The 57671-nt window shown below is 68.9% G+C and carries 45 protein-coding genes (1 of these 45 running past the window's edge); 22 read left to right on the plus strand and 23 right to left on the minus strand.

All coding sequences use genetic code 11. From position 1 onward, the window contains the following. Positions 1-195: 195 nt before the first annotated feature. The 5 genes from D2E24_RS07375 to D2E24_RS07395 all read right to left on the minus strand — a co-directional run bounded on the left by D2E24_RS07375 (position 196) and on the right by D2E24_RS07395 (position 6668). Positions 196-567 (minus strand): hypothetical protein, encoded by a 372-nt coding sequence (locus tag D2E24_RS07375; RefSeq protein ID WP_125968701.1) that lies wholly within the window; start codon positions 565-567, stop codon positions 196-198. 3 nt (positions 568-570) lie between these two features. Further along, a complete protein-coding gene (locus tag D2E24_RS07380; protein WP_125968702.1) occupies positions 571-1389 on the minus strand; it encodes a hypothetical protein in 819 nt (272 codons plus the stop codon). Positions 1390-1515: 126 nt separating this feature from the next. Continuing rightward, positions 1516-2703, minus strand: coding sequence for a zinc ribbon domain-containing protein (locus D2E24_RS07385; RefSeq protein WP_125968703.1), 1188 nt, complete (start codon positions 2701-2703; stop codon positions 1516-1518). Between the two features lie 226 nt (positions 2704-2929). After that, a complete protein-coding gene (locus D2E24_RS07390; RefSeq protein WP_125968704.1) occupies positions 2930-5440 on the minus strand; it encodes a zinc-ribbon domain-containing protein in 2511 nt (836 codons plus the stop codon). Further along, positions 5427-6668, minus strand: a complete 1242-nt coding sequence (locus tag D2E24_RS07395) for a zinc-ribbon domain-containing protein (protein WP_125968705.1) — start codon at positions 6666-6668, stop codon at positions 5427-5429. The genes D2E24_RS07390 and D2E24_RS07395 overlap by 14 nt, the downstream gene beginning before the upstream one ends. A gap of 320 nt (positions 6669-6988) precedes the next feature. On the opposite strand from D2E24_RS07395, the gene D2E24_RS07400 reads away from it, so the two are divergent. The 5 genes from D2E24_RS07400 (at position 6989) to D2E24_RS07415 (ending at position 16518) form a co-directional block, all read left to right on the plus strand. Continuing rightward, positions 6989-7303, plus strand: a complete 315-nt coding sequence (locus D2E24_RS07400) for a hypothetical protein (RefSeq protein WP_125968706.1) — start codon at positions 6989-6991, stop codon at positions 7301-7303. Between the two features lie 30 nt (positions 7304-7333). Further along, positions 7334-8140, plus strand: a complete 807-nt coding sequence (locus tag D2E24_RS07405) for a hypothetical protein (protein WP_125968707.1) — start codon at positions 7334-7336, stop codon at positions 8138-8140. Beyond that, a complete protein-coding gene (locus D2E24_RS10325) occupies positions 8121-8696 on the plus strand; it encodes a hypothetical protein (protein ID WP_164521056.1) in 576 nt (191 codons plus the stop codon). The genes D2E24_RS07405 and D2E24_RS10325 overlap by 20 nt, the downstream gene beginning before the upstream one ends. 140 nt (positions 8697-8836) lie before the next feature. Continuing rightward, entirely contained in the window at positions 8837-12421 is a 3585-nt protein-coding gene (locus D2E24_RS07410; protein WP_164521057.1) for a PD-(D/E)XK nuclease family protein, read from the plus strand. Further along, entirely contained in the window at positions 12418-16518 is a 4101-nt protein-coding gene (locus tag D2E24_RS07415) for a UvrD-helicase domain-containing protein (protein WP_125968709.1), read from the plus strand. The genes D2E24_RS07410 and D2E24_RS07415 overlap by 4 nt, the downstream gene beginning before the upstream one ends. Positions 16519-16594: 76 nt before the next feature. On the opposite strand, the gene D2E24_RS07420 is transcribed toward D2E24_RS07415, so the two are convergent. Further along, a complete protein-coding gene (locus D2E24_RS07420) occupies positions 16595-18214 on the minus strand; it encodes a coiled-coil domain-containing protein (RefSeq protein ID WP_125968710.1) in 1620 nt (539 codons plus the stop codon). A 21-nt stretch (positions 18215-18235) separates the two neighbouring features. Between D2E24_RS07420 and D2E24_RS10330 the strand changes: the two genes are divergently transcribed. Next, on the plus strand, positions 18236-18397 hold the full coding sequence (locus D2E24_RS10330) for a hypothetical protein (protein ID WP_164521058.1): 162 nt from the start codon (positions 18236-18238) through the stop codon (positions 18395-18397). A 732-nt stretch (positions 18398-19129) separates the two neighbouring features. On the opposite strand, the gene D2E24_RS07425 is transcribed toward D2E24_RS10330, so the two are convergent. Further along, positions 19130-21712: an ATP-dependent Clp protease ATP-binding subunit gene (locus D2E24_RS07425; protein WP_125968711.1), complete on the minus strand. Its 2583-nt coding sequence runs from the start codon at positions 21710-21712 to the stop codon at positions 19130-19132. 143 nt (positions 21713-21855) lie between these two features. On the opposite strand from D2E24_RS07425, the gene D2E24_RS07430 reads away from it, so the two are divergent. Continuing rightward, positions 21856-22815, plus strand: a complete 960-nt coding sequence (locus tag D2E24_RS07430; RefSeq protein WP_125968742.1) for a universal stress protein — start codon at positions 21856-21858, stop codon at positions 22813-22815. Between the two features lie 86 nt (positions 22816-22901). Here D2E24_RS07430 and D2E24_RS07435 read toward each other — a convergent pair whose 3' ends face one another. The 5 genes from D2E24_RS07435 to D2E24_RS07455 all read right to left on the minus strand — a co-directional run bounded on the left by D2E24_RS07435 (position 22902) and on the right by D2E24_RS07455 (position 28158). Further along, on the minus strand, positions 22902-23981 hold the full coding sequence (locus D2E24_RS07435) for a DUF3027 domain-containing protein (RefSeq protein WP_125968712.1): 1080 nt from the start codon (positions 23979-23981) through the stop codon (positions 22902-22904). A 3-nt stretch (positions 23982-23984) separates the two neighbouring features. Beyond that, complete coding sequence (locus D2E24_RS07440; protein WP_125968713.1) at positions 23985-24374, minus strand: cold-shock protein; 390 nt, start codon at positions 24372-24374, stop codon at positions 23985-23987. A gap of 88 nt (positions 24375-24462) precedes the next feature. Beyond that, positions 24463-26343, minus strand: coding sequence for a sensor histidine kinase (locus tag D2E24_RS07445; RefSeq protein ID WP_241222914.1), 1881 nt, complete (start codon positions 26341-26343; stop codon positions 24463-24465). Next, positions 26340-27080: a response regulator transcription factor gene (locus tag D2E24_RS07450; RefSeq protein ID WP_125968714.1), complete on the minus strand. Its 741-nt coding sequence runs from the start codon at positions 27078-27080 to the stop codon at positions 26340-26342. Before D2E24_RS07450 ends, D2E24_RS07445 begins: the two co-directional genes overlap by 4 nt. Before the next feature lie 133 nt (positions 27081-27213). Next, a complete protein-coding gene (locus D2E24_RS07455) occupies positions 27214-28158 on the minus strand; it encodes a TPM domain-containing protein (RefSeq protein WP_164521059.1) in 945 nt (314 codons plus the stop codon). Positions 28159-28320: 162 nt separating this feature from the next. Here D2E24_RS07455 and D2E24_RS07460 point away from each other — a divergent pair, with 162 nt between their 5' ends. After that, positions 28321-28611: a WXG100 family type VII secretion target gene (locus D2E24_RS07460; RefSeq protein ID WP_125968716.1), complete on the plus strand. Its 291-nt coding sequence runs from the start codon at positions 28321-28323 to the stop codon at positions 28609-28611. A gap of 193 nt (positions 28612-28804) precedes the next feature. On the opposite strand, the gene groL is transcribed toward D2E24_RS07460, so the two are convergent. The 3 genes from groL to D2E24_RS07475 form a co-directional block, all read right to left on the minus strand. Then, positions 28805-30418 (minus strand): chaperonin GroEL, encoded by a 1614-nt coding sequence (gene groL / locus D2E24_RS07465; RefSeq protein WP_125968717.1) that lies wholly within the window; start codon positions 30416-30418, stop codon positions 28805-28807. Between the two features lie 235 nt (positions 30419-30653). Then, the gene (locus D2E24_RS07470) at positions 30654-30857 is read right to left on the minus strand and encodes a cold-shock protein (protein ID WP_125968718.1); all 204 of its coding nucleotides are present in this window, start codon (positions 30855-30857) and stop codon (positions 30654-30656) included. 158 nt (positions 30858-31015) lie between these two features. Next, positions 31016-31723 (minus strand): LytR C-terminal domain-containing protein, encoded by a 708-nt coding sequence (locus tag D2E24_RS07475; protein ID WP_125968719.1) that lies wholly within the window; start codon positions 31721-31723, stop codon positions 31016-31018. Between the two features lie 111 nt (positions 31724-31834). Here D2E24_RS07475 and D2E24_RS07480 point away from each other — a divergent pair, with 111 nt between their 5' ends. From D2E24_RS07480 to D2E24_RS07540, 12 genes are all read left to right on the plus strand, one after another. After that, the gene (locus D2E24_RS07480) at positions 31835-32545 is read left to right on the plus strand and encodes a uracil-DNA glycosylase (RefSeq protein ID WP_125968720.1); all 711 of its coding nucleotides are present in this window, start codon (positions 31835-31837) and stop codon (positions 32543-32545) included. Positions 32546-32777: 232 nt separating this feature from the next. Then, positions 32778-33806 carry an AAA family ATPase gene (locus tag D2E24_RS07490; protein WP_125968721.1) on the plus strand — a complete coding sequence of 343 codons (1029 nt, stop codon included), beginning with the start codon at positions 32778-32780 and terminating at the stop codon, positions 33804-33806. Continuing rightward, entirely contained in the window at positions 33803-34786 is a 984-nt protein-coding gene (locus tag D2E24_RS07495; RefSeq protein WP_125968722.1) for a DUF58 domain-containing protein, read from the plus strand. The genes D2E24_RS07490 and D2E24_RS07495 overlap by 4 nt, the downstream gene beginning before the upstream one ends. Continuing rightward, positions 34783-35367 carry a hypothetical protein gene (locus D2E24_RS07500; RefSeq protein ID WP_125968723.1) on the plus strand — a complete coding sequence of 195 codons (585 nt, stop codon included), beginning with the start codon at positions 34783-34785 and terminating at the stop codon, positions 35365-35367. Before D2E24_RS07495 ends, D2E24_RS07500 begins: the two co-directional genes overlap by 4 nt. Further along, positions 35364-36440 carry a VWA domain-containing protein gene (locus D2E24_RS07505; protein ID WP_125968724.1) on the plus strand — a complete coding sequence of 359 codons (1077 nt, stop codon included), beginning with the start codon at positions 35364-35366 and terminating at the stop codon, positions 36438-36440. The genes D2E24_RS07500 and D2E24_RS07505 overlap by 4 nt, the downstream gene beginning before the upstream one ends. Then, positions 36437-37501, plus strand: coding sequence for a VWA domain-containing protein (locus D2E24_RS07510; RefSeq protein WP_125968725.1), 1065 nt, complete (start codon positions 36437-36439; stop codon positions 37499-37501). Before D2E24_RS07505 ends, D2E24_RS07510 begins: the two co-directional genes overlap by 4 nt. Positions 37502-37527: 26 nt before the next feature. Then, positions 37528-38163: a DUF6466 family protein gene (locus D2E24_RS07515; protein WP_125968726.1), complete on the plus strand. Its 636-nt coding sequence runs from the start codon at positions 37528-37530 to the stop codon at positions 38161-38163. A gap of 248 nt (positions 38164-38411) precedes the next feature. Beyond that, entirely contained in the window at positions 38412-38858 is a 447-nt protein-coding gene (locus tag D2E24_RS07520; protein ID WP_125968727.1) for a hypothetical protein, read from the plus strand. Beyond that, entirely contained in the window at positions 38858-40390 is a 1533-nt protein-coding gene (locus tag D2E24_RS07525) for an esterase/lipase family protein (protein ID WP_125968744.1), read from the plus strand. The genes D2E24_RS07520 and D2E24_RS07525 overlap by 1 nt, the downstream gene beginning before the upstream one ends. A 182-nt stretch (positions 40391-40572) precedes the next feature. Continuing rightward, positions 40573-42009, plus strand: a complete 1437-nt coding sequence (purB, locus tag D2E24_RS07530) for an adenylosuccinate lyase (protein ID WP_125968728.1) — start codon at positions 40573-40575, stop codon at positions 42007-42009. A 173-nt stretch (positions 42010-42182) separates the two neighbouring features. Then, positions 42183-44726, plus strand: coding sequence for a lysylphosphatidylglycerol synthase transmembrane domain-containing protein (locus D2E24_RS07535; protein WP_125968729.1), 2544 nt, complete (start codon positions 42183-42185; stop codon positions 44724-44726). Positions 44727-44876: 150 nt separating this feature from the next. Further along, positions 44877-45158 carry an HU family DNA-binding protein gene (locus D2E24_RS07540; RefSeq protein ID WP_125968730.1) on the plus strand — a complete coding sequence of 94 codons (282 nt, stop codon included), beginning with the start codon at positions 44877-44879 and terminating at the stop codon, positions 45156-45158. 244 nt (positions 45159-45402) lie between these two features. Here the strand turns inward: D2E24_RS07540 and D2E24_RS07545 are convergent, their stop codons facing one another. From D2E24_RS07545 to arc, 5 genes are all read right to left on the minus strand, one after another. Then, complete coding sequence (locus D2E24_RS07545; RefSeq protein WP_125968745.1) at positions 45403-46965, minus strand: proteasome accessory factor PafA2 family protein; 1563 nt, start codon at positions 46963-46965, stop codon at positions 45403-45405. 65 nt (positions 46966-47030) lie between these two features. Continuing rightward, on the minus strand, positions 47031-47228 hold the full coding sequence (locus D2E24_RS07550) for a ubiquitin-like protein Pup (RefSeq protein ID WP_125968731.1): 198 nt from the start codon (positions 47226-47228) through the stop codon (positions 47031-47033). A gap of 163 nt (positions 47229-47391) precedes the next feature. Then, on the minus strand, positions 47392-48219 hold the full coding sequence (locus tag D2E24_RS07555) for an inositol monophosphatase family protein (protein ID WP_125968746.1): 828 nt from the start codon (positions 48217-48219) through the stop codon (positions 47392-47394). Between the two features lie 220 nt (positions 48220-48439). Further along, positions 48440-50089: a depupylase/deamidase Dop gene (gene dop / locus D2E24_RS07560; protein ID WP_125968732.1), complete on the minus strand. Its 1650-nt coding sequence runs from the start codon at positions 50087-50089 to the stop codon at positions 48440-48442. Then, on the minus strand, positions 50086-51669 hold the full coding sequence (gene arc / locus D2E24_RS07565) for a proteasome ATPase (RefSeq protein WP_125968733.1): 1584 nt from the start codon (positions 51667-51669) through the stop codon (positions 50086-50088). Before arc ends, dop begins: the two co-directional genes overlap by 4 nt. Positions 51670-51740: 71 nt before the next feature. Between arc and serB the strand changes: the two genes are divergently transcribed. Both serB and D2E24_RS07575 read left to right on the plus strand, forming a co-directional pair. After that, on the plus strand, positions 51741-52412 hold the full coding sequence (gene serB, locus D2E24_RS07570) for a phosphoserine phosphatase SerB (protein WP_125968734.1): 672 nt from the start codon (positions 51741-51743) through the stop codon (positions 52410-52412). A gap of 148 nt (positions 52413-52560) precedes the next feature. Next, entirely contained in the window at positions 52561-53499 is a 939-nt protein-coding gene (locus D2E24_RS07575; protein WP_125968735.1) for a C39 family peptidase, read from the plus strand. Between the two features lie 286 nt (positions 53500-53785). Here D2E24_RS07575 and fmt read toward each other — a convergent pair whose 3' ends face one another. From fmt to D2E24_RS07590, 3 genes are all read right to left on the minus strand, one after another. Beyond that, complete coding sequence (gene fmt / locus D2E24_RS07580; protein WP_125968736.1) at positions 53786-54754, minus strand: methionyl-tRNA formyltransferase; 969 nt, start codon at positions 54752-54754, stop codon at positions 53786-53788. A gap of 130 nt (positions 54755-54884) precedes the next feature. After that, positions 54885-55589 carry an HAD family hydrolase gene (locus D2E24_RS07585; protein ID WP_125968737.1) on the minus strand — a complete coding sequence of 235 codons (705 nt, stop codon included), beginning with the start codon at positions 55587-55589 and terminating at the stop codon, positions 54885-54887. 82 nt (positions 55590-55671) lie between these two features. After that, positions 55672-57671, minus strand: the 3' portion of a protein-coding gene (locus tag D2E24_RS07590; protein WP_125968738.1) for a primosomal protein N' family DNA-binding protein. The gene runs 373 nt beyond the window's last position; the window shows 2000 of its 2373 coding nt (coding positions 374-2373); the start codon falls outside the window, past its right edge; it ends in the stop codon at positions 55672-55674.

Below are 57671 nucleotides of genomic sequence, written 5' to 3' on the forward strand. Positions count from 1 at the left end.
CCGGATCGCGGGCGTCGAACCGGAAGACGACGAAACCCCACAAGCCGACGCGGACTAGGATTTCACGCTCACCACAGGTGAGGCACCACTCCGGATTACGCGCTCATTTTCAAATGAGGCACCTCGGAGAAACCGCCTTCGCCTTCCGACTGGCGGACATCTCTCTCATATTGCTATCGGTCATCGGTCTCCTTCCTACCGGCCGGTGCGGCCCCATTCGATGATGAACGTGTGGACCACGTCGCGACGCTGGGCGATCTCGCTCACGTCCGCGAAGGATTCGGCGCATGACAGCGCGTCGATGACGTCGTGCAGGAGCAGCGCGAAATGCTTCGGACAGTAGTAGCGCTTCTCCTCGCTGCGGGATGCGAGCACCCAGAAACGGGCGAGTTCGTCGCATTCCCCGATGTAGAACTCACAGCCTTCATCGTGCGGCTTGCCGTCATCATCGCCGAAGTATCCTCCGTGGATGATGTCGTCGAATTCGTCGTCGAATTCCTGCTGGGTCTCTTCGACGGACAGTGTCGTCCGGACGCGTACCGCCGTTGCGGGACTTGCCGTTCTCATGGTTCAGTTCCTTTCCTTGATGGTTTCGCCGTCGCCGCGACGTTCTGCGAACGGGTATCGCGGCATGGCGTTCCGTAGCTCCGATTGTGAGAGCGTGCCGTTTTCCAGCCGTTTGATGACGTCCACGCAATCGGCGATGTCACGTTCGATGTCGTCGTCGTTGAGCGCGGCCCCGTCATCGCAGTACTCCGGATAGAGGTCCATGCGCCGGCGCATGGCGGCGCCGTCGTAGACGGCGATCTCCACGCCAGAGCCGTCGCCGAAGTGCATCCACGACACGACGCAGCCGAGCGGCAGCGGCAGCACCAGTCCGGCCCGCTCCTCCACGAGCGCGACGACGCCGGGTTCGCGACGCTGTCCCGGTTCCGCGAGCATGCCGAACGTTTCGAGGCGGGAGAGCCGCATCGCGGAGAAATACTGGTGGGATTGCTCCCGGTCGAATGCGATCCGGCCATCGTCCAGCCGTTCGTAGCGCAGGAACAGATCGGCGAGGCACAGGTTGTTGTAGGGTGCGCACTGGTGCAGCCCGCTCAGGTCGAACGCCCAGCGGTCCGACGAACCGTAATGCTGGACCCGGATCTTGTCCGGTTCGTCCTCATGCCGGTGTTCGATGAGATGGCAGAACAGGGGGATGCCCAGTTCGTCGCGTTTCCTGGATGCGAACGACGCGAACGGGCGGATCGTGAATTTCGGCATGATCGGCCCGATTCCGTCGAATTCCTTCTGCAGTCGCGTCATGCCGCGGGCGGAGGTGTCGTCCACCCAGATCAGTCCCTGCGTATGGCAGACGCAGCCGCCGTCATGTTCCTCATCGTGTTCCATCGGAGTTCCTTTCATTGGTGCCGTGCTTCTCGCGACCCGTGTTCCGTTCCACCGGACACCGGTGCCGGCGTCCGGCGGAATCGCCGTCATTGATTACGACCGGACAACCGATCCCCGGCATGTCGCTTACGCGGCGGCGACGACCTGCTTCACCCGGCCGCGGAAGAAGTCGACGACGTCGGACGGCAGTTCGTTCGGGCTGATCAGGTTCGCCGCCCTGACGGATGCGACCAATTCCCGCGGAGAGGTGACGGCGATGCCGCCGACCCACTTCGCGTCGCTCACGTCCGGAATGCCGTTACGGCCGCCGGGAACCATACACACCATCCAGCGGGCATCGACGCGGTGACGGGCGAGCGCCGCCTGCCAGCGTTCGCGCTGCATCGCCATGTTGCGGCTCATGGTGATGTACGGTTTGCCGTCGGAACCCTTGACGAAGGCACGACGGGACTTGCTGATGCGGGCGAGGCACCTCTCGTTGACGTTGACGTAGCTGGTGTCGGAGCCACCCTTGTAGTTCTTCGCGTCCACGAACCACGCGTGGACGCGGTGGTCCGCATCGATGCCGAGCAGCACGCAGTCGATGTCGGCATTGACGCATCGGCCTTGATCATCCATGCCGTACAGTGACCAGAAGGAGAGGACCGGAAGCTGTTCGTGGGCGATGATCCGAGCCAGTCCAAGCTCGCCTCGCTGACCTGACGTCACGGCGTCGGTTCCGAAACCGGAGGCGTTCAGTCCGGATCCCGGGTTGCCGTACAGCAGGCCGGATGCGTGCAGCTGGTTGATGTCGATGTTCCTCGAGTTCTCATACAGGGCATCCGGTTCGCCGCCGTTGTCGCAGTCCGCCATATACCAGCCGTGATACTGCTGCTCGTTCTGCATGGCGGCCACCAGTCCGTAACGCTGTCCCAGCGCGTTGAACTGTTCCCGCGTCGGAGTGGCCATATCGGTGGGCCTCGGGGACGTCGATGCACCGTAGCGGCGGCCGCCCGTCATGGACAGGCCGAGACAGGCGAGCAGGAAGACGAGTCCGGCCGCACCGAAGAATCCGCCGATGAGGTACATCAGCCAGGATCCCAGCGATCCCAGATAGTCGGATGCCTCCGCGGCCGACAGCCGGCGAATGTATCGGAACGGGTCCAGTCCGAGGGACAGCCCCATCGTGATCAGAAACGCGCCCAGAAAACCGCAGACGCCGCACAGGATCCTGTGCTCGGCGTTCTTCTTCCGCTTGGCCGTCAGGATGAGCAGTCCGACGAATACCCAGACCTCGATGTTGATCGTCGTCAGCCAGCTTATGAAACCAACCATTCCGTTTCCTCCTATCCCGTCGTTTCGCACGGTATGGTTCCCGTGCGCGTCTGCCGCGTGTGGGCCGACGTAAGAATCAACCGGATAAGTCCTCGTCGTCGGCGTGTCGTGGCATGTTCGGCCGAACGGCAAAAGGTGCAGAAGGCAACAGAGAAGGCCTCCCGTCTGTGTTTGAAACAGACGGGAGGCCTTCAGATTCGTAGATCCGACCGGCGGACGCCGGTGGCTACTGGCGTTTCCACGAGTAGAACGACTCCTGCTGGTGGTCGTTGGTCAGGATGTTGACGGTCAGCGGCGCGTCGGTGGTGAAGTCGTAGCTGCCGGCGTTCCACATCTTCACGTCGTCGCTGAGCTTGGCCGAATCGTAGCCTTTCGGATACGCGGTGAACGAGCCACACGGTTCCATGCCGTAGACGTCCGCGATGGTGACGAGCGTGTCGTCGCGGATGAAGCTGTCGCCCTTCTCGCCCTGCACGGTGAGCCGGTCGGCGTCGCATTGCAGCGTGTACGTGCCGTCGTCGTTCTTCGACGCCGACGAGAACCGACCGGAGAACACGGCCTCCCGACGTTCCCCGTTCGGATAGTCGGGGCCGGTCACGCCCATGTCGCTGTCATGGTATTCGCCGGAGAACGAGCCGTCCGCGGCCAGTGTCAGCGTGGTGGCCCAGCCGCCGCTGCCGGACAGGAACATGTAGTCGCCGGCGAACTGTTCGAACACGGCCGCCGATGCGGAGTCGGGAGCCGTCTCGTCCTCATCGTCGTCGGCCACGACGCCGTCGATGCGGTTCCATTCGATCGGCGTTTCGACCAGATAGTAGACGTTGTCCTTGTTCGGCGCGTCCTTGAACGCGACCGGCTTGCCGGCGCGGGTCGGCGTGTACGGATTGAACTGCGGACTGGTCGCATCGGAATCGACTTCCACGGTCTTGTATTCGGCGTTGTTGCGACGGATGATGTACGGACGGTCCGCATCCGGCGTGTAGTCCGATTCACCGTCGAAATATCCGTCTTTCTCCAGCTGGGACAGGTCCGCGTCGACCGGCATGTAGACGAGGAATTCCTTCGCGTCATAGGTCAGTCCCGTGCTTTCGCCCGCGCTTTCGTTCTCGCCGGAGACGAGATGTCCATGATCGCAGCGGCCTCCTGGCGAAATCGGCTGGACGTCGGCACCGCAGTCGGCGAGGCCTCTGCCCGAATACACTTCGAAAGCTCCGGTATCACCGGAAAGCAGGGCGTATGCCATATCCTTCGACATGGATCCGCCGTCCGTGGCGAGATTCGTCGGCGTGCAAGCGCCCGGAGCCTGCGCGTAGGGGCAGAGCGACAGCGAATCGTTCCAATTGCCGTCGGTGTTGCCGTCGATCGTCAGGCCGTATCGTATGACCTCCTTCAGCGACAGACAGTCGCCATCCTCGGTGCAGTACCGGCCGACCAGACGATCGGCATGGCCGGCGTCGGCGGACCCGTAGGGGTCGTTCTCATAGGTCGTGGTCAGCACGTCGTATCGTCCGCTCGCGTCGACGCCGTAGTACAGGGTGACGTCGGTCTCGTCGGTCTTCACGCCGATGCCGGGATCGGCACCCGTGATCTTGCCGAGGTATTCCCGGCTGCTGAACCGCGGTTCAAGCGTGACCGTGTAGCCCTTGCCGGCCAGCGTCCGCTTCGCCTCGTCCTTGTTCATGCCGGCGATCTCCACGGGGATGCCGTCGCCTTCGACGCCGACGCCGAGGTGGATGCCGTCCTTCTCGTCGGTGACGGGCTGGCCGTCCGCCGGCGTGGTGACGGTCACCTTGCCGGGGCTGTCGGAGACGACCTCGTGTTCGGTGATCTTCACGCCCATCGACTTGAGCGACTGCTCGGCCTCCTCCACGGTCGACCCGACCGTGCCTTCGGGCACGCCCGGACCGAGCGATTCGACGACGGTGACTTCGGTGCCCTTGGCGAGGCGTTCGCCGGATTGGGCGCCTTCCATGCCGATGTAGCCGCCCTTGCGCACGCCGCTGTACTGCTGCTTCTTCCTGACGACGAAGCCCTTGGCCTCCAGCTGCTTGACCACGTCGGACGCGTCCGACGCCTCGATCGACGGCACGGTCTGCGGCCCCCACAGTTCCATCCGGTACGTGACGAACGTGGCCGCGCATACGGCGATCGCGACGAGCGCCGCCACGATGGTGACGACCATCGCGACCGGCGGACGGCGTTTCGCCGCCGCGCCGCCGGAAGGTGCGGGAGCGCCGCCGTCCTCAGCGCCCATGTCGGCGACCTGTTCCAGCGGGATCGGACGCGCGACCGGCGCCGCCGGCTCCGGCGCGAAGGAGGGCGCGATGGACGGCGGCACCGCCGTGTCGCCGGATGCGTCGGCAGACGTATCGACGCCCGTATCGGCGACGTCCGCGGTCGCATCCGCGGTCGGGGCGGCGGCAGGCTCGACCGACGGTTCAGCCGATGGCTCGGCGTCCGCATCGTCCGTCGGTTCGGCGGCCGGTTCATCCGACGACGCTGCGGACGATTCCGCAGCGACGGGCGATGCCGCCGCCGTTTCGACGGACGATTCGACGGACACCGCAACGTCCGACGCAACGGTGGAATCGGTTTCCGGTTCGGCGATCGGTTCGACGGCGGTTTCGGCGGCCGTCGGAGGAGCCGACTCGGGCTCTGGTTCGGGAATGGGATGCCCGCAGTTCACACAGAACCGCGAGCCGGCCTCGTTGGGCTTGCCGCACTCAGTACAGAACATTGTGCATCGCCCCCGCAATGATCGCGCCGATGATCGTGGACAGCACCGACACCAGGATGGCGAATACGACGGCGCTCAGCACGATCTGCAGCAGCACGCACAGGAACTTGACCCACTGCGAGTCGAGCTTGCGATGGGCCTCGCCCTCGTAGACGAGCACCATCATCCACATGCTCTGCGTGAGCACGGCCAGCGCCCACAGGACGATCGCAAGCACATCCAGATTGATGAGCGCGGCCACGGCCGACAGCGCGAACAGGCCGAACCAGGGTGCCAGACGGTGCGCGTAGTCGTCGTGAAGCGTGCGGAACGTGACCGGATCACCCATCACCATGCGCATCAGGCGCAGGATCAGCAGCATCCCGTACTGGTAGAGGCTGAACACGATCCACAGCACGATGCACACGAACGGCGCTGCCTCTCTCACGGCCGACCTCATGTAGTAGCCGTCCATGAACGGCACGATGTCGAGCATCGCGCTGCCGCCGTGGGCGATTTCGACCGTCGCGGCGAGGGCGGACAGGAACATGGTGCCGAAGATCACGACGAGCGCATACCACGGCTTGCCGCCGCCGACCTCGCTCGGGCGCAGGAAGAACGTCTTGAACCAGTCGCCGAACGCGCGCGCCTCGGCCTTCATCTCCGGGGTGATGATCGGCTTCGTCCCGGCCTGCGGCTGTGAGGCACCCTGCGGGGGCATCCCCGGCTGAGTCATGCCCGGCTGTGCATACTGCGGCATGCCCTGCTGCAGGTACTGCTGCGGGTATTGCGGCATCGGCTGCTGGGCGTACTGCGGCACCGACTGGTTCTGGACGAACGGCATCGGTTGCGGCTGGACGGCCGGCTGCACCGGAATGGGCTGCGTGGCCATCGGCTGGTCCGTGACCGGCTGCTGCGGATGCGGCTGGGCGTACTGCCGATCCGCCGGCGTCACGTACGGCTGGCCGTACTGCGGCACGATCGGCTGCGCGACGGGTTGCGTCGGCTGATCCGGCTGCGCCGCAGGAACCGGCGACTCAATCGGCTGCGCGATGGGCGTGGCCGTCACGGACGACTCGTCCGACGGCGTGGTGACCGGTTCGACCGATGCCGTGGCGACCGGCTCGTCCGGCTGCATTGCGGACGTGTCCGGTTCCGCCTCCGTCGCCGCCGGCTGTGTAACCGCGAACGGCGCACCGCATTGACGGCAGAACTTCGCCTCGTCCGGATTGCCGGCTCCGCATGGCATGCATGATTTCATGATCTTCTCCCTTTCTCCGGGTGCATCGTCTTCGATAGGCCGGGTTTCGGCCGCCCCATCGTTCCGTTCTACCAGAACGTCCGTTCCGGCGCGTCGCACGGGCCCTTCCGCGGACGGCGTCCGCACGCAGACGTTCGCACCTCCTAACCGGACAATCGGATGACACGCCGAGGAATCCGCATCATTCGAGGCGTGTCTCCGGTCATCTGCAGGCGACGGAATCGATTGTCCGGTTGTCATCGTCAGCGGCGATCGGAACGGCCGGTCGCATCGAGGAACCGCGGCGGCACCACGGGAAAGGAGCCATCATGGCACAGCAGAAGGGCGGCAACGCTACGAACGGCATCAACGGCAGCGACGACTTCGAGATGAGCGACGAGGAGATCCGCCTCGCGGAGGAGAACGACACCGATTTCTTCGACTCCTTCGATATCGGCAAGCTGTCACCCGATGCCGTCTTCGCCTCCTTCTACGGCGACGACGAAGACGACGACGAAGACGACGATTTCGACGACGACCTCGACTTCGGTGACGGGCTCGGCGCGAACCCGTTCGCCACGCTCCGCGCGCTCATGGACGCATCCGGCCAGGGTCCCATCGACCCCGATGCCGACCTCCGATAGACGACTCCGACAGCCGGAAAGGACACCATCATGGACGTATCGGGAAACCGTCATTTCAGCGAACTCGCCGACGGCCGCGGCCACAGCGCGCATTTCGGCATCCCCTACCCCAGCCATCTGGACGTGACGCTCAAGTTCATGCAGCGCCGCACCGCCGAGACGCCGCTGCGATTCGACGCGATGTACTTCCGCCGCCCGCGGCGCGACGTCGACGGCGCATGGGACTGCACGTGGATCGAACGCTGCACGATCACCGACCCGACCGGATGCCGCGTCGTGAACGACCACTATCCCGCACGCCAGCAGATCAACATCCCGTATCTGCGCTACCGGCTCAACACGCGGCAGCTCACCCCGCTGATGAAGGTCGCCTTCCGACCTGCGTTCCCGGACATGCCCGACTCCCCCGTCGTCACGCATGTCGAACGGCTCTGGGACATGCTCGACTACGGGACCGCGCTGCGCGACGGCATGCTCACCGACGATCCGGCCGAGGCGCAGCCGGAACTGTACGCAATCATCGAGCGCACCACCGGACTCGTGCTCCCGCTCGCCGTCGGCATGCGGGTCGAATTCATCCTCGGCGACGACGACGTGATGACGATCCGCGCGCTGCCGGCGGCGCACCGCAGCAGCTACCGAAGCCGTAACGGGCACGAACGCTACGAATGCGAGGACGCCTACGACGAGAACCGGCTGCGCGACGACATCGCCCGCTGGAGCCACGAGCTAGGCCGGCACATCGACCGGCGCAGGACCGCCGGCTTCGCCGATTGGCGCAAGGCGATCGAGGAGCTCAAGGAAAGGACCAAGGAATATGACCGCAACAGCCGCTGACATGACCTTCGATACAGGTACCGCAATCCCCGCCGTCGCAGCCGGCACCGCAGCCGGCGCCACGCACGCCGTCCAGCCGATGACGGATGCGGCGGCGCGCATCAGGAACGTCAACGTGGCCTCCCCCACGGCGACGCTGCCGTCCGTCGTCTACTTCGACGAGGTGATCGCACGCTTCATGGACGACGACACCGGCCTGCCTCCGGTCGAGGACGACGATGACGGGGACGACGAACCGCAGTGCGTGTACGCCTACGGCGGCATCGACACGGACGAGGACTTCGCCGACCTGCGCCACCCTGTGGACGCGGACGACATCGAATGCCACGAGAGGCCGGAATACTACATCAAGGCGACGTCGTCCGATCCCGGCGACGATGGGGAACGGCTGGACACGTACTACTACTGTCCGCGGCACTTCGCCCTCAACCTCGGCTACCTGTGCGACACGATGGACCGCCGCACGCCCGACATGGAGATCGCCCGCTTCCTGCTGAACGGCGAGCTGCCGCCTCGCCACACGATCCAGGACTGGGGGCCGATCGTCGGGAGGTGACGGCGATGAGCCGGCACGTTCCGCACGTTCCGGCACGTTCCGGCAACGGGCGGAACACGCCACGACATGAGATGGCGACCGTTTCGCCGCACAAGGCGAGTACATTGGCAGAAAGCACGGATATGACGCAAGGGGGCTTCATGCTGCACATATCGGAAACCGACGGCGACGATGCACTGGACCGGCTGATCGCACGCGCCGCGTCGGACATCGCCGCCGCGGACGACGCCGACGGACGCTTCGTCCTCATCACGCCGGCGCGACTGCGCCCGTATGCGGAACGGCGTACGCTCGCCCATCTGCGCGACCATCCCACCGGGCGGCCGGGCGTGACGGTCGAGGCGCATTCGTTCACGAGCATGGCCCGGTCGGTGGTCGGCAACCGGTACGACGGACGCTATGCGAAACCCATGGTGAGCACGTTCACGCTGCGCGCGTTCCTCGCGTCGCGCATGCGCCGCGACCAGCGGACGTTCCGGCAGGCGGGCGACACGTTCGGCTCGGCCAACCAGTTCGCCGCGCAGGTGGCCGAACTGATCGAGGCGGGCGTCCGCCCCGACGACATCGACCGTATGCCCGACGCGGACGAACGTCTGCACGCCCTGTCGAAGCTGCTCGGCCTGGTGTATGGCGAATTCGGCGAGTTCACGACGCCCGGCTCCAATGCGGGCGTCATCGTGCCGTGGGTCCGGGAGCACGGCCGTGGCCTGCACGTCTACCTGTACGGATTCGAGCGGCTGAGCGCCGACGAGATGCGGGTCGCGGCCGCGCTCGCCGAACACGCCGACTGCGTGCTCGCCGTGGAGACCGGATGCGTCCCCGACTACGTCGATGCGATCCGCCCCGCGACCGGCTCGGCGGATCCGTCGTCCCCGGCGTCCCGCGAGGCCGGCCATCCGACGGACGGCACCCTTCCTCCCCTGCTGCATCCCGCCGCCGCTCCTCATGTCTACCGTGCCGTGGACGAATGCGACGAGGTACGTCAGGCCGCCGCCATGATCGCCGGCCTGCGCGACCGGGCCGCGCAGGCCGGCGAGCCGTTCTCCTACGGCGACGTCATGGTCACGACCCGCGATCTCGGATCGTACCGGGCGATGCTCGCGGACGAATTCTCCTACCAAGGGATCCCGGTGAACGCGACCGCCCCGGCCACGCTGGCCGACCAGCCGCTCGCCCTGCTGCTGCTAGCGCTGCTCGACGAACGTCTCTACGCCGACGTTCCGGACGAGCGCGTCCTGATGCATGTGTTCCGCTCCCATCTGCTTCGCGGCGGCTACCGGTTCCGGAACCGTGACATGGACCGCGTCGCGGACGCGCTGGTCGAATCCGACCCGACGCGCGTCTGGGCGTGCGCGACCGGCTCCGACCGGCTCGACGACACGGTCCGCCGCATGAGATCGCTGATCGATGAGGCGCGCCCGGCGTTCATGGGCGCCGACGGCGGCGAAGCGCGCACGGTGTGCGACGCGCTCGCCGACATGGTGCGCTTCCTCACCGATGTGGGCGTGAACCGGTCGTGGGCCGAGATCCTCGACGACGACGCGCGCGCCGCCGAGCCCGATGGCGAGCGTCTGCACCACGAGGCGCACAAGCGCCTGTTCGCGCAGACGCGCACGGTGTGGAATCTGGTGATGCGCGAGTTCGATGCGCTGGTCGAACGGTTCGGCGATGAGCCGTTCGCCGATTTCCGTCCGACGTTCCGGGCGAATCTGGAGACGTTGCTGGCGGAGCAGCCGGCGCAGGCGCAGTCGAGGGCGTCGAATGCGGTGGATGTGGTCGCGTTTCCGACGGCGATGCGCCCATACCGGCATGTGTTCGTGCTGGGTGCGAGCGCCGCGCAGGTGCCGGCGGTTCCCGGCGAGACGGGCCTGTTGGACGAGTCGGAGCGGCTGGCGCTCGCCGACTCGTTGGAACGGCAAGGCCGGCGGGTTGCGGCGGCGGGCCTGCGTGCGGGTACGGTGCAGGCGAAGGCGCGGCGTGAAGTGCTGGCGTTCGATCGTGTGGTGCGGTATGCGGGTTCGCTGACGTTCCTGTGTCCGCGGTCTGCGGGCGGGGCCGCGCAGGCGCTGTCGCCGTTCGTGGCCGACCTGCTGGCCGGGGCGGACGGGGACGTCCGGTCCGTGGCGGGTGCCGCGGGCGTTGTGGATGCCGTGCCGACGATCGACGATCTGCCGGATGCGTCCGCGGCCGTGGCTCATCTGTTGACGTTGTGCGACGTGGACCGGTTCCTGGATTCCGCGATCATGCTGGATCTATTCACGCGGCTTGAGAATTCGGACGATCCCGGTTCGCCGCGCGTGTTCGATACGTCGGTGTCGGCGGTGCAGTCGTTCTATGGCAATCCGTTCGAGCTGTTCCTGTCCCGTGGTCTTCGGGTGAAGCCGTTGGAGCCGTTCGAGTTCGATGCGGCGCTTCGGGGCAGTTTCTGTCATGCGGTGCTGGAGCGTGTCGTCGGCGTGCGGATCGCCGCGGCCCGGCTTGGTGGTCCGGCCGCCGTTCCCGCCGCGTACCGGGATGGCGGTGCGTTGAAGTCGGATGCAGCGCTGGTCGACCTGTTCTCCCGGCTGGATTTCCGTCCCGAGCCGATCGCGGGCGTCGATCTGCCGGCGACGACGCTGGTGGAGGAGGATCCCCGCTTCGCGATTCTCGCGTCCAGCCAACGCATGCGCGCCGTGCACGAGCAGCTGCGGCATACGCTGCGCGCGTTCCTGCGCCGCTTCGACCGGACGGTCGAAGCATGGCAGAAGGGCCTGCTGTATGAGGGCGGATCGGGAGAGTCCGGCAGGAAACGGTCCAAGGCGAAGTCGCCGGAGCCGCCGCTCGTCGACGTGCCGCTGGCCACGGAACGCCAGTACGGCGACATACGCGGCGTCCGCGCGGATTGGCCGGCGCTGACGGATGTCATCGTCGGCGAGACGGCCGAGGATGAGGATGACGTCGAAGTGACCTTGCGCGTGCGCGGCAAGGTCGACCGCATCGACCGCATCGAACGGGACGGGCATGCGGGGTCGCTGGTGATCGACTACAAGTCGTCCGATCATGCGCTGTTCGGCTCGAGGAAGCAGGAGGGCACGCCCATATATTACGGGCATGAGCTGCAGCTGCTCACCTATGCGAGCGCCCTGGACGCATCCGGCGAGGATCTTCAGCCGCTTGCCGGCATGATGTTCCTGTCGTTCCGCGCCGAGTCCGACAATAAGGCCCGTCTTGCCGATCTGACGTCGGCCGGACCGTCGCAGGAGGATGCCGACCGGACCGTCGGCGACACCGGGCTGCGGCCGGCGGATCCGAAACCGTTGGATCTGGCATCGGCCGGCGCGCTCGTAGGACGGTGGTATCACCCCGGTCAGACGGCGCCTGGATTGCCCACGCGGCGGCTGACGGTCGAGGAGCTGGATCTGCTGCGCGACTTTGCGTGGCGCAGGATCGCCGACGCGTGCCAGTGCATCCTCTATGGGGTGATGCCGGTGCGCCCGTACCGGGAGATGACCGCCGATGGCGCTGAGGGCAAACACGACGGCATGAGGTTCAGCGACTATCCGGATGTGATGGCGTTGGATCTGCTGGACGAACGGGTCTGGTACAGGCAGCCTCCCGTATCGTTCGAGGAGCTGCTCGCCGCGGCGGAACGGCGACGCCGTGAGAGCGAGGACTGGGTGCTTCCCTTGTCCGGCGTTCCGTTCGCCGAGGACGACGTCACGATGGATCTGGAGGAGGAACTGTGAACGACAACCGGTATTTCATCAGCGCGTCGGCCGGCACCGGCAAGACGACGCGACTGCTGCAGGACGTGATGGCCGACCTGCTGGAACGCGCCCGCGGCGACGCGCATGCGTCCATCCGCGAATCGCTGATCGTCACGTTCACGATCGCCGCGGCCGCGGAACTGCGCGCCAAGCTCGCCCGCAACATCGACTTCGCCGTCGACTATGCGCGCTCGTACATGGACGGCGGCGAGCCGCTGCACGACGACCGGTATCTGATCGGCGGCGACGACGGCGATCTCGCCCGCATGATCGTACGGGATCCGCGACTGGCCGAGGCCGTGTTCGCGAAGGCGGCCGACGAGCTGCCGAGCACGCAGATCAGCACGATCGACGCGCTCGACAAGCACATCGTGGACCGTAACGCCGACACGCTCGGCATCGACCCGGGCTACCGGATCATGGCGGACGAGGCGATCCGCGCCGGCATGCAGCATGAGGTGCTCGACGCGATGTTCGAACGCTGGTACGATCCGTCCGATCCCGAGCATGACGCGTTCCTCGACCTGCTCGACAGCACGGGCGGCGCCGAGCATGACGGCATGCTCGCCGGCGAGATCCTGCGCCTGTACGATCTGGCGCAGACCAAGCCGAACGGCCTGGCATGGCTGGACGACCTGTCGGAACCGTACCGGGTGCGATTCGACGGCAGGAGCCCGCTGCTCGGCGTCAGCTGGACGCTCGACGGCGTGATGGACGGCCTGTGCAGGCAAATCGAAGAGACGCGGCAACGGACCGCGGACACGCTCGCCGGACTCGGCGAGAAGCACCGCGATCCACGCGACGGCATGACGCTGCTGCTCTCCAGCCGCGCCTTCGCCCCCGTGTTCGCCGCGATCGACGACGTGACCGACGCGTATCGGACCGGCTCGTGGGATGATGCGTTCCAAGCGCTCGACGCCGTCGACGCGGCCCTGGACGCCATCAGGGTCAAGCCGGGCACGAAACCCGAGGACAGGCAACTGTACAAGTTCGACGCCCGATACTTCGCGATCGTGGACGACCTGTTCCCGGACATCGTCAAAGGCACGGACGGCAACAAGACCGCGATGGAGGCGCTGCAGGGCATCGTCAAGGGCCCGGTCGCCGACCTGCACGACGTGTTCGCGCAGCCGGCCGCGCGCATGGATGCGATCGACGCGCTCTTGGAGCGGCGCATCGACACACTGGTACGGCTGACGGGACTGTTCGAACAGGAGTACCGGGAGGCGAAGCGCCGCGCGGCCGTGCAGGAGTTCTCCGACATCGCGCATCTGGCCCTCAAGGCGTTGGAGCGCGACGACGTGCGCCGGCGCGTCACCGCGCAATGGCGGTACGTATACGTGGACGAATGCCAGGACAACAACGCGTTGCAGAACCGGTTCATCGACTTGGTCGGCCGGGACGCCGCGAAGGTGACGATGGTGGGCGACGTCAAGCAGAGCATCTACGGGTTCCGCTACGCGCAGCCCGAGGAGTTCCGGCGCAGAAGCCGCGAGGTGTCGGACGAGCACCGGTCCACGCTGGTGCGGAACCATCGCTCGGTTCCCGAGATCCTCGTCTTCGTCAACACGGTGTTCGACCACCTCATGCGCAAGGACATGGGCGGCGCCGACTATCGGCAGGACCGGTTCCGCATCCCCGCCGCACCGGAACGGTTCGACGCGACGGCCGTGGAGCTGCTGGTGCGCGATACCGGCGCAGGCAAGGACGGGAACAAGGGCGACGGGGAATCCGACGGCGGCGCGGCCCCGTCCGCCGGCGCCGGAACGACGGCACTGCCGCGCATCACGCCGGACCAGCAGCAGGCCGATATGATCGTCCGCCGCATCCGAGCCCTGCACGACGAGGAAGGCTACCGGTACGGCGACATCGCGGTGCTGGAACGCAGCACGAAGCTGTTCGGCGACCTCCACGCCGCGCTGGTCGAGGCCGGCATCGACGTGGAGGTCAACGGCGTGGGCGACTTCTACGCGAAGCCCGAGATCATGGTCGCACTGGACTGGCTGCGCGCGATCGACAACCCGCACCGGGACGTGCCGCTGGTCGCGCTGATGCGCGCGCACGGCATCCCCGACAACGTCCTAGCGGCGATGCGTCTACTGGGCGACGGCGGATACTACGGCCTCCTGTACCGGATCGCACGCCCGTCGGAGCGTTTCCCGCTGCCGTCGCCGCTGCCCGCCGCCCTGGCCGGGCACATCGGCACGCTGCGGGCGCTGCTCGACCAGTTGGAATCGCTGCGGTCGTTCGCCGCGACGCATCCGGTCGACGCGCTGCTGTGGCGCATCTACACGCAGACCGGATGGTACGACTACTGCGGCGGACTGCCGGACGGCCGCCGCCGTCAGGCGAACCTCGCCCAGCTGTGCGTCAAGGCGCGCGCGGCCTCCGATACCGGAGATCGCGGCATCCCCGCGTTCCTCCGGGCCGTCGACCGGTGGCAGGCCAACGACGACAAGGACGTGCGCGCGGAGGCGACGACGCTCGCCACCGGCGACGCGGTGCATCTGACCACGATCCACAAGGCCAAGGGCCTGCAGTGGAAGGTCGTGATCCTCGCCGACGCGACCTCGGCGTCGTTCAACGAAGGCAACCTGCCGCGGTTCGTGACCGTGCCCAGGCCCGGCGACCCGGACCATGGCGTCGCCGCCTGTCGGCTCGCCTCCGACCATGCGGGCAGCGCGATGGACACGTTCCAGCGCCGGCATCTGGCCTCGCTGGCGAAACGGCAGAGCGTCGACGAGCAGCTGCGCCTGCTGTACGTGGCGCTCACCCGCCCCGAACGACGGCTCATCGTCGCCGGCACCTGCCAGAAAGGGTTCGACGCCGTACTGGAGGGAACCCATGTGGAGCGGGTGCGCGACGACGGCGCCATGAGCACGCGCGACATCCTCGACGCCCCCACGTACATGAACTGGATCCTTAAGGCGCTGCTGACGGCCGCCCACCACGGCGACACGCAGGATCTGCAGGGCGTGAAGTCAGCGGACGGCCTCATCGCGATACCCGACGGACTGGCCGAGGACACGGACGCCGGCGACATCCCCGGCCGCGTCATCCGCAGGTGGGACGACGCCGGTCCTGCCGTCATGCGCATCCTGCCGGGCGACGACGCGTTGGCCGACGGTCTCGTGATGCAACGTCCGTCGCCGGACGGATTCCTGTCGGTCGATGAGCGTGTGCCGGACGCGTCGCGCCGCCCGCTGACGCTCAACGCGTCGGGCATCCGCAGCTGGGCGCAGGCCGTCGGAGCCGGCGATTCGGACGATCCGGACGCAGCCGCCGACGCGATCGCCGACGACGACGCGGCCGGCGCATCCGACGCCGTCGCCCCCGGGGTCCGTCCCGACGCGGACGAGCGGTCGTGGCGGTTCGCCGCCTACCCGCTGCCGTCGTTCCTCACCGGGCATGGTGCGGGCCCGTCCGCGGCCGAGATCGGCACGAGCGTGCACAACGTGCTCGAACAGTTCGACTGGTCCACTCCGACGGATGCGCGCTTGTGCGCCGCGCAGCTGCTCACGGTGCTGCACCGGCTCGCCGACTCCCGGATCATCGCCGAGCCGGTCGCCCGCCGGATCGAGGAGGGGCCGCTGTTCGACGCGATGATGTGGTTCGTGTGCGCCGGCGGCGACGGGTCCGCCGCCCCCGCGGCCGACGGCGGCGTGCGGACGCTGGCCGACGGCATCCGCGCGCATCGCGGACGACTGTTCCGCGAAGCCCCGTTCTCGCTGCTGCTCGACGACGACGGGCTGCGTGCCATCGCATCCGGCGGCGCATCCCGCCCGGCGCATACCGGGGACGACGGCGACGGCATCGTCGTGCGCGGCGTCATCGACGGCTACTACGTGGACGACGCGACGCGCACCATCGTGCTGTTCGACTACAAGACCGACGCGATGCGCGACGACGAACGCGACGATCCCGCATCGTGGTGCCGACGCCTGCGCGACGATTACATCGGCCAGCAGGCGCTGTACGCCGAGGCGCTGGAACGGCTCTACCCGGGGTATACGGTCACGCAGCGCTGGCTGGTCGGACTCGCCGGCCGGCGTCTCATCGACGTGACTCCGCACTGACGGACGACGGGCGGACCACATCCCCATGCGATCCGCCCGCCCACCAGAGCGGCATCCCCGCCTTCGGACCACGCCCTCACCGTTTCCCGGTGCGTGTCGTGTAGTTCTCCAAGTGCCGGCCGACGGCGCGGATCACGATATGCCGGTCGTCGGGGTTCCACGCGAAGTAGATGCGCAGCGACGACTCGTCCTCCTTGTTCCCGATGCGCAGGTGCGGTTCGGCGGTAAGCCGACGCCCGCCGTCGTCGATCTCCCGGATGCGCATGTAGGAGGCGTCGTTGTGGGTCTGCGGGCCTTCGTTCTCGGCGAGCTCGAACCCGCCCACGGACGGGTCGGCACGGAACAGCGTGCCCGGGTTGCCTCGCCCGGGCTCCCCCGCGTACACGTCGTATGCGACCGTGCACGCCAGATGCATGCCTTGCCAGACCAGCGCCGGCTTGGTGATGCACTCGCGCAGCGTGCGCCATGCGCTCTCGTGGATGCGAATGCGGTCCGGGTAGAGCGCCGCGAACAGGCGTACGATCGCCTCGGCGTTCCGCCCGTTGAGGTTGCGGCTGTTCGTCGCGAGCATCTGCGGCAGGTCGGCGGGGATGCGCGAACGTACCTCGTCCAGGATGGAGGCCGTGTCCGTGTCCGCGTTCTTCCGGGCCGCGTCGAGCGCGCGCGTGAGCCGTTCGACCGTGTGGTTCAGTTCCGCGTTCCGATGCGCCAGATCGTCGTTGCCTTCCTCCAGTCGCCGGTTCTCCGCCATCAGGTCCGTGTTGTCGGCGAGCGCCATGTGCAGCAGGTCGTCGCGGTCGGATGCCGCGGTGTCGGCGGTGTCGCCGACGCCGTCGGTGTCGTGTCTGCCGGTGTCTGCGACGGCAGGCGTGCCTTCCGTATTCGTTCCGTTCGTCCGATTCGTCCGATTCGTGCCGGCTGTCGCGGCCGTGTCCGCGGCGCCGTCGGCGTCGCCCGTATCCGTCCGCGCGTTGAGTCGTTCGCGTACCGCGGCGAGCTGGGCGGTCAGGTCGGCGGCGCGGCGGCGTTCGTCGGCGAGGTTTCTGCGCAGTTTCCGGTTCGCCTGTTCGAGGCCGTCGATGCTGACGGCGAGTCGTCCGCGTTCGTCGTCGAAGCGTTTGGCTGCGGCGTCGTGGCGTTCGCGGTCGTGTTCCGCCTGTCGGCGCTGTTCGGCGAGCGCATGGTCCTTGTCGCGCAGTCGTCGTTCGGTCTTGTCGGCGTGGGCCTGTGCGGCGGCGGTGCGGCGTTCGGCTGCGGCGAGCTTGGCGAGCGCCGTCTCGTGGTCCTGGATGGCGGCGATGGTGTCGACGGTCGGGTCGTCTGCGGCGTTGGCGTCATCGGCTGCGGTGTCGTCCACGAGTGCGGCGAGCAGTCCGATCGCCGGGTCGTGTCTGTCGGCCGGCGCGGTTGCGGCATCGGCCTGCGTGCCGGTGTCGCCGGTCCGTGTACCGGTGCCGGCGGCGGCGCGGCACGCGGCGATCTGCGTGCCGGTGATGGTGTGGTGGCGGCCGAGTTCGTGTGCGGCGGCGCGCATGCGCACGGGGTCGTCGTCGGCGTCGATGCCTTGGTCGGCGAGCGCCGGCCGGGGTGCGTAGATGCGGATGCTGTCCTGTCGTGGCGATGATCCGGGCAGGTGCGTGTCGAAGGTGCGTCGGATGGCCTGCATGGCGCGGCGGCTGTCGGGGGTGCAGATCATGACGTCGGGGAAGAGCGTGGCGTGGAGGGCGTGCGGGTCGATGAGGGGCGTGCCGTCGGCGGCGTCCAGTCCGATGACGGCGACCGGGAAGTCGCGGCGCCGGTCGGCGACGATGTGCCACAGGTCGTCGGCGTCGATGGTGCGGATGGCGGTGTCCGTGTCGTCGTGCGGCGCGGCCGGTGAGGGCGATGTCGGTGCGTCGGATGCGCGGCAGCGGCCGCAGTCCGCCGCCGTGGCCTTGGCCGTCGTCGGCGGCGTCTTCGGCGACTATGGTGCGTTCCTCGATGCGGCACGCCCATTGGATGGTGTGTCCGTCGTCGTCGCGGATGCGCCGGTCCTCGCCGCGCACCTGTACGCGCGTGCGGCCCGTCGCGTCTCCGACGGTGAACGACGGCATCGGCTTGTCGCCGCGCCGCCATGCGGTCCAGAGCCGCCGCGCCCATGGCGATGGGGTGCCGTCCTCCGGTTTCCATCCGCGTTCCGTACCGTCGTAGGCGGTCTGCAGCCAGTCGTGCACGCATCGCGCGATGGTGTCGATCGTGCCGTCGATGCCGTCGGCGGCGTCCGGGCCGCAGTCGTGTCCGGTCCGTCCGGTGCGACCGGTGCGACCGGGGTCGTCGGGATTGTGGCGTACGGAGAAGCGCGCCCGGTAGATGGTCATGAATTCGCGGCGCATAGGCGTCCTCCCTGCCTGCCGGCGGTTCCGTCGACGTTGGTGCTGCTGACGATGGTCCCGCCGGCGTTGGACACGCCGTCGTGCGTCGCGCATGATGGGCCTCCGTCGGCGTCCGCCGAGGCATTGCGGCGGACCGCGCGAAGGCGCACATATGCGACGAGGCTCCGTCCCGCGCCCCCGTGGCCGGCGCATGCGCGTCGGCCGTGGGGTGCGGGACGGAGCCTCGTGGCCATATGTGGCTACTCGTCCGTGGGTTCGGATGCGGCGGGTCCGGCCGTCGCCTCGCCCGTGGCGTCCGGGGCGCCGTCGGACGGCGTGTCCGCGGTCGGCTCGGCCGTCGGCTCGGCGGCGAGCGCCTCGCCGGTGAACGTGAAGTCCTCGTCGAGGATGCTGTCGCCCTTCACGTCCACGACCACCTTCTGGCCGTCCTCGAGTTCGCCCATGAGGATCTTCTCGGAGATGGCGTCCTCGATGTCGCGCTGGATGACGCGGCGCAGCGGGCGGGCGCCCAGCAGCGGGTCGAAGCCCTTCTGCGCGAGCAGGTCCTTGGCGGCGGTCGTCAGTTCGAGGGTCATGTGGCGGTCGAACAGGCGGTCGTTGAGGCGGTCGACGTCCAGGTCCACGATCCGGCGCACTTCGGTCTCGCTGAGCTGGCGGAACACGATGATGTCGTCGAGTCGGTTGAGGAACTCGGGGCGGAACTGCTGCTTGAGTTCGCTGGACACCTGGTCCTTCATGCGCTGGTAGCTGGATTCGGTGTTGACGCCCAGATTGAAGCCGGTGTTGGCGGCCTTGGCGATGTCGCGCGTGCCCAGGTTCGTGGTCAGGATGATGATGGTGTTCTTGAAGTCCACCTTGCGTCCCTGGCCGTCGGTGAGGTGGCCGTCGTCGAGCACCTGCAGCAGCGTGTTGAAGATGTCCGGGTGGGCCTTCTCGATCTCGTCGAACAGGACCACGGAGAACGGCTTGCGGCGCACCTTCTCGGTGAGCTCGCCGCCCTCCTCGTAGCCGACGTATCCCGGGGGCGCGCCGAAGAGGCGCGACGCGGCGTACTTCTCGGAGAACTCGGACATGTCGACGCGGATCAGCGCGTCCTCGTCGTCGAACAGGAATTCGGCGAGCGTCTTGGCCAGCTCGGTCTTGCCCACGCCGGTGGGGCCGGCGAAGATGAACGAGCCGGACGGGCGCTTCGGGTCCTTGAGGCCCACGCGGGCGCGACGGATCGAACGCGACAGCGCGGTCACGGCCTCGTCCTGGCCGATGATGCGCTTGTGCAGCTCCGCCTCCATGCCCATGAGCTTCTTGGATTCGGCCTGGGTGAGCTTGACGACCGGGATGCCGGTGGTGTTGGAGATGACCTCGGCGATCACGTCCTCGTCCACGACCATGCGCACGTCGGATTCGCCTTCGCGCCACGCCTTCTCGCGCTCCTTGCGCTCGGCCTCCAGCTTCTCCTGGCTGTCGCGCAGTTCGGCGGCCTTCTCGAAGTCCTGGCCCTTGATGGCCTCGTCCTTCTGCTCGGCCAGGCGCGCGATGCGCTGGTCGAGGTCCTTGAGCTCCGGCGGGGCGGTCAGCCGGCGGATGCGCAGGCGCGCGCCGGCCTCGTCGATCAGGTCGATGGCCTTGTCGGGCAGGTTGCGGTCCTGGATGTAGCGGCTCGACAGTTCGGCCGCGGACTGCAGCGCACCGTCGGTGATCGTCACCTTGTGGTGGTTCTCGTAGCGTTCGCGCAGGCCCTTGAGGATCTCGATGGTCTCCGCGATCGACGGCTCGTGCACCTGGATCGGCTGGAATCGGCGTTCGAGCGCCGCGTCCTTCTCGATGTACTTGCGGTACTCGTCGGTCGTGGTCGCGCCGATGGTCTGGAGCTCGCCGCGAGCCAGCATCGGCTTGAGCATGTCGGACGCGCCCAGCGCGCCGTCGGCGGAGCCGGCGCCCACGATCGTGTGGATCTCGTCGATGAACAGCACGATGTCGCCGCGCGTCTTGATCTCCTTGAGCACCTTCTTGAGACGCTCCTCGAAGTCGCCGCGGTAGCGCGAGCCGGCCACCATCGAACCCAGGTCGAGCGAATACACCTGCTTGCCCTTGAGGGTCTCCGGCACGTCGCCCGCGTGGATCTTCTGCGCCAGGCCCTCGACGACCGCCGTCTTGCCGACGCCCGGCTCGCCGATCAGCACCGGATTGTTCTTCGTGCGGCGCGACAGCACCACCATCACGCGTTCGATCTCCTGCGAACGGCCGATGACCGGATCCAGCTTGCCCTGGGCCGCCTCGTCGGTCAGGTTGCGGCCGAACTGGTCGAGGATGGCCGAACCGGACTGGCCGCGCTTGTCCTGCACGCCGCCCGCGTTCGCCAGCTCGCCCTTGCCGTCGCCGGACGCCGAATTGCCGCGGATCATGTCGATCGTCGCGCTGCGCAGCTCGCCCAGATCCACGTCCATCTTGATGAGCACCTGCGTGCCCACGCCCTCGCCCTCACGGATCAGACCGAGCAGGATGTGCTCGGTGCCGATGTAGCTGTGGCCCAGCTGCAGGGCCTCGCGCAGGCTCAGTTCCAGCACCTGCTTGGCGTGCGGAGTAAAGGGAATGTGACCGCCCGGGGTCGCGTTGCCCTTGCCGATCATCTCCTCGACCTGCTTGCGGGTGTCCTCCAGGGTCACGCCCTTCGACGCGAGCGCCTTCGCGGCGATGCCCTCGCCCTCACGGATCAGACCGAGCAGCAGGTGTTCGGTGCCGATGTAGTTGTGCTGGAGGGCTCTCGCCTCCTCCTGCGCGAGTACGATCACGCGCCGGGCACGGTCGGTAAACCGTTCGAACATGCTTGTCCTTCCACTCTTGTTAGCTCAGACCACTCTACCGATTCACGGTGACGTTTCCCGCGTTTCCACGCCCGATTGCGCTCAGAACGCAACCGGCGACGATATGCTGGACGTATCTGCACGCTCATCGGTGAGGAGGCATGATGACTGACACCACCACAATGGCCGACATCGTCGTCGGCGTCGACGGCTCCGACGAATCGTTCGCCGCCCTGCGCTGGGCACTGCGCGAATCGCGGCTGACCGGCCAGAAGGTCAACGCCGTCTACGGTTGGACCCGCTCGTGGGACATGGGCGCCGAACCCGACAGCGAGGCCGCGTGGGAGCAGGCCCGCGCGCGCATCGTCGACCGGCTGCGCACCTGGGTCGACGAGGCCATCGCCGGCTCCGACGACCTGACCGGCGACAACGTGACGCTCACCTCCGTGCACGCGTCCGGCTCCGCGGCGCTGCTGCGCATCGGCCGCGACGCCCAGCAGATCGTCGTCGGCCGCAGGTCGCTGGGCCGCGTCGCACGCTGGTTCACCGGCTCGTTCTCCGCATCGCTCGCCGAATCCGCGAGCGTGCCCGTCACCGTCGTGCGCATCTTCTCCGACGAGGACGAGACGATGCAGGACGCGATCGCCCAGACCCTCGCCCCCGGCGCCGACCCGGCCGGGCAGGCGCGCACCGGGACCGGCGGCGGACGGCCGGTCGTCGTCGGCGTCGACGGCTCCCCCACGTCGCGTCGGGCGCTCGCGTTCGCCGCGCACGAGGCGCAGGTGCATGGGGTGCCGCTGCAGGTGCTGTTCTGCTGGCAGCTGCGCGATCTGGGCGTGATCCCCGGCTATGAGAACGCGATCGCGCCGATGACCGAGGGCCAGCAGCGCGCCGAGCGGATGCTGGCGGACATGCTGGCCGGCGAGGACCTGCCCGAGGGCGTTGAGGTGCAGGCGCACGCGTTCCACATCTCGGCGGTCAAGGGTCTGATCACCGCGTCGCGCTATGCGGGCCATCTGGTGATCGGCTCGCGCGGCCTGTCGGGTCTGGACGCGCATTTCCTCGGATCGGTGTCCAAGCAGCTGGTCACGCTCGCCGAGTCGACGCTCACCGTCGTCCACTGACGGGCGCGACGGGCCGCTCCGGCCATATACGCGGAAAGGGTCTCCCCGAGGGGAGACCCTTTCTCATGTCCGTTGCCGTGCCGCGGTCAGTCGCGCGGCAGCTGGGAGCGCAGCACGATCACGCCGCGTCCGATCTCGATGCCGTCGGCGGTGAGCCGTTCGATGAGCTCGATCTGGGCGAGCTCCTCGCGCGACAGCTGTTCGACGATGTCGATGTGCAGGTCGTCGTACGCGGGCTTGGACTGCACCCACAGCGGGGTCGGCTCCGGCGGCTCGATCTCGGAATGCTCGCCGCAGCCGTGGTCCATCGAGACGACGCGGCCGTCGTCGGGGCTCCACTTGTTGGCGCACACGCCGAACATCGCGCCCAGTTCGCCGGTCAGCGGCACGAAGAAGCCGCAGTCGGCGCACGCGTTGCCGGCGGCGGTCTTGGTGGACAGCGCCTTGGGGCCGTGCGGGCCCTCGTACCAGCGCTTGGCGGCCTGCGCGCGGCCCAGCGGCGTGAGCACGTGGCGGCGCGACAGGTCGAACGCGCGCACCGCGTCGTCGACGTCCTCCTCGGACGTGACGGCCGGGGCCGGCTCGGCCTCGCCGTCGCCGGATTCGCCCGGCTCTCCGTCCGCAGACGCCTCCGTGCCGGTGTCGGTTCCGGCGACGGCCGCGGCATCGGCGGACGATGCCATGTCGGTCGTGCCGTCCGGCGTCGCCGTCTCGTTGTCGGCGCCGGCGGGCGTCTCATGATCGCCCTCGCCCGCGGCCGCACCGTCAGCCGCATCCCCGTCGGCCGTGTCGGCGGCGACGGTCCTGCGGAAGCCGGGTTCCATGCGCGGGTCGTCCGGGTCGGTGCCGATGGAGTCGGTCACCGACAGGTCGGTGGGTTCCAGACGGTCCTTCCACGGGATCCATGCCGGCGGCCGCAGCGCCTCGTCGGTGGGCAGCAGCGACGATTCGTTGACCGTCCAACGGTCGAGTTCGTCGTCATGGTAGAGGGTGACCGACCACTGCCAGCCTTCGTAGCCCTTCGCCAGACAGGCGAAGCGGAAGTCGGTCACGTGGTCGCCCGCCTCGGCCTGGGCGACGAGGTCGCCGACCGATTCGGCCGTCTCGGCGGTGTCGATCGCGATCTCCCTGGCGAGGGCGATGGGGTCCATAGTCGTGTCGGGCATGAATCAGTCCTGAACGTCGAAGTTGTCGGCCACGGCGCGCAGCAGCGTGGCCAGCTTGCGGCTTTCCGCCTGGGAGGGGTAGCGGTGGCGGCGCAGGCTGGTGCCGGCGCCGTCGAGCAGCTTGATGAGGTCCTCCACGATGGCGGCCATGTCGTCGGGCTTGGGTCGGGTGGCCTTGACGAGCGACGGCGCCGTCTCGACGAGGCTCAGGCCCATCGCCTGCGGTCCGCGGCGGCCTTCGACCACCGAATACTCGACCTTGGCGCCCTTGCGCAGCGTGGTGACGCCGGCGGGCAGGGCGGCCGCCGGCAGGAACACGTCCTTGCCGTCCTCCGTCGTGATGAAGCCATATCCCTTGTTCGCATCGAACCAACGCACTCGTCCACTGGGCATCGTGATCACACCTCGCTCTTCGCCTCAATTGCCGGCGGGCCCCGTGCCCGCCGCTGTCAAACCAAAGACAGTCTACCGTATGGCCTGTTCAGCGCTGGCGGGTGCGACGCTCGGATTTCGCCGTGCGCGAGTCCGATTTCGTCATCCATCCGCGCTTCGCGGTCTCGGCCGGCACGGGCTCGATCTTCGGTTCGACGGGGGCGACGGGCAGCACGACGGTGAGTGTCAGACCACCGCCGTCGGTCTGCGTGGCGCAGATGAATCCGCGGTGCGCCTTGACGACGGACTGCGCGATCGCCATGCCCAATCCGGTGCCGCCCTTGAGGCGGGCGCGCGACGGGTCGGCCGTGTAGAAGCGTTCGAAGATCTGCGAACGGGACTCCTCGGGCACGCCCGGACCGTGGTCGCTGAAGCGCACGATCGCGTAGTTCATGCCCACCTGCATCGACTGGCCCACCTCGATCGCCTCGATGAGATGCCGCAGCGACGTCTCGGTGGACGGCATGCGCGACAGCGACTCGGGGCTGATCGACGCCGGCAGCACGCCGATGGCGGCCTCGACCGGCGAATCGGCGGGCGTGTAGCGGTGGATGTTGCCGACGATGTTGGTGACGACCTGGCGCAGACGCGAGCCGTCGCCCGACAGGGTCACGTCGGGCATCGCGCCCTCGCGGAAGGCGAAGCGCGAGCCGGAGCCGTCGGAGGACGGTTCGAGTTCGAGCGAGCCGACGCGGATGCCGCGTTCGGGGTCGAGCGCGTGCAGGTCGTCGGTCGCGTCGGACACGACCGCGGTGAGCGGCACCTGCTGGGTCAGGTCGATGCCGCGGCCCTCGTCGAGACGGGCCAGCGACAGCAGGTCCTCGACGAGCACGGTCATGCGCGAGCTGGACGCCTCGATGTGCGCGATGGACTCGTCGGCGCGTTCCAGCGCGCCGGGGAACTCGCGCTGCATCTTGTACAGCTCCGCGTATCCGTGGATCGCGGCCAGCGGGGTGCGCAGCTCGTGGCTGGCGTCGGAGACGAACCGTTTCATCTTGTCGGTGGTCTCCTGCTGTTCGCGGAAGCTCTGCTCGATGCGCGCCAGCATCGCGTTCAGCGACGCGGACAGCGAGCCGACCTCGGTGTTCTCCGGGGCGGACGGCACGCGCTGGCTCAGGTCGCCGGCGGCGATCTTCGCCGCGGTCTTCTCGATGCGTTTGAGCGGGGTGAGCGTCGCCGACACGACGATCGAGCCGATGACGCCGCCCAGCAGCACCACGGCGATGCCGACCATCGCGCTGTAGCGGGTGAGCGTGTTGGTGGTGTCGATCGAATCGCTCAGCGACAGGCCCACGTAGATCACGCCACGCACGTAGCTGTCGCCGTCGGTGGTCTTGTCGACCCAGCGCATCGCCACGACGCGCCACGGCGAGCGGGCGCGCGACAGCGTCGCATGGTCGGCGGTCGACGACGACGCCGAGGCGGAATCGGCGTCGAACGAGATCGCCGCGGCCGTCGTGAACGGCTGGCCGAACGTCACGCCCGAATCGTCGCGCGGCAGCACCGGCACCGAATCCACGCCGCCCTTGAGCGCCGGGACGAGCAGGTTCTCGGTCTTGCCGTTCGTCTTGTCGCGCGCCTGCAGGAAGTAGCTGGTCATCGACGGCGAGTTCTCCGTCGTGCCGCTCGACTGGCGCAGCAGCTCGATGTTGTTGAACACGAGCTCCGCCTGGTTGATCAGCTGCGTGTCGATCTTCTCCATCATGTAGCTGCTCACCAGCTGGCGGATCGAGAACGACAGCGCGAACGAGCCGAGCGTGAGCAGCACGATGATGCACGCCACGAGCTTGGAGCCCAGCGACACCGCGTCGATCCTGCGGCGGATGTGGCGCGCGAACCATGATTCGCGATGCTCCCCCGCTCCCGGATGGGCGTCGGCGCGCACGCCGGACGGTCCGGGCATGCCGGCGCCCGATTCGATGCCGATCATGCGCCCGTGTTGCGCGGGGCGCGGATCATGTAGCCGATGCCGCGCTTGGTCTCGATCAGCGGCGCGACCTTGTGCGTCTCGCCGTTCTCGTCGGTCACCATGATGCCGTCGACCTTCTTGCGCAGGTAGGAGATGTACGATTCGACGATCGCCGCGTCCCCGCCCCAGTCGTACTGCCACACATGGTCGAGGATCTGCGCCTTGGACAGCACGCGGCCCTCGTTGTCCATCAGGTAGCGCAGCAGCTTGTATTCGGTCGGGCTCAGGTCGATCGGCTGGCCGGCGCGCGACACGTCGTGCGAATCCTCGTTGATCTCCAGGTCGGCGACGCGGATGATCGGGTCGTCCTCGATCTGCTCGCGGGTGCGGCGCAGAATCGCGCGGATGCGGGCCACGACCTCCTCGAGGCTGAACGGCTTGGTCACGTAGTCGTCGCCGCCGACGGTCAGTCCCATGACCTTGTCCTGCGTGTCGTCGCGGGCGGTCAGGAACAGGACCGGCGCGTCGATGCCCTCCTGGCGGATACGGCGGGTGACGGTGAAGCCGTCGATGTCCGGCAGCATCACGTCGAGGACGATCAGGTCGGGCTGGGTCTTCTCTATCACTTCGATGGCCTCGGAGCCGGACGCCGCGGTGGCGACTTCGAAACCGGCGAAATGCAGGGATGCGACAAGCAGTTCACGGATGGACGGTTCGTCGTCCACGACGACGATCGATGCTTCGATGGGCTTACTCATGCGCACCAGCATGTCGTCCTTTGCTGAAGGTTTTCTGAATATCCGCTGATGCTTCGCGTTCGGATGATTACCCCACGTGCGGATGACGCCCGCGTGCGGACGGCCACGCCGCCGTCCGCACGCGCGCCACGGGTCAGCGCCCCTTGCGCCCCGATTCCGCCTCGCGCAGCCGACGCAGCTCGCGTCGGGTGAGCGGACGGCCGCGGTCGTCGACCGGATGGCCGGACTCCTGCTCGGCGCTCGCCTTGAGGAACGCCTCGAACTGCGCGGTCTCCTCGGCGCTGACGGTCGGGGCGGCGTCGGTGCCGCCGGAGGCGTCCGACGCATCGTCGGCGTCCGATGCCGGGCCGTCGTCCCGATTCGTTCCGCCGCTCTTCGATCCGGACTTCGCACCGCCCTTCGTCCTGGCCTTCGCCGAGCGCTTCACCGCGTCGCCGCTGTGCGCGCCGCGATGGCGCACGAACGCGGTGGCGCCGACGACCACGACCAGCACGACCAGCACGCCGCCCATCACGGCGATGCCGACCGTGACCGACGAGGACGAGGTCGACGTCTGCTTCTGGCGCACCAGCTCGTCCATCATCGCATCGGCGGCGCCGGACCAGTCGGCCGTTGCTCCTTGCAGCGGGCCGGCGGCGGCGTCCGACAGCGCGTCGACGGTGGTCTTGCGCCGCAGCCATTCGTCGGAGTTCGACGAGACGGCCACGACCATCTTGCCGTCGTTGGAGGCGACGGCGAGCATGACCGTGTTCTTCTCGGGCGAGAGCGCCTCGAGCACGGATTTGGCCCACTGGTCGGAGTCGTCGATCTCGCCGAACGTGGGCAGGTACATGAGGCGCACCGAGACGCCGGTCTTCTCCTTCACCTCGTCGATGCGGTCGGAGACATGCGTCAGGTCGCCGCCCAGCAGGTTGTCGATGTCGGTGATCGCGCCGGCGCCCGACGTGGCGGTCTGCGTCTGCGACGAGGCGTCCCCCGTATCGGCGGCGTCGCCGTCGTCGGCGAGCGCCGTCGGCGGCATCGCCAGGCACATGATGGCGGCCAGTGTCGTCAGAAGCGTCAGAAGCGTTGCGATCATTGGCGACACGCCGTGAGCGAAGCGTTCGACCACAGTGGTCGTTTTTCCATACCCGATACCGCGTTTTGTCATATCGTCCACCTTAGCGGCCGGCTTCGCCAAAGCCGGACGCGGTATCGGAACGCGGGAGGGGCCCGTGTTCCCCGATGAAAGGGGGCCATCATGGCGCAGTTTCAGGTAGATTCCGAGCAGATCGCCTCGTCGGCGGCGGCGGTGAACGCGTCCGTCGACGCGATCCGGCAGGCGGTCAACGGCATGTATGCGAATCTGGATGCGCTGCAGGGCGTGTGGCGGGGCGGTGCGGCGACGCAGTTCGCCGCCGTCGCCCGGCAGTGGCAGGCGGCGCAGCGGCAGATGGAGGCGTCGTTGGAGTCGATCCAGCGTTCGCTCGCCTCGGCGTCGTCGCTGTATGCGGACACGGAGGCGCAGGCGGCGATGCTCTTCGCCGGCTGAGCGGGCGTCCGCCCGCCCGGACGGTCGCCTACGCGGATGCGCGCGGAGACGGCCGTCCGGGCCTCGCCTCGTCCGCACGGTCGCGCGGATGCGACGAGGCCCCGGATCGCACGTTGCGTGCGGTCCGGGGCCTCGTCGTCAGTCATGCGGACTGCGGAGCGGCATCATGCCGTCCGAGTGCGCGACGGTGGGTTTAGTAGCCCATGTCGGTGCCGGCGGCAGCGGCCGGGGCCGGCTCCGGCTTGTTGGCGACCACGGCTTCGGTGGTCAGGAACAGGCCGGCGATGGAGGCGGCGTTCTGCAGGGCGGAACGGGTGACCTTGACCGGGTCGGTGACGCCGGCGGCCAGCAGGTCCTCGTACTCGTTGGTGGCGGCGTTCAGGCCCTGGCCGTCCGGCAGGGAGCGGACCTTGTCGATCACGACGGCGCCGGACAGGCCGGCGTTCTCGGCAATCTGCTTGATCGGGGCCTCGATGGCGCGGAACACGATCGCGGCGCCGGTGGCCTCGTCGCCCTCGAGCTTGACGTCCTTCTCGGCCTTCGCGGCGGCCTGGATCAGGGCGACGCCGCCGCCCGGCAGCAGGCCCTCCTCGATCGCGGCCTTGGCGTTGCGCACGGCGTCCTCGATGCGGTGCTTGCGCTCCTTGGCCTCGACCTCGGTCGCGGCGCCGACCTTGATGACGGCGACGCCGCCGGCCAGCTTGGCGAGGCGCTCCTGCAGCTTCTCGCGGTCGTAGTCTGAGTCGGTGTTCTCGATCTCGGCGCGGATCTGGGCCACGCGGGCGGCCACGTCCTCGGTGGAGCCGGCGCCGGAGACGATGGTGGTCTCGTCCTTGGAGACGATGACCTTCTTGGCGGAGCCGAGCACGGACAGGTCGACGGAGTCCAGCTTGAGGCCGAGCTCGTCGGAGACGACCTGCGCGCCGGTCAGGATGGCCATGTCCTGCAGCATCGCCTTGCGGCGGTCGCCGAAGCCCGGGGCCTTGACGGCGCAGGACTTGAAGGTGCCGCGGATGTTGTTGAGGATCAGGGTCGGCAGCGCCTCGCCGTCGACGTCCTCGGCGATGATCATCAGCGGCTTGCCGGTCTTCATGACCAGCTCGGCGATGTGGACGACGTCCTGCTGGCTGGAGACCTTGCCGGAGGTCAGGAGGATGTACGGATCCTCGAGGACGGCGGTCTGGTCCTCGGCGTTGGTGACGAAGTACGGGGCGATGTAGCCCTTGTCGAAGCGCATGCCCTCGGTGAAGTCGAGGTCCAGGCCGAAGCGGTTGTTGTCCTCGACGGTGACGACGCCGTCCTGGCCGACCTTGTCCAGGGCCTCGGCGATCTTCTCGCCGACCTCGGGATCGGCGGCGGAGATGGTCGCGGTCGCGGCGATCTGCTCCTTGGTCTCGACGTCCTTGGCGGCGGCGACGAGCTCCTTGACGATGGCCTCGGAGGCCTTCTCGATGCCGCGGCGCAGCGCGATCGGGTTGGAGCCGGCGACCACGTTCTTCAGGCCTTCGTGCACGAGGGCCTGGGCCAGCACGGTGGCGGTGGTGGTGCCGTCGCCCGCGACGTCGTCGGTCTTCTTGGCGACTTCCTTGACCAGCTCGGCGCCGATGCGCTCGAACGGATCGTCCAGATCGATCTCCTTGGCGATGGACACACCGTCGTTGGTGATGGTCGGGGCGCCGTAGGCCTTGTCCAGGACGACGTTGCGGCCCTTCGGGCCCAGCGTCACCTTGACGGTGTTGGCGAGCTTGTCGAGGCCCGCGACCATGCCCTGACGGGCTTCCTCGTCGTATGCGATGATCTTTGCCATGGTGTCTATCCTCCACATGACTTCACGGTAGATGGTTCCACTGCGGGAGTCGGGCGGTGCCGGCCGTCAGCCACCGGTTATCACTCTCGGCCCCCGAGTGCTAATTGGTCAGGTTAGCACTCTCGGTGCCCGAGTGCCAACAGGACGGCATGATTGCGCTGATGGCAAACGAAAAGGGGCTCCGGATCGCTCCGAAGCCCCTTCGAGCTCGCTTCGAGGTCTCGCCCGGCCGTCGTTACAGCTTGACGACCTTCGTGGCCTGCATGCCCTTAGGACCCTGCACGGCCTCGTACTCGACCTTCTCTCCTTCCTGCAGCGTCCTGAAGCCGTCGGACTCGATCACCGAATAGTGGACGAACACGTCGTCGCCGCCATCCTCCGGGTTGATGAATCCGTACCCCTTGCCAGCGCTGAAGAACTTCACGGTTCCGTGTGACATAAATCATTCTTTCCTTGGATATCCGAACATCGCGGACGGCACGGAAGAACACACACAACCCAAATCGCGCTCCCCCAACCTCGCGACCTTCCCATTGTAGCGGGGGGCATGGCCGGGAACGGTTTCGGGGGTTACCGGGGTTTCGGGGAGCCTTTCCGTCAGTTCATCAGCATCACGACGACGGGCACCGCAAGCCCGGAGACCTGCTGCACGTCGGCGATGCCGAGCGTGGCGGCCACGTCGTTGGCCGTCGCCAGATCGGTCTCGTTCTGATACCACACGACGTTGCCCGCCGGCAGCGCCTCGGAGGCCGGGTTGGCCGCCTCGACGCTCGTGTAGCCGGCCTGCTGGAGGACCGCCGCCTGCTGGCCGGCGTATCCGGCGATGCCGGAGCCGTTGACCACGCGCACCGAGGTCGCCCGGTTCGGCTCCGCGGTCTGCTGCTGGGCGTCCTGGCCGTCCGCATCCTGGGTTCCGTCGGCCGCATCCTGGCCGGTCTGGTCCTGCGCGTCGGCGGATTCGCCGTCGCTCTGGGCGCCGTCGGAGGAGGCGTCGGCGTCCTTGTCGGCGTCGGCGTCATCGGACGTGTCGGCGTCATCCTCCTCGTCGGAGTCGGCCTTCTTGTCGGCGTCGGCCTGCTGGGACTGCGTGGGCCTCCACGATTCGATCATCTTGCCCAGCTCGCCGGTCGACACGCCCCATGCCAGCGCGCCCACCAGCGCGGCGACGACGAGCACGACCACGTACGGGAGCACGCGGGAGGCGACCGACCGCGAGCCGCGGTGGACGCCCACCGGGCCGACCGGGGGTTCGTCGAACTCGTCGCGGTCGTACGATTCGTAGGTCGCCTTGTCGTTCTTCGTCATGGTCATCCCTTCCATCGAAAGCTACGCACGAGTCTAACCGTCCCCCTCGCCCGCCACAAGCGGGACGGCCGCACGCCCCGGCACGGCCGGCGTGCGGCTAGAGTGGGCCGCATGGACACCACTCGCATCAAACCGCTTTCCGAACTCGTCGAGACCGGCTGGGCGCAGGCGCTGGCCCCGGTCGAACCGGACGTGCACCGCATGGGCGACTTCCTGCGCGCCGAGCTCGCCGCCGGACGCCGCTACCTGCCCGCCTCGCGCAACATCCTGCGCGCGTTCACGATCCCCTTCGACTCGATCAAGGTGCTCATCGTCGGCCAGGACCCCTACCCCACGCCCGGGCATCCGGTGGGGCTGAGCTTCTGCGTGGCGCCCGACGTGCGCCCGCTGCCCAAGAGCCTGGTCAACATCTACAAGGAGCTCATGGCCGATCTCGGCGTGCCGGCGCCCGCCAACGGCGACCTGACCCCGTGGACGCGGCAGGGCGTCATGCTGCTCAACAGGTGCCTGACCGTCGGCGAGGGACGTCCGAACTCGCATCAGGGCAAGGGATGGGAGGCCGTCACCGAGGAGGCGATCCGCGCCCTGAACGCGCGCGTCGACGAGCACGGCAACCCGCGTCCGCTCGTCGCGATCCTGTGGGGCCGCAACGCGCAGAGCCTGGAGCCGCTGCTCACCAACGCGTTCATCATCAAGTCGCCGCACCCGAGCCCCCTGTCCGCCTCGCGCGGATTCTTCGGATCCCGCCCCTTCTCCCGCGCCAACCAGGCGCTCGAGGCGATGGGCGCCGAACCGGTCGACTGGGCGCTGCCGGCCGCGTAGGCCATGGGCGAACGGCGGGGCGGGCTCCGGCGCATTGACAGCGAGTGAGGTTACAGTGGGGCGCATGCCATTGTTCCCGACGACACCGAACACGCCGCCGCGCCCGTCCGCGCCGGCTCCCGTCCCTCCGACGACGGGCACGGTCCCGGCCGTGCCGTCCGCCGCCTTCCCCTCCCTCTCCGCAACGACCGGCCCGACCGGCGCGGCCGCGTCGTTCCCGGCGTCCGCCGCCATGTCGTCGCCGCACGCCGCGGCCACGGCGACGACGCCGCTGGGCGCGGACGACGTCGAACGCGCCCGTCGTCTCGTCGAGCGTGTCCGCACGCGCTTCGCTGCCGCGCTCGTCGGCCAGGAGCGGCTGCGCGAGTCGCTGATCGCCACGCTCGTCGCCGGCGGCCACATCCTCATCGAATCGGTGCCGGGCCTGGCCAAGACCACGGCCGCGCAGACGCTCGCGTCCTGCGTGTCCGGATCGTTCCGCCGCGTCCAGTGCACGCCGGACCTCATGCCGTCCGACCTGACCGGCACGCAGGTGTTCGACTTCGCCTCCCAGCGCTTCACGACGCAGATCGGCCCGATCCACGCCAACATCGTCCTGCTCGACGAGATCAACCGTTCCAACGCCAAGACCCAGTCGGCGATGCTCGAGGCGATGGCCGAGGGCGCCACGACGATCGGCGGCGAGCGCATCGCGCTGCCGAAGCCGTTCATGGTCATCGCCACGCAGAACCCCATCGAGGAGGAGGGCACGTTCAACCTGCCCGAGGCGCAGATGGACCGTTTCATGATGAAGACGGTCATGACCTACCCGTCGCCCGACGAGGAGGCGGCGATGCTCGCGCTGGTCACGCGCCGCGGCACCGACACGCTCGACCCGTCACAGACGAATCCGGACGCGATCTCGCTGCATGACGTGGAGTTCCTGCGCGCCGCGGCCCGCCGCGTGCACGTGTCGGACGCGATCATGCGCTACGCGGTCGATATCGCCGCCACGTCGCGCGGCGCCGGCTCCCGGCCGGTCAAGGGCCTGTCCCAGCTGGTGCGTCTGGGCGCCAGCCCGCGCGCCTCGATCGCGCTCGTGCGCGTCGGCCAGGCGAACGCGCTGCTCGCCGGACGCGACTACGTGATCCCGGAGGACGTCAGGGCGTTCGCCGCCGAGATCCTGCGCCACCGCATCATCCTCACGTTCGAGGCGATGGCCGACGGCGTCGACGCCGACCAGGTCGTCGACTCGATCGTGCGCGCGGTCCCCGTCCCATGATCGGCGCCCCCCAATCCGTTCCGGCCGTCTCCGACGCCTCGATCGCCGGCGACGCCGCCGATGCGGACCTGCGGATCCGCAGGCGCATCGAGACGCTGGGCGCGTCGCTGAGCCTGCCGACCGCGCGCCGCGCGCTGGGCATCCTCGAGGGCGAGCACGCGTCCGGCCGCCGCGGCGGCGGTGACGACGTCATGGACGTGCGCGCCTACGAGGCGGGCGACGAGGCGCGGCTCATCGACTGGAAGGCCAGCGCCCGCCAGGGCCGGCCGATGATCGTGCAGCGCGAGCGCCGCGTCACCGGCCGCGTGTGGATGCTCGTCGACGCGTCGCGTCCGATGACCGGCGTGTGCGAGTCGGGCGAGCCGGCGTGGCGGGTCGCGGCCAACGCGCTGCGCATGTTCGCCGCGCTGTCGCTGCGGCGTTCCGACGACATCTCGCTCGTGTTCGGCGACGCCGAGCGCATCGCCCGCATCCCGTTCACCGGCGGCTACGCGCGGTTCGGCCGCGTGCTCGACGAGGCGCTCGACCGTCCGTGGGAGCATGGCCGCAACATCGACGCGCTGCTCGACTATGCGCGCCGCATCCGCGACCGTGACGCGCTGGTCGTGCTCGCCACCGACGAGCATGCGCTCGACGCGCGGCATGTCGAGGCGATCGGCCGCATCGCGCGCACGCATCCGCTGGTGCTCATCGACGTGGCGACCGCCGACCCGTTCGACCCGGCGTCGGGCGTCCGCTTCGCCGACGGCGTGAGCGGCCGCCGGGTGCCGGCGTTCCTGCGTGACGCGGCGGCGTCGCAGGAGGTGCGCGTCCACCGCGGCGTCACCGCCGACACGCTGCGCCGCGAGCTCGATCGGTGCGGTTCGCGCATGATCCGCGCCGCGTCCAGCGACGCCATGTTCGACGAGTTCGTGCGCATCGTCGCCCTCGCGTCGGCCGGACGGCCGTATCCGCGGGCGCAGACGGGAGGAGCGCGATGACCGGATCTTCGTTGATGACGTATCTTCCCGGCCGTGCGTGGCGGCCCGTCCCGCACGTCGCCGCGATCGACGTGACCGGCCTGACGCCGGTCGAACCGGCCGATCTGGCCGGTCCGCTCACCGTGGCCGTCGCCGGCTGCCTCGTCGCGGCCGTGCTGTTCGCGGTCCTCGTCTGGTTCCTGTCGCGGCCGCGTCGTGCGCGCCGGACCCGCGACCGGCGCGGCGCGCACGTCGACGGTGCGGCCGCCGGGCGATGGCATCGCATGGTCGCCGACATCGTCGACGGCTTCGAATCGGGCGCGATCGACCGTCAGGAGGCGTTCGTGAGGCTCGCGCAGGTGGCGCGCGCGTTCGCGTCGGCGCGCACCGGCGACGACATGAGCGCCCGCACCCTGGTCGACCTCAACCGCATGCCGCGGTCGACCGGCATGCGTGGCGGGTTCGACCTGCTGCGCCAGACCATCGCGGCCCTCTACCCGCCCGAGTTCGCCGATCCGGCGCTCGACCGGCAGGCCGGCGCCGCCGACGTGCGGCAGGCCGCCGGATGGGTGGACGATCTGATCGAAAGGTGGCGCCGATGACCCTGTCATGGCAATGGCCGTGGGCGGCCCCCGCGGCCGCGTTGGGCGCGATCGCGTTCGTCGCGCTCGTCGTCGCCGGGCACGCCCTGCACGCGAGGCGGCACGCTTCGGCCGACGCTCCCGCACCCGTGTTCTCGCTCGACGACGATCTGGCGACCGAACGCGCCGCGATGCTGATGCGGCGCTGGCGCAGGCTCACGCGCGCCGCCGCGGCGATGCTCGCCGTCGTGCTCGCGCTCGCGGTCGCGCTGCTGGCGCGCCCATCCGTCATCGCCGGCGGCGAGGAGCGCTCCGCCCGGCGCGACATCGTCCTATGCCTCGACGTGTCCGGATCCACGCTCCCCTACGACCGCGAGGTGCTCGAAACGTACCAGAGCCTCGTGTCGCGCTTCCAGGGCGAGCGGATCGGCCTGAGCATCTTCAACTCGACGTCGCGCACCGTGTTCCCCCTCACCGACGACTACGACCTGGTCGCCGACCAGCTCAGGCAGGCCGTCGAGACGCTGCGCGGCGTCGAAACCCAGGAGGACATCGACGCGATGAGCGACGAACAGTACCAGCGGATCGCCGACTGGCTCGAAGGCACGCAGAACCGGCGCAACGCGACGTCGCTCATCGGCGACGGCGTGGTCAGCTGCGCGGCCATGCTGCCCGGCTTCGCCTACGGGTCCGCGACCGGCGCCCAGTCGGCGCGCCACCGGGCCGCGTCGATCGTGCTCGCCACCGACAACGTCGTATCCGGAGACCCGTCGTACACGCTCGCCGAAGCGCTCGACCTCGTCCACGGCGCCGGCATCACCGTCGACGGCCTGTTCTCCGGCCCCAAATCCAGCGAATCGGATGAGACGACCACCCAGATGCGCGATCTCATCGAAGCGCACGACGGCACGTTCCTCACCCAATCCGACGGCACGACCGTCGAATCGCTCGTACGCGAGATCGACCGCCGGCGCATCGCCCGGGACGAATCCGACGTGAAGGCCGCCGTCGTCGACGCGCCCGGCTGGTGGACGCTCGCGCTCGCGCTCGCGCTCGCCGGATTCGTCGCATTCGCATGGAGGTCGCGCCGATGAACGGATTCACCCTCTCCCCCGCGCTCGGATGGTTCGGCGTGGCGCTCGCCATGGCGATGTTCGCGCTGGGCGCGGCCGTCGTGGCCGTGCATGTGCGCCGCCGCGCGTCGAGCGACGAGACGACGGCCGCATGCGTGCGCCGCGCGCTGCTGTGTCTTACGGTCGCGCTGATGCTGCTGACGCCGAGCGTCGTGACGAGCACCGACAGCCGTGCGGTGAACGCGACCGACGTGGTCGTGGCGGTCGACGTGACCGGTTCGATGGCCGTCGCCGACGCGCACTACGGGTCCGACGAGACGATCGGCCGTCTCGATGCGGCGAAGGACGCGGTGCGTGACATCACCGCCCTCTACCCGGATGCGAGCTTCATGGTGTTGCGCTTCGGCGCGACCGGCAGCGTCGACGTGCCGCTCACCCCCGACACGCATGCGATCGGCACGTGGGCCGATACGCTCGCCCCCGAGGCGACGAGCGTATCGAGCGGGTCGAGCCTCGACGCGCCGCTCGACCGGCTGCTGCTCTCGCTCAAGGACCTGCGCGAGGAGCGTCCCGACGACGCGATCGTGCTGTATCTGATCACCGACGGCGAGCAGACGTCGACCGGCGAGCGCCGCTCGTTCTCGACGCTGCGTCGCTATCTGGACGACGGGTTCGTCATCGGCGTCGGGTCGACCGAGGGCGGGCGCATCCCGGTCGTCCGCGACGGGGTCGCGTCGGACGGTTCGGACGGTTCGGACGGGTCGTCGGACGGCGGTGCGCAGGCGGACGGCGACGGCTGGGTCATCGACCCGGATACCGGCGAGCCGGGCGTATCGAGGATGGACGAGGCGACGCTGGGCGCGATCGCCGACGAGATCAGCGGCACGTATCTGCACGTCGATGCCGCGACGACGATGGCGGACGGCCGGTCCGCCGAGGCGTCGCGGCGCTGGCAGGTGACGTCCACGGTCAAGCGGCGCGAGCGCACGACCCCGGTCGTCTGGCCGTTGGCGGCCGTCGTGCTCGTGTTGGCCGCGTGGGAGGCGGGCGCGTGGATCGTCATGTCGAGGAGGCTGCTGTGAGGAACCGTGATCGCAACCGTGCGGGTATGGCCGCGGATGATGCCGTGGATGAGGATGTGACCGGCGTCGGGGGCGCGGATGTCCGTGGCGCGGCCGGCCGCGCGCCCCGGGCTGGGCTGCCGGCGCGCGTCCTGTGCGCGGCCGCCGCGGTGCTCGCGTTGGGCGTCGCTGCCGTGGGCGTCGTGAATCTGCGTGCAGCCGACGCGTTCTCGCAGGCGACGTCCCGGCTGAAGGAGGACATCGCCGCCGTGGCCGGCGAGACGCCCGATTACGACCGTCTCGCCACGCTGCAGGGGCAGGTCGATGCGCAGTTCGCCGACGCGGGTGCGGCCGGCGTGCTGCTGCTGCCGTCGCTGCGCGCCGACATCGCCGCCAACGCCGACGTGTCGCAGCGGCTGACGAGGCTGATCGCGGCCGAATTGGCCGGTTCCGACGACGGTTCGTCGGCTGACGATGCGACGTCCGACGGTGGTTCCGACGGTTCCGGCGATGCCGGCGACTCCGGCGACTCCGCCGATGACGGGCTGACCGACGAGCAGCGTCGGCAGATCGAGGAGCTGCTGGCGTCCAACGAGCAGTCGACGGATCTGGGCGAATCGCAGACGACCGACAAGTCGCAGACCACGACGAACAACACGGGCAACACGTCCAAGCCCTGGTGATGCGTTTCGTTCCGGTTCCCGGCCAGCCGCCCGGCTCCGGACCGGAACGGAGCATGCCCCGATTCTCCGACGGGCGTGCATGCTCCTGACCATCTCTCTCGCAGGTTCCCCTCCCTGCCCTCAATTCGGCATGCCTGTGGATAACCGCGTATGTGGAACGACACGCCGCGATGTGGATAACCGCGAGCTTTCGACCACATGGCCCGTTCGCGCTGGACGTCGCCGCCCGCATCCCCGTTAATGGGGCCATGACCAGTTTCACGTTCCCTTCGCAGTCCACGGCGTTCGGCGGATCGTCCGCCGCCTTCCCCTCCGCCGTCACTCCCTTCGCCGCCGGCCGGGCGTCGGCGTCCACGGCCGGCTCGTCCGGCTCGTCCGTCTCGGGCGGATCGGGCGGTTCGGGACCGCTCATGCAACCGCTGTCCGGACCGGTGACCCCCGCGTTCCTGACGGCCGGCGTCTGCGGCTGCGCCGCCGCCGTCCAATCCAACCGCGACCTGATCGAATCGGACGTCGCCCTGACACGCGCAGCGGCGGACGGTGCCGCCGCGCTGCCGTCCGCGACTGCCGACCTCGACTGGCAGGGCAACGCTGCCTCCCTGTTCCATGACCGGCTCGACGAGGTCGCCCGGCTTGCGGCGGGCGTCGCCGACGACGCCGACCGGATACGCCCGCTCGCATGGGGAGGTGCGTGATGGGCTGGGAGGTCACGTCGTACATCCACGGCGGTCCCCGCTATAGCGCCGCCGACGAGGCCGCCTACCGTGCCGCGGCCGCGCTGATCGGCGATCAGGCGGGTGCGTGGCGCAATGCCGCCCACGCATGGTCGTCGTCGATGCTGCGCATGCGCGCCAACCATGCCGCCGCGCCGCTGTGTCCGATCGCATCGGACCCGTACACGCCTGTGGACGGCCACAGCACGCTGCCCTATGCCGAGATCGACCGCCGGTGCGGGCAGCATGCGGTCGACTGCGACCGGATCGCCCTGCGGCTTGAGGAGATGGCCGATCTGCTCATCCGCGCGCATTCGCTCTATGAGGGCGCCGAATCCGCGGTGCGGCGCGTCACGAACGAGATCGTGCAGGCCGCGGCCGGCGTGTTCCCCGGGCGTACCGCGCTCGGCGCGGCCGGACTCGCCGCGGCCGGCGTCGTCGGCGGGTCCGTCGCGGACGGCCGGTTCAACCCGGTGTGGGCGCTCACGTCCACGTCCACCGTGCAGGAGGGTCTGCTCGGCGGCGTCGCGTCGAAGGTCGGCGGCATCGGCCCCGTCTCCGGACTGGCGCGCACCGACGAGGTGAACGCCGCGGCCGACCGGATCGCACGCGTCACCGCGCCGATCGACGCGCTGCGGCAGGGCGGCACGCTCACCGTGCGCGAGGTCTCGACCGACGTGACGGTCGTCGGCGAATCGCATTCGGTCGCCCAGTCGCTCGAGAACCTGCGCCGCCTCGCCGAGGAGCGGCTCGGCAAGATCGACCTCGACAGCGGCCTCGACTATGCGACGATCGCGATCCAACGCTATGAGCGTGACGACGGCACCTCGTCGTGGCTCGTCACGATCCCCGGCACCGACGGGCAGCCCGACTCGCCGTTCGGCTGGCCGCAGAACGTGGAATTGATGAGCGACGATCCGCAGCGCCGCATGAGCGCCGACAGCGCGCGCATGGTCGCCGAGGCGATGCGGCAGGCCGGCATCGGCGCCGACGAGCCGGTCGCGCTCATCGGCCATTCGCAGGGCGGCATCGTCGCCGCGACCATCGCCGCCGACCTGGCCGACGAGTACCGCATCGACCATGTCGTCACCGCAGGCTCGCCCGTCGCCAACCATCCGATCCCGGAACGTACATGGGTGACCAGCATCGAAATGGAGGACGAGCTGGTCGCCGCGCTCGACGGCGCCGCCAATCCCGCCACCGAGCACTGGCTGACGGTGCGCGGCGTCGCCTCGCGCACCGAAGAGGCCGGCATCGGCACGATCGGCGCCGACGGATCGTGCACGCCGGGAGACGCGGCGTCGGCCCGGGCGAACGCCTACGCGGGCGAACCGGTGCGCACCGACGCGGACGGCAAGGAGATCACCCACTGGATCGAATATCATCAGGCCGCCTACCGCAACGCCAGCGACCTCGGCTCGTACGCGCTGGCCGAGCATGAGCGGCATTTCCGGGAGACGATCGGCGGCACGCTCGCCGAAACGCACTATTATGAGGGCCGCATGTCGCACTGACCGGCGGAGGGCGGGGCCGACCGGCGCGGAAACGCCGGACCTGCGCCCTCCGCCGCCGGGCCGGGCACGCGGCATGCCGCCGCGTCATGCCATCGCATCCGCCGCCATGCCGACCCGCCGCGTCATGCCATCGCATCATGCCGTCCGGAGCGCGGTTCACGGCTGGAAGTACCCTAGGGACCATGAATCTTACCGATATCTCCCCCGCAATCGCACTCACCCCGCTCGACGGCCGCTACCACAACACCACCGCCCCGCTCGTCGAATACCTGAGCGAGCCGGCCCTCAACCGCGAGCGCATGCACGTCGAGGTCGAATGGATGATCCTTCTGGCCAACGGCTTCGAGGGCAACGGCTACGAGCCGCTCATCGAGGGCGTCGAGCCGTTCACCGCCGAGGAGCAGGCGTTCCTGCGCGCCATCCCCGAGGAGTTCGGCGCGGAGGGCATCGCCGCGCACGCCAAGCACGAGGCCGTCACCCATCATGATGTCAAGGCCGTGGAATACTACATCGACGACCAGTTCGCCAAGGCGACCGCGTCGATGCCGCACATCAACGACCGTCTCAAGACGCTCGTGCACTTCGCCTGCACGTCCGAAGACATCAACAACCTGTCGACCGCGCTGTGCGTCAAGCAGGCGATGGAGCAGGTGTGGACGCCCGCGTTCAAGGAGATCATCGACCATCTGGCCGCCAAGGCCGACGAGTACCGCGACATGCCGCTGCTGTCGCTCACGCACGGCCAGCCGGCCACGCCGACCACGCTCGGCAAGGAGCTCGCCGTCTACGTGTACCGTCTGACCCGCCAGCTCAGGCACATCGAGAGCCAGGAGTATCTGGGCAAGATCAACGGCGCGACCGGCACGTTCGGCGCGCATCTGGCCGCCTGCCCGGAGGTCGACTGGATCGCCGTCTCGCGCGAGTTCGTCGAGAACCGCATGGGCCTGACCTGGAACCCGCTGACCACGCAGATCGAAAGCCACGACTGGCAGGCCGAGCTGTACGGCACCGTCTCCCATGCGAACCGCATCATGCACAACCTGTGCGTGGACGTGTGGATGTACATCTCGCGCGGCGTGTTCGCGCAGGTGCCGGTCAAGGGCGCCACCGGATCGTCCACGATGCCGCACAAGGTCAACCCGATCCGTTTCGAGAACGCGGAGGCCAACTTCGAGCTGTCCTGCTCGCTGCTCGACACCCTGTCGGCCACGCTCGTCGAATCCCGCTGGCAGCGCGACCTGACCGATTCGACCACGCAGCGCAACATCGGCTCGGCGCTCGGCTACTCGCAGCTGGCCCTGTACAACCTGATGGGCGGCCTCAAGTCCATCCACCCGAACGCGATCGTCATCGAACGCGAGCTGGACGAGAACTGGGAGGTGCTCGGCGAGCCGATCCAGACGGCGATGCGCGCCTGCGAGCTCAAGGGCCTGCCGGGTATGGACAAGCCGTACGAGAAGGTCAAGGAGCTGATGCGCGGCCACGAGATCGACCAGGCGCAGGTCGAGGCGTTCATCGACGCGCAGTCGTTCGACGAGGAGACCGCGGCCCGTCTCAAGGCGCTCACCCCCGCCTCCTACACCGGCGTCGCCTCCAAGCTGGTCGACTTCGCCCGCTGATGCAGCCCGGAGCCGTACGGCCGGAAGCGCGACGCGCGCGGCCGGCACGGCTCCGACGGACCTTCCGGCCCGCCCGCCCGTGACCGCACGGACGGGCGGGCCGTCCGATTATCGTCCCCGCGATTCCCCGTCCTTCCTTCATCATCATTCATCCGTTCCTACGAAAGGTGCCGATGACCGATCAGATCCGGGCGGCGTCCCCGCACGACGCCGCCGACCATGACGACGCCCGCGCCGACGTCCGCGACGGCCATGCCGCCGGCGCGACGCCGGTCGCCGTCCTCTCCCGTCCCCCGAGCGCGGCGGACCCGCATATCGACGACGTGCCGCCGCGCCGCGTGCACGACTTCGGCGACCTGTTCCGTGCCGCCGGCGCGGTGATCCTGGCCGCGGTGGTCATGCTGTCGTCCATCTACCTGAGCGGCATCACCACCGGCGTGGAGTCCGACGCGCACACCGCCGGCCAGGCGCTCAACTGGATGGTCGACCTGCCCGTGTCGATGCTCCAGCAGCTGGCGATCGTCAGCATCGTGGTCATGGCGCTCGTCCAGCTGCTCGTCAGCCGCGAATGGGTGCAGACGGCCGTGTCGGTCCTCGCCCTGTTCGCGGGCCTGGCCGTCGCGTGGGCACTGTCGGTGGCGGTCTCCGGCTTCGGCGATCCGTCGCTCGTCGCCGCGCTCAGCTCGCCCAACAATCCCGTCGGTTCGACGCTGCTGCCCGACTTCTATGCGGGCGCGGCGGCCCTGCTGACCGCGGCCGGGCCGCGCCGCACCCGCTCCGCCGTCAAATGGGGTTGGAACATCCTGTATACGGTGGGTGCGCTGCTGGTCGTCCTGTCGGTCAATTCGGTGGCCGGCGTGCTCGTCTCGTTCGCCGCGGGCCGCCTGTCGGGCATGCTGCTGCGCTTCGCGGTCGGCACGAAGAACCAGGGCACGTGGGGTGCGGAGCTCGCGCAGGCGCTGCAGGGCATCGGCATCACCGTCACATCGCTGTCGCGCCGCGTCGACGTCGGCGGCGACACCTCCCATCGCACGCTGCGCGCCTCGCTCGACGATGACCTGGTCGAAGGCTCGCGCCTCTACGACGTCGAGGACGACCGCGGTCGCCGCTTCGTCGTCTCCGCGCTCGACGCGCAGGCGCGCACCGCCGGCTACGTGCGTCAGCTGTGGCAGTGGATCCGATTCACCGGCGTCGACTCGCGCCGCGACCGTTCCCCCAGGGAGGCGACGCAGCATCACATGGCGATGATGCTCGGCCTGCACAACGCCGGCCTGCCCACGCCCGACGTGTACGGCGTGGCCGACACGGGCGAGACGTCGATCCTCGTGCTGCGCGGCGCGGACGCGATGCACGCGTGTAACCTCGACACGCTCGACGACGATGACGCGGTCGCGCTCATGCGGTTCCTGTCGGTCGCCAACCGCCGCGGCTACACGCACCGGCGCATCACCCCCGACACGCTCGCCCGGCTCGAATCGGGCACGCCGATCATCGCCGGCTGGCATAACGGCGACGATGCGAGCACGCCGGCGAGCGTCGCGCTCGACCAGGTGCAGCTGCTCACGCTGCTGGCCGTGCTCATCGGCCCCGATCGCGCCGTCGCCGCCGGACGCGACGTGTGGGGCGACGACACGATGGTCGCCCTCGCCCCGTTCGTGCAGAAGGCCGCGATCCCGTCCGCCACGCGCGCGATGGACGAGTGGGACCGGCACGTGCTCGACGACCTGCGTGCCCGCCTGCGCGCGCTCGCCCCGCAGGACGTGGCCGAGTCGATGGAGCCGGTGACGCTGTCGCGCTTCAGCGTGCGCTCGTTCGTCGGCATCGCGCTGCTGGTCGTGGCCGTGGCGGTCGTGTTCACGCAGATGAAGCCCGACGAGATCATCGCCGCGGTGCGCAACGCCAACCCGCGCATGGCGCTCGTCTGTCTGGCGCTGGGACTGGTCGCCTGGCTCGGCTCGGCGCTGGAACTGGGCGCGTTCATCGCCCCGGAGCGTCGCAATCCGCTGGGCGTGTTCATGTCGCAGGTCGCGCAGGGCTTCGCGATGGTGTCGATGCCGGCCGGCGTGGGCCCCGCGTTCGTGAACCTGCAGTTCCTGCGCCGCAGCGGCTACCGGAACACGGCGGCCACGGCGATCATGAGCGCCGTACTCGCCGTCTACTACGGCGGCACCGTCGTCATGATGCTTCTGCTGGGCCTGTTCACCGGCAGCGACGCGCTGCGCGGCATGATCCCCACGAACACGCTGATCGTCGTCGTGGGCGTCGTGCTCATGGCGCTGGCCGTCGCGATGATGGTCGCTCCGGTGCGTCGCTGGGTGGTCGGACGGGTGGTGCCGCTCGTCAGGGCGTACGCGCGCCAGCTGCTCGACGTGCTCACCAACCCCAAGGAGCTGACGTTCAGCATCCTGGGCATGCTGGTGCTCAACGTCGCCACCGGACTGGGATTCTGGGTGGCGCTGCTCGCATTCGGCCAGCCGACCAATCCGATCGAGACGCTGTTCATCTTCCTGCTGGCCAACGCGCTCGGCTCGGCCCTGCCCACGCCGGGCGGTCTGGGCGGCGTGGAGGCAGCGCTGGCGGTCTCGTTCGGCGCGATGGGCGTCCCGGCCGGCGTGGCCGTCTCCGCGACGCTGCTGTACCGCGTCGTCTTCTACTGGCTGCGCATCCCGCTGGGCGCGTTCGCGATGCGATGGCTCGACCGGCGCAACCTCATCTGAGCTGGTCCGGGCCCGCTCGCGACGGTGGCGAACATCGGCGCAAACCCTTGGAAAACATGCCGAATGGTCGCATCGTGCGCTATTATTCAGTATGAACGTGTGGAAGGCTCGACTCAGGAGGGTCTTCCCCTGACTCAAGAAGGATGCTTTATGGCATACAACAAGTCTGATCTCGTCTCGAAGATCGCCCAGAAGTCCAACCTGACCAAGGCTCAGGCCGAGGCTGCTGTCAATGCTTTCCAGGACGTGTTCGTCGAGGCCATGCGTGAGGGCGAAGGCCTGAAGCTGACCGGTCTGTTCTCCGCCGAGCGCGTCAAGCGCGCCGCTCGCACGGGCCGCAACCCGCGCACCGGCGAGACCATCGAGATTCCGGCGACCTACGGCGTCAAGCTGTCCGCCGGCTCCCTGCTGAAGAAGGCCGTCACCGAGTAAGCTCGGATCTGCCCCAAGCAGTCTTGTAGAGGTAAGGCCCCGACCGCGAGCGTCGGGGCCTTCGCATATCCGGGGCCGTATCCGCCCGGGGCTTCGTCGGGGTCTTCGCGCCTGCGGTTTGTATGCGTCGGGACGATACGGCCGCATACAGACCGCGGTTTCGGGGGCCCATTCCGGCGGTTTGCATGCGGCCACCTCGTCGTGGCGCATACAAACCGCAGTCCGCGGACAGCCGTGGCGGGGATCAGTCGAGCGCGGCCATGAGCCGGCGGCAGTCGTCGGTCGGTTCGGAGCCGAACGGGTCGAGGATGACGGCCTCGCGGTGTTCGGGGCTGGTCAGGGTCAGCCTCGTCCAGTCGCAGGAGAACTTCGCGCCGGCGGCGAGCGCCGCGGCGACGAATCGGCCGCGCAGTGCGGCGCGCGTGTCGGCCGGGGGTTCGCGCAGCGCGCATTCGACGGTCGCGTCGTCGGCGAGCCGGCGGATCGCGCCGCGTCGCAGCATCGACTCGTAGAGCGTGCCGGATGCGATGTCGTGGTAGTCCATGTCGAGTTGGGCGAGGCGGGTCTGCGGGACGCGTCCGGCGCGCGCGTGGAGCGCTTCGAACAGGCGCAGTTTGGCGGCCCAGTCGACGCGGTCGGCGATGCGGTCGCGTTCGCCGTCGCGCAGCGCGTCGAGCACGGCGTGCCATTCGTCGAGGATGCGGGTCAGGACGCCGTCGGGCAGGGCGGCGCGCATCGCGGCGTCATGGTCGGCGATGAACCGTTCGACGATGGCCAGATACCGGTATTGGATGTCGAGCGCGGTGATTGTGCCGTCGTCGCCGGTCGCCGCCCCGTCGGCGGTGCCGCCGTCGACGTCGGCATCGTCGCCGCTGCCGTCAAGCGGGTGCGCGAGCCGCAGCCGCGCGGTCCGGCAGGTCAGGTCGCGGCTGACGGCACGGTTCGCCTCGCCGGGGTCGGCGAGCGTGAACGCGTCGAATCCGCTCGGTACGCCGAGTCGGGCGCTTTCCTCGATGACGCACAGCACGAGGTGGGTGACGGCGAGTTTCATCCAGGTGGCCCACTGGGAGCGGTTGGAGTCGCCGATGATGACGTGCAGGCGCCGGTAGGCGTCGGGGTCGGCGTGGGGTTCGTCGCGCGTGTTGACCATCGGCCGGGCGCGGGTCGTGGCGGAGGAGACGGCTTCGTCGAGGAAGTCGGCGCGCTGGGTGATCTCGAATCCGTCGTCGGTGACGCGGCCGGCGCCGGTGTACAGCTGGCGGGTGATGAGGAACGGCAGCAGTTCGTGCTCGACCTGTTCGAGCGGCACGTAGCGGCGCACCAGATAGTTCTCGTGGCAGCCGAACGAGTGTCCGGCGGAGTCGGCGTTGTTCTTGTACACATGCACGGCGAGTGTTTCACGGCTTGTTTCACCGTTGGCGCCGCCGCTTGCCTCGCGCAGGTCGTGCTGCGCCTGCGAGGCGAGGCGGGCCATGACCTGCTCCCCAGCGAGGTCCTGTTCGAGCGCGCCCATCGGGTCGCGCGCCTCGGCGGTCGCGTATTCGGGGTGCGAGCCGACGTCGAGGTAGAGGCGCGACCCGTTCGTCAGGTACGTGTTGGTCGAACGGGAGCGCGAGACGATGGGACGGAACATGCGCATCGCCACGTCGCCGGCGTCGACGGGCCGGCCTGCGCCGGTGACGGACACCCCGTATTCGGTCTCCAGGCCGAAGATCCGGTCGAATCCCTCGAACGCCGGCACGCAGCCCGTAGCGTCGGCGCCGCCGCCGAGTACCGCGCCGTCCGTCGTCGCCGCCACGCCGCCCATGACGCCGGCGTCGGCGAGGGACGGCAGGCTGGAGGGGCTGTTGGTGCTGTCGCGCAGCTGCGGCATCACTCGCCGCCCTTCTGCACGAAGCTGTTCACGTACGTCTCGGCGTTGGTTTCGAGCACCGACGCGATGTCGTCGAGCACCGAGTCGAGGATGTCGTCGGTCTCCTGCACGGCGGGCGCGCTCTGGGCGGCGGCCGTCTCCTCGGTCAGGTCCGCGGCGGTCTGGGCGGCCTGGGCACGTTCGAATTCCTGGGGCATGGTTCCTCCTTACGCTGGCGCTGGTCCCGGCGCCGATACGACGTCGGCCGCACCCATGATGACGGGTGCGGCCGACGGTCCGCCGCGCGCCTCCCGCGATGCGGACGGCGGAGCGGCAATGATGATGTTATCGTCCGGACATACGTCCGGAGGGGGCGACGCGCTACGCCAGGTACGGGCGCAGCTCGTCGATGATGAGTCCGTTGGATGCGACGATGTCGTTCTCGCGGCGCCAGTGAATCTGGCCGCCGGTCCAGGTGCGCAGCTTGGCCTGCGCCTCCCACACGACGACGGCGCCCGCCGACACGGCCGGCACGTCCCACTTGTGCAGGTGCGGCTCGAAGTACGCGTCGTACGTGCCGTCGGCGACCTTGCACAGGTCGAGCGACGCGGGCCCGACGCGCTTGATGTCGGCCGGACGGCCGGCGATCGCGGCGACCACGTCGAGCGAGCGCTTCGATTCGGCCGGCACGTACGACATGCCGTAGCACACGACCGACCCGTCGAGGTGCTCGGTGGTCGAGGGGATGATCTTCTCGCGCTTGTCGCCGATCGGGGTGCGGCGGATGCGGATCGCGCCCTTGCCCTTGGCGGCCAGGTAGGTCAGGCCGAGGCCCGGCGCGTGCACGACGCCCAGGATCGGCTGGGCGGAGCCCTCTTCGTTGAATTCGAACAGGGACACGGTGATCGACCATTCGGGCATGTTGCGCGAGTAGTTCATCACGCCGTCGATCTTGCCGATGCACCAGTAGCGTTCGCCCGGCTTGCACTCCTCGGGGCGCTCCTCCCACAGGCCGTCGAAGGGTTCGACGTACGAGATGCGGTTCGCGATGAAGCGCGCCAGTCGATCGTCGACGTCGAGTTCGGTGCGCTGGTGCGCGGACATGTCCAGACTCTTCAGGTCCCTGGGGTTGGTCTGGTCGGTGAGCGCGTGGCGTCCCGCATCCTGGGTGATGCGCGCCACTTCCAGGGCGAGTTCTCTCAGTTCCATCATCGTGCCTCCCGTCCGTGATGGGACCGATCGGGCCGGCCGTCCGGCGGCGTGCCGCGGACATGCCGGCGGTGCCGATCGTGTCGTGGTTTCGTTGGTGGATGTCGTTGCTGTCGTTGGTGTGCTGTCGTGTGCCGTGGGCGCGGCCCTGCCGCGCGCGAGGGCGTTCCGGGTCTCCCCCGGCTCCCCGTCCCTCGCCTTTTCGATTGATGCTTCGATGTTACCGGCGGACCGGGATGTTCCCGCCGAGTTCCGACACGATTTGCGCGGCCGACGAACATTCGTCCACAACTCGTTCACACCGCTCCCGACCGAACGCGAGCGGGTCGCTCATGTCCAATGACACGAGGCCCGCCGCGCCCGTCGGCCGCCGGCTCGCGTTGCCGTACGTGTCGTCCGCGCCGCCCGCGCCCGCGTCGGCTGTCTCGTCGCGCACGGTCAGATGCGACCAGGATGCGGCGACGACCTGCCCGGGATGCCGGTCCACGATGGCGGCGCGCAGCCAGGCGCGCGTGTCGGCCGGAGGCTCGATCGTGGCCCGTGTCTCGTCGGCGTCGGAGTTGACGCGTTCGGTGCGCGACGCGAGCTTCGCGTACACGGACGCGGCTGGGTCGAGCGCCGCCCAGCTCAGGTCGAGCGCGGCCAGCCGCGCGTCCGACCAGTCGAACGATCCGCGTCGGCGCAGCCGTTCCAGCAGCTGCCATTTGAACAGCCATTCGACGCGGCGCGCCTCGTCGGCCATCGTCAGACGCGCGTCGTCGTCGGCGTGGCGGATCGCGGCGGTGTCGGCGAGCGCCTGTCCCCACATCGTCATGACGGCTTTGGTGGAGCGGTCGGGCCATGCGGGTTCGCCGGTCACGTCGGTGCCGTGGATGGCGGCGGCCGCGGCGTAGACGGCGGCGCGCAGCGTGACCTGCGTCTGCCATGCGGTGGTGGTGCCGCCGGCGGCGAGCGCGATGGGCGTGCTCAGGGTCAGGTCGTGCGAGATCGTGTGCATCGCATCGACGGGGTCGGCGGCCTCGAGCGCGTCGATGAGCGTATCGAGGTCGTAGCCGGCTTCGGCGGCGTGTTCGGCGAGCCAGAGGATCATGCTGGTGACGCCGAGTTTGAGCGTCTGGGGCACGTCCATGCGGTTCGCGTCGCCGACGATGACGTGCAGGCGCCGGGTGCCGGCGGGCCCGTGGGGTTCGTCGCGCGTGTTGATGATGGGCCGGTCGAACGTGGTCTGCAGGCCGATCTTCATGTGGATGTAGTCGGCGCGCTGGCTGAGCTGGTAGCCGGCGGTTTCGCCGCGTTCGCCGATGCCGACGCGGCCGGAGCCGGTGTAGATCTGGCGGGTGGTCAGGTGGATGGTCATGAGCCGGGCGAGCGTGTCGAAGGGGACGGCCCGGTCGGTGGTGTAGTTCTCGTGCGTGCCCCAGCTGGCGCCTTTGCCGTCGACGTTGTTGCGGTGCAGGGCGATCGGCGTGCCGGTGCGTTCGGAGGCGGTGCGGGCGGCGGCGAGCATGATGCGGTCGCCGGCGTGGTCGTAGCGGACCGCGTCGAACGGGTCGAGGGTTTCGGGCGCGGAGTATTCGGGGTGCGCGTGGTCGACGTACACGCGGCCTCCGTTGGCGGCGATCGTGTTGACGATGTTGGCCTGCGGCGCGTCGGTGAGCATGTCGGGGCGGGCGGCGGCGCGTTCGAGGCGCGTGCCGCGCATGTCGTTGACGGGGTCCTCCTGCCGGTAGTCCCAGCGGATGTGCCGGCGTTCGGGCGTGGCGGCCGCGTCGACCACGTCGAACGACAGTCTCACCGGGTTGGCGTGGCGTCCGTCCGCGTAGGAGACCGCGTATTCGGTTTCGGTGCCCATCACTCGTCTGACCGTCATGCGTGCCGTTCCTTTCCTTCGGTTCCGTCGGTCGTGCCGTAGTTCGCGCCGTCCGTCGCGGCGGCGCGGATGCGTGTGACGCGGCCGGCGCGGATGCCGTTGACGAGGCTCCACTGCACGGGGTCGGCGTCGAGGATCGAATCGCGGTTCTCCGCGCATTCGGCCTCCACGGCCATGCCGATCGTCGCCGCGTCGATGGCGACCGGCGCGCCGGCGGCGATGCTCGCCTTGACGGCGTGCGTCTTGGCCCGGTCGACGATGTTGCGCAGCATCGCCCCGGAGATCACGTCGCGCAGGTGCAACGGCGACCATGCGCCGTGCTCGTCGCACACGTCGCACAGGCGGCGCGTCTCGACGCGCGCGTACGCGTCGTCAACGAGCATGCGGGCGAGCGTGTCCGCATCGGTGCCGTCGGCGGTCGGCAGATCGTCGGTCAGATAGTGCCGCACGATGGCGACGGCCTGGGCGGGGCCGGGCCGGTCGACGTGGATCTTCACGTCGAGCCGGCCGGGGCGCAGCACGGCCGGGTCGATCATGTCGACGCGGTTGGACGCGCCGATGACGGTCACGTTGTCGAGCCGTTCGACGCCGTCGAGTTCGGCGAGGAACTGGGGCACGATGGTCGTCTCCACGTCGGAGGAGACGCCCGAGCCGCGCGTGCGCAGCAGCGAGTCCATCTCGTCGACGAACACGATCACGGGCCGGCCGTCGGCGGCGAGTTCGCGCGCACGGCGGAAGATGAGCCGGATGAGACGCTCCGACTCGCCCACGTACTTGTTGAGCAGCTCCGGCCCCTTGACCGACAGGAACGTGCCGCCGCGGCCTTCGGCCAGCGCGTTGGCGACTGCCTTGGCGATGAGCGTCTTGCCGTTGCCGGGCGGACCGTACAGGAGCACGCCCTTGGGCGGGGTGAGCCCGTAGCGGGCGAACAGGTCGCGGTGGCGGTACGGCAGCTGCACGGCGTCGCGGATGCGTTCCAGTTCCGATTCGAGGCCGCCGATGTCGGCGAACGTCACGTCGGGCGTCTCCTCGAGCACGAGGTCGGCGTCGTCCGCCTCGGGCAGCACGTCAATCGCCATGCGGCCCGACGGATCGACGACGACCCGTCCGCCGCGTTCGATCCGCTCGCCGGCGAGCGCGCTCGCGCGGCGCACCAGCTGCGGGTTGCCGCCCGCGTCGGCCACGATCAGCCGGCCGTCGTCGAACGTCTCGCGCACGGTGCGCACCGTGCCGGCCGTGTCGCGGTCGCGCTGTTCGACGAGCACCATGCTCTCGTTGAGCATCACCGTGTTGCCGGCCGCCAACCGGGCCGCGTTCACGGTCGCCGCGACCGGCACGACCATGCGGCGGGTGCCGGCGGTCACTTCGGCGCTGGCGTGCTGGATGCCGTCGTCGTCGACGTGGACGCGGTCGACGCGCACCATCGTCGCGAACGTGAGCGGCGGCTGGGCCAGTTGGGCCAGCTGCGACTTGGCCTTCGTCAGCTCCTTGCCGGCGCGGGTGAGCGCCTGGGCGAGCGCGTGGTTCTTCTCCATCAGCCGGTCGTTGAGCGCCGCCAGTTCCTCGGGAGTGCCCGACATCCCCTCTCCCCTCTTTCCATGTTGCGAGACGACGCCCCTCATTGTCGCAATGTTTTTCGACAATCGGAGGCATGTGTCTGCAAGCAACCGCCCCCGCCGTCCCTTCGCTCTCCCGTCCCGGCCTGCTGGTCATGGACGTCGACTCCACGCTCATCGACGAGGAGGTCATCGACCGTCTCGGCGACGAGGCCGGCTGCGGCGAGCGCATCGCGGCCGTCACCGAGCGGGCGATGCGCGGCGAACTCGACTTCGAGCAGGCGCTGCGCGAACGCGTCGCCCTTCTGGAGGGTCTGCCCGCATCGATCTTCCGGCAGGTGCATGATTCGCTGCATTTCACGACCGGCGCGTTCGACCTGATCGACGAACTGCACACGCACGGCTGGAAGGTGGGCGTCGTCTCCGGCGGCTTCCACGAGGTCGTGGACATGCTCGCCGAGGACGCGCATCTCGACTATCGGATCGCGAACCGGCTGGAGGTGTCGGACGGCCGCCTGACCGGCCGCGTGCTCGGCGAGATCGTCACCAAGGACGTCAAACTGCGCTCGCTCAAGGCGTGGGCCGACGAGCTCGGCCTGCCGCTGTCGCAGACCGTCGCCGTGGGCGACGGCGCCAACGACATCCCGATGATCCAGGCCGCCGGTCTGGGCGTCGCGTTCTGCGCCAAGCCACGCACCCGCGCCGCCGCCCCGTACGCCGTCGACGAGCGCGACCTGACGCGCGTGCTCGACCTGCTGCAGGATTAAATTGCCTATTCCAATGTCATGAATGCAATGATTTGCTTTATCGCAAATCATTGCATTCTTCAAAGTTGCTGCAAATAGGGAAATATTTCAAAAAAATGAGGAGCTTTACAATAAAAGAAATATAAAAACATATCAAGGGAGAACTCCCATGAACAAGAGATTCCTCATACATAACAAGGCACCGGGCAGGTTCATGGCGATCATCGCCGTCATCATTCTGATGGCGGTAGCGTTCATTGGCTATGCCGTAATAATGATGCATCCTGAATCGGCGTCGATTCCGGGAACGGACGCACCGGTTCCATCAACCGGTTCCGTTCAACGCCCGCCACTCAACGATGAGAATACGCCGGCGGAACATCCCTTCGACGAATCCCCCGGTGACCAGCCTGTCGACAAGCAACCAACCGCCAACCAATCAGACGATAATCAATCCGCCGACGACAATCCATCGACACCTACTGAGACGTCTCGGCAGGACCAGCCTGCAGACGGAGCTGACGGCCAAACGAACGTGGACACGCGTCCGGCCAAAGCACTGCTGAATCTCACCACCAGCGTCCAGGAGACCAACTACTGGTGCGCGCCGGCCAGCATGCAGATGGCATTGCGATACAAGGGCATCGACGTGAGTCAGGCAGACCTCGCGTCGCAGGTCGATGCGAAACCCGCAACGGGAACGGAGTACGTCGACATGCAGCGGGTTCTCAATAGGTACCTGTTCGGCAGCGACACCGTCGGCCCGTCGGATCCGGGATATCATATCCAGACATTGTCCCGGTATGATACCGATCCGCAGATCGCCGCCGATTTCTCAAGACGGCTGCTTACGGACATCGCAACCGACGATCCGCTGTTCGCCGCGGTGGACGTGCACACCCTGTATCCCACGTTGCCCGAAGCGAACCATATGGTGGTGGTCACCGGTTATCTCCTGCGCGACGGCGGCAATGACATCGACAGCGTTTATTTCATGGATCCTTCGTATATGGTGCAGGATGCCGCATACGGCGGACTGAAGACGGCCTCGTTCGACGAGTTCATTGCGGCCATCGTCAACAATGAGGAACCGGCGTATCTGTACTGAACGTCTTTCCCTACAAATCCACGTATCGCCGACCCTGATACGACACCATGTGAAGCGCCCCGTAAAACGACTTCTTATTGAATCGTGATTCAATGAATCGTGATTCAATGAATCGTGATTCAATAAATCACGATTCAATAACCGAGGGACGGCTGCCCCTATGGGCGGGCATGAACCGGGAAGTCTTCTGCGATGCGGTGCGGAAGGCGTATCGCCCCGCTCGTCATAAGCCGCTTCGTGGTTGTGTGGGGCTTGCGTCGGCGCTTCCGACGCGAGCCCCACACGATCAGCGGCAGACGGCCGCGTCGCCCAGTCGGGCGCCGCGCGCCCAGTCGGCGGCCTTCATCGCCTTCTTGCCCTGCGCCTTGACCTCGGTCAGTTCCAGCGGCGTCGTCGCCGTGCCCACCCAGACGGCGCGCTTGCCGGCCGCCAGACGGCCCGGCTCCAGCGCGGCCGGCACCGTCGGATCGACCGGGTCGGCCGGACGGGCGCGCAGCACGTGCAGCGTCGCCGACTCGTCGCCGCCGTCCGCGTGCAATGCGCACCATGCGCCCGGATTCGGCGTGCACGCGCGGATCTGCCGGTCCACGGCCTCCACCGGCGCGTCGAACACGATATGCGCGTCCTCGACGGTGATCTTGTCGGCCTTCGCATACTCGCCCGGCTGCTGGTCGACCGCGGCCGCACGGCCAGCGTCGACCGCCTGCATCGCGCGCACCAGCACCGACGATCCGGATTCGGCCAGACGCGACAGCAGGTCGCCGGCCGTCTCATGCGGTTCGATCGACGTGCCGCACTGCGCGACGATCGGACCGGCGTCCATGCCGCGCGTGATGCGGAACACCGTCACGCCCGTCGCCTGGTCGCCCGCCCAGATCGCGCGCTGCACGGGGGCGGCGCCGCGCCACTGCGGCAGCATCGAGAAATGCAGGTTGTACCAGCCCAGCGGCAGCGCGTCGAGCACCGGCTCCTTGAGGATCTTGCCGTATGCGACGACCGCGGCCGCCTGCGCGCCGGTGGCCGCCAGCTCGTGCACGAAGCAGTCCGTCTCCGACGGGTCGGATTCGATGACCGGCAGGTCCAGTTCCAGCGCCGCCTGCTTGACGGGGCTGGGCATCAGCCTGCGGCCGCGGCCCGTGGGCGCGTCCGGGCGGGTCAGCACCGCCACGATCTCGACGTGCTCGGTGTCGGCGGCGAGCGCCCGCAGCGACGGCACGGCCACGTCCGGCGTGCCGGCGAACAGAATCTTCAGCATGGGTTTTCTCCTCCCAAACGGTGAAAGGCCGTCCCGTGCCGCATGGGCGGCCGGACGGCCATGGTTCAACAGGTATTCGATATATGGATGTGTTCGGCTCGCATTCGACGCACGATGCCAGCGCGCGATGTCAGCGCACGGGCGGGATGTCGACGCCCTGGGCGATGAGGATCTCGCGCAGACGGCGCGAGTCGGAGAAGCGCACGCCGCGGATGCCCGCCTCGTTCGCGCCGACGATGTTCATCGCCTTGTCGTCGACGAACACGCTCGTCGACGCGTCGATGCCGAATCGGCGGACCGCCTCGTCGTAGATGTCGCGGTGCGGCTTGCGCAGGCCCACGAACCCGGACACGACGCGCCCGTCGAGCAGCTGCAGCAGCGGGCAGAGCCGTTCGGCCTCCGAGAACAGCACCTTCTCCCAGTTCGACAGGCCCCACACGCCGATCCCCGCGGCCTTCAGGTCGTTGACGAGCACGCGCATGCCGGGCACGATGCCGGTGAGCGAATCCTCGAAGTTGTCCACGTAGTAGCGCAGGATGTCGGCCCATTCGTCGCCGTGGCGCTCGCGCATCAGGGCGATGGCCTCGTCGGCGCCCATGCCGGCGTCCATCAGGTCGTTGATCGAGTAGAATCCGGAGATCTCGTCGTCGAGGAACCGGTCGATCGTCTCCTGCCCGTAGCGGGCGACGAGCGCCGCGGCGGGATCCCAGTAGATGAGCACGTTGCCGAAGTCGAAGATCACGTCGGTGATGGGCTTGCCTGCGGCCTGTGCGGCGTTGCCGTCGGCCATGAGCACGTCGTGCTCCATGTCCGGCTCTCCGGGCCAACCTTTCATATGCGCCTCCATTCGTCTTGCGGGCCGTGCGGCCCCGCTCCATCGTCCCACGCCGCGCCGACCATCGGCCCGTCGGCTCGGGTCAGATCAGATCCTTGGGGTCGAGCCGGAAGCGCAGCTCCCCCGCGCGCCGTCCGGCGACGTGCTCGCCCACGATCGCGCGCAGCCGGGTCGCGAGTTCGGCGCGGCGCGACGCGGCGACGCGCACGACGGCCTTGACACGGTCGGCGGTCTCCGCCAGTTCGCGCGCGTCCACGGTGGCGGGCGGTGCGATCGGCACCGGGCCGAGCACGGCGGGCAGGTCGTGGCCGCCGACGTTGACGACCGCCCAGTCGCCGCCGAGCACGCCGAGCCGCGTCAGCGCGCCGATGACCACGTCGCGCCGCCCCCATACGCATGCGGTCGCGGTGACCGGCGTCATGCCGGCCTCGCGCCGCTCCTCGATCTCGCGTGCGGCGAGCAGGCGAGGATCCCACAATGTGAGCGAGCGGGCGATCGTCGGGTCGGTTTCGCCGATGAGCAGCGCCTGGCCGCCGCGCGAGCGTGGCGCGCAGCAGGCGACGGCGCGCATCCACGCGGCGAGCGTGTCCAGGCGCGCATCCACGCCCTGCGCGTACAGGCTGGTCCACGCGTCGAGGACGGCGACGGCCCGGTATTCGCGCGTCTGCGGCGTGTCCCGCCCGTCGGCGGCTCGCACGCGCGGTTCGGCGCCGGGCGTGGCGACGACGATCTGCGGCCGCCATGCGATCGTCTCGACGATGCCGCGCGGCGAACGCGGCGACGATACGACGATCGGCACGCCGCGGAACAGGCGCGACAGTTCCTGCGCGGTGCCGGCCGCGCCCACGCGGATGACGCGCATGCGATCGCCTCCGCATCCGGGGCAGGTCCAGTTGACGGCGGCCGCGCCGCACCAGCGGCATCGCGGCGCGCTTTCGCCGCCGCGCGCCACCGGGCCGGTGCATCGCGCGCAGCGCACCTGCCGGTGGCAGCGCACGCAGGCGAGCGATTCGGCGTCGTCGCCTGGTATGGACAGCAGCACGGGGCCGCCGTCGAGTGCCTTGTGCAGGATGCGCACCGCCGTGTGCGGCACGCGCGCGCCGATGCTCGGGTCGGCGAGGCGGGCGAGTTCGTCGCGGTTGAGCCAGCGCACCCACGGCGTGTGCTCCTTGACGACCGCGGGCAGGGCGTGCACGGTCGTGGCGGGGCCGCCGACGGGCGTGTCCGCGGCGCGCCCGTCGGTCTCCCATTGGCTGACGGCGCTGCGCGCGTGGCCCATCGCGACAAACACGCCGCCGTGCGCCTTGGCGCGCAGGCGCAGCACGCCGCGCGCGTTCGGGTAGGGCATGAACCCGTCCATGTTCTGGTAGGCGAGGTCGTCGACGATGGCGAACAGGGCTGGCCCGTCGACCGGCGCATACATCGCGGCGCGCGGGCCGATCGCGCAGCGCACGCGCCCGTCGGCGACGGCGCGGTACGCGCGGTAGCGTTCCTCCGGCGGCATCGACGCGCCGAGCACGGCCACGTCGCCCGCATACCCGTCGGTGAATCCGCCCGCGGCGGCACGCTCGCCGTCGGCCGCGGCGAACCGGTGCAGGCCGCGGCGTTCCAGCGCGTCGGCCAGGTCCTGCGTCTCGCGCATCGTCGGCAGGACGACCACGGCGGCGCGTCCGGCGGCCATCGCATCCATGACGATCCACGCCATGTCGTCGGCCCACCGTTGCGCGCCCGGCAGCGCGTCGACGACGAACGCGCCGAAGCCGCCGTCCTCGAGCGTGGCGTGCAGGCGCACGGCCTGATCGTAGGAGGTGCGCATCGCGGCGAATCCCTCGTCCGCGGCACGGCGGCAGCGTGCCGCGAGCGCCGTCGCGGCGGCACGGCCTGCGGCCCGGCGCGCCGATGCGAGGCCGAACGGGGAATCCGCGCCCGTCCCGCCGCCGGTGTTCCCGGCGAAGCCCCCCGCCGTATCGATACCGCTCGCGCCGCCGGTACCGTCGGTGCCGTCGTCTCCCGGCAGCGCCGCGTCGACGCGTTCGACGCGCGGCGGGACTGCCAGTCGTACGATGTTGGCGCGCGTGCCGC

The organism is Bifidobacterium samirii, assembly GCF_003952945.1.
In the GTDB taxonomy this organism is placed as follows: domain Bacteria; phylum Actinomycetota; class Actinomycetes; order Actinomycetales; family Bifidobacteriaceae; genus Bifidobacterium; species Bifidobacterium samirii.

Excerpts from the sequence above, each read along its gene's own strand:
- D2E24_RS07375 (WP_125968701.1), bottom strand. The coding sequence starts at position 567 with ATGAGAACGGCAAGTCCCGCAACGGCGGTACGCGTCCGGACGACACTG.
- D2E24_RS07380 (WP_125968702.1), bottom strand. The coding sequence starts at position 1,389 with ATGGAACACGATGAGGAACATGACGGCGGCTGCGTCTGCCATACGCAG.
- D2E24_RS07385 (WP_125968703.1), bottom strand. The coding sequence starts at position 2,703 with ATGGTTGGTTTCATAAGCTGGCTGACGACGATCAACATCGAGGTCTGG.
- D2E24_RS07390 (WP_125968704.1), bottom strand. The coding sequence starts at position 5,440 with ATGTTCTGTACTGAGTGCGGCAAGCCCAACGAGGCCGGCTCGCGGTTC.
- D2E24_RS07395 (WP_125968705.1), bottom strand. The coding sequence starts at position 6,668 with ATGCCATGCGGAGCCGGCAATCCGGACGAGGCGAAGTTCTGCCGTCAA.
- D2E24_RS07400 (WP_125968706.1), top strand. The coding sequence starts at position 6,989 with ATGGCACAGCAGAAGGGCGGCAACGCTACGAACGGCATCAACGGCAGC.
- D2E24_RS07405 (WP_125968707.1), top strand. The coding sequence starts at position 7,334 with ATGGACGTATCGGGAAACCGTCATTTCAGCGAACTCGCCGACGGCCGC.
- D2E24_RS10325 (WP_164521056.1), top strand. The coding sequence starts at position 8,121 with ATGACCGCAACAGCCGCTGACATGACCTTCGATACAGGTACCGCAATC.
- D2E24_RS07410 (WP_164521057.1), top strand. The coding sequence starts at position 8,837 with ATGCTGCACATATCGGAAACCGACGGCGACGATGCACTGGACCGGCTG.
- D2E24_RS07420 (WP_125968710.1), bottom strand. The coding sequence starts at position 18,214 with ATGATCTGCACCCCCGACAGCCGCCGCGCCATGCAGGCCATCCGACGC.
- D2E24_RS07425 (WP_125968711.1), bottom strand. The coding sequence starts at position 21,712 with ATGTTCGAACGGTTTACCGACCGTGCCCGGCGCGTGATCGTACTCGCG.
- D2E24_RS07430 (WP_125968742.1), top strand. The coding sequence starts at position 21,856 with ATGACTGACACCACCACAATGGCCGACATCGTCGTCGGCGTCGACGGC.
- D2E24_RS07435 (WP_125968712.1), bottom strand. The coding sequence starts at position 23,981 with ATGCCCGACACGACTATGGACCCCATCGCCCTCGCCAGGGAGATCGCG.
- D2E24_RS07440 (WP_125968713.1), bottom strand. The coding sequence starts at position 24,374 with ATGCCCAGTGGACGAGTGCGTTGGTTCGATGCGAACAAGGGATATGGC.
- D2E24_RS07445 (WP_241222914.1), bottom strand. The coding sequence starts at position 26,343 with ATGATCGGCATCGAATCGGGCGCCGGCATGCCCGGACCGTCCGGCGTG.
- D2E24_RS07450 (WP_125968714.1), bottom strand. The coding sequence starts at position 27,080 with ATGAGTAAGCCCATCGAAGCATCGATCGTCGTCGTGGACGACGAACCG.
- D2E24_RS07455 (WP_164521059.1), bottom strand. The coding sequence starts at position 28,158 with ATGATCGCAACGCTTCTGACGCTTCTGACGACACTGGCCGCCATCATG.
- D2E24_RS07460 (WP_125968716.1), top strand. The coding sequence starts at position 28,321 with ATGGCGCAGTTTCAGGTAGATTCCGAGCAGATCGCCTCGTCGGCGGCG.
- groL (WP_125968717.1), bottom strand. The coding sequence starts at position 30,418 with ATGGCAAAGATCATCGCATACGACGAGGAAGCCCGTCAGGGCATGGTC.
- D2E24_RS07470 (WP_125968718.1), bottom strand. The coding sequence starts at position 30,857 with ATGTCACACGGAACCGTGAAGTTCTTCAGCGCTGGCAAGGGGTACGGA.
- D2E24_RS07475 (WP_125968719.1), bottom strand. The coding sequence starts at position 31,723 with ATGACGAAGAACGACAAGGCGACCTACGAATCGTACGACCGCGACGAG.
- D2E24_RS07480 (WP_125968720.1), top strand. The coding sequence starts at position 31,835 with ATGGACACCACTCGCATCAAACCGCTTTCCGAACTCGTCGAGACCGGC.
- D2E24_RS07490 (WP_125968721.1), top strand. The coding sequence starts at position 32,778 with ATGTCGTCGCCGCACGCCGCGGCCACGGCGACGACGCCGCTGGGCGCG.
- D2E24_RS07495 (WP_125968722.1), top strand. The coding sequence starts at position 33,803 with ATGATCGGCGCCCCCCAATCCGTTCCGGCCGTCTCCGACGCCTCGATC.
- D2E24_RS07500 (WP_125968723.1), top strand. The coding sequence starts at position 34,783 with ATGACCGGATCTTCGTTGATGACGTATCTTCCCGGCCGTGCGTGGCGG.
- D2E24_RS07505 (WP_125968724.1), top strand. The coding sequence starts at position 35,364 with ATGACCCTGTCATGGCAATGGCCGTGGGCGGCCCCCGCGGCCGCGTTG.
- D2E24_RS07510 (WP_125968725.1), top strand. The coding sequence starts at position 36,437 with ATGAACGGATTCACCCTCTCCCCCGCGCTCGGATGGTTCGGCGTGGCG.
- D2E24_RS07515 (WP_125968726.1), top strand. The coding sequence starts at position 37,528 with ATGGCCGCGGATGATGCCGTGGATGAGGATGTGACCGGCGTCGGGGGC.
- D2E24_RS07520 (WP_125968727.1), top strand. The coding sequence starts at position 38,412 with ATGACCAGTTTCACGTTCCCTTCGCAGTCCACGGCGTTCGGCGGATCG.
- D2E24_RS07525 (WP_125968744.1), top strand. The coding sequence starts at position 38,858 with ATGGGCTGGGAGGTCACGTCGTACATCCACGGCGGTCCCCGCTATAGC.
- purB (WP_125968728.1), top strand. The coding sequence starts at position 40,573 with ATGAATCTTACCGATATCTCCCCCGCAATCGCACTCACCCCGCTCGAC.
- D2E24_RS07535 (WP_125968729.1), top strand. The coding sequence starts at position 42,183 with ATGACCGATCAGATCCGGGCGGCGTCCCCGCACGACGCCGCCGACCAT.
- D2E24_RS07540 (WP_125968730.1), top strand. The coding sequence starts at position 44,877 with ATGGCATACAACAAGTCTGATCTCGTCTCGAAGATCGCCCAGAAGTCC.
- D2E24_RS07545 (WP_125968745.1), bottom strand. The coding sequence starts at position 46,965 with ATGGGCGGCGTGGCGGCGACGACGGACGGCGCGGTACTCGGCGGCGGC.
- D2E24_RS07550 (WP_125968731.1), bottom strand. The coding sequence starts at position 47,228 with ATGCCCCAGGAATTCGAACGTGCCCAGGCCGCCCAGACCGCCGCGGAC.
- D2E24_RS07555 (WP_125968746.1), bottom strand. The coding sequence starts at position 48,219 with ATGGAACTGAGAGAACTCGCCCTGGAAGTGGCGCGCATCACCCAGGAT.
- dop (WP_125968732.1), bottom strand. The coding sequence starts at position 50,089 with ATGACGGTCAGACGAGTGATGGGCACCGAAACCGAATACGCGGTCTCC.
- arc (WP_125968733.1), bottom strand. The coding sequence starts at position 51,669 with ATGTCGGGCACTCCCGAGGAACTGGCGGCGCTCAACGACCGGCTGATG.
- serB (WP_125968734.1), top strand. The coding sequence starts at position 51,741 with ATGTGTCTGCAAGCAACCGCCCCCGCCGTCCCTTCGCTCTCCCGTCCC.
- D2E24_RS07575 (WP_125968735.1), top strand. The coding sequence starts at position 52,561 with ATGAACAAGAGATTCCTCATACATAACAAGGCACCGGGCAGGTTCATG.
- fmt (WP_125968736.1), bottom strand. The coding sequence starts at position 54,754 with ATGCTGAAGATTCTGTTCGCCGGCACGCCGGACGTGGCCGTGCCGTCG.
- D2E24_RS07585 (WP_125968737.1), bottom strand. The coding sequence starts at position 55,589 with ATGAAAGGTTGGCCCGGAGAGCCGGACATGGAGCACGACGTGCTCATG.